Source organism: Bradyrhizobium sp. NP1, assembly GCF_030378205.1.
In the GTDB taxonomy this organism is placed as follows: Bacteria; Pseudomonadota; Alphaproteobacteria; order Rhizobiales; family Xanthobacteraceae; genus Bradyrhizobium.
In genome coordinates, this window is the sequence record NZ_CP127385.1 from 5275212 (window position 1) to 5329145 (window position 53934).

The 53934-nt window shown below is 64.5% G+C and carries 62 protein-coding genes and 1 riboswitch (2 of these 63 running past the window's edge); of the genes, 24 read left to right on the forward strand and 38 right to left on the reverse strand.

What is annotated here, in order from left to right; all coding sequences use genetic code 11:
• Positions 1–116 carry the start of a BolA family protein gene (locus QOU61_RS25610; RefSeq protein ID WP_289653975.1) on the reverse strand. The gene continues 121 nt to the left of window position 1, outside the view, so only the first 116 of its 237 coding nucleotides appear in the window; its start codon is at positions 114–116; its stop codon lies off the left edge, out of view.
• A 181-nt stretch (positions 117–297) separates the two neighbouring features.
• Between QOU61_RS25610 and QOU61_RS25615 the strand changes: the two genes are divergently transcribed.
• On the forward strand, positions 298–657 hold the full coding sequence (locus tag QOU61_RS25615; RefSeq protein ID WP_289653977.1) for a DUF427 domain-containing protein: 360 nt from the start codon (positions 298–300) through the stop codon (positions 655–657).
• A gap of 86 nt (positions 658–743) precedes the next feature.
• On the opposite strand, the gene QOU61_RS25620 is transcribed toward QOU61_RS25615, so the two are convergent.
• Together QOU61_RS25620 and QOU61_RS25625 are read right to left on the reverse strand one after the other, a co-directional pair.
• Complete coding sequence (locus QOU61_RS25620; protein ID WP_289653978.1) at positions 744–917, reverse strand: DUF1328 domain-containing protein; 174 nt, start codon at positions 915–917, stop codon at positions 744–746.
• 91 nt (positions 918–1008) lie between these two features.
• Complete coding sequence (locus tag QOU61_RS25625) at positions 1009–1392, reverse strand: hypothetical protein (RefSeq protein WP_289653979.1); 384 nt, start codon at positions 1390–1392, stop codon at positions 1009–1011.
• Positions 1393–1565: 173 nt separating this feature from the next.
• Between QOU61_RS25625 and QOU61_RS25630 the strand changes: the two genes are divergently transcribed.
• Together QOU61_RS25630 and QOU61_RS25635 are read left to right on the forward strand one after the other, a co-directional pair.
• Positions 1566–2750, forward strand: a complete 1185-nt coding sequence (locus QOU61_RS25630; RefSeq protein WP_289653980.1) for an acyltransferase family protein — start codon at positions 1566–1568, stop codon at positions 2748–2750.
• Between the two features lie 68 nt (positions 2751–2818).
• Positions 2819–3058 (forward strand): hypothetical protein, encoded by a 240-nt coding sequence (locus QOU61_RS25635; RefSeq protein WP_289653981.1) that lies wholly within the window; start codon positions 2819–2821, stop codon positions 3056–3058.
• Between the two features lie 16 nt (positions 3059–3074).
• Here the strand turns inward: QOU61_RS25635 and purL are convergent, their stop codons facing one another.
• The 5 genes from purL to purC all read right to left on the reverse strand — a co-directional run bounded on the left by purL (position 3075) and on the right by purC (position 8175).
• The gene (gene purL / locus QOU61_RS25640) at positions 3075–5279 is read right to left on the reverse strand and encodes a phosphoribosylformylglycinamidine synthase subunit PurL (protein ID WP_289653982.1); all 2205 of its coding nucleotides are present in this window, start codon (positions 5277–5279) and stop codon (positions 3075–3077) included.
• Positions 5280–5467: 188 nt separating this feature from the next.
• Positions 5468–6415 carry a tripartite tricarboxylate transporter substrate-binding protein gene (locus tag QOU61_RS25645; RefSeq protein WP_289661751.1) on the reverse strand — a complete coding sequence of 316 codons (948 nt, stop codon included), beginning with the start codon at positions 6413–6415 and terminating at the stop codon, positions 5468–5470.
• Positions 6416–6429: 14 nt separating this feature from the next.
• A complete protein-coding gene (gene purQ / locus QOU61_RS25650; RefSeq protein WP_289653983.1) occupies positions 6430–7131 on the reverse strand; it encodes a phosphoribosylformylglycinamidine synthase subunit PurQ in 702 nt (233 codons plus the stop codon).
• Positions 7131–7370, reverse strand: coding sequence for a phosphoribosylformylglycinamidine synthase subunit PurS (gene purS / locus QOU61_RS25655; RefSeq protein WP_289653984.1), 240 nt, complete (start codon positions 7368–7370; stop codon positions 7131–7133). The genes purQ and purS overlap by 1 nt, the downstream gene beginning before the upstream one ends.
• A 37-nt stretch (positions 7371–7407) precedes the next feature.
• Complete coding sequence (gene purC / locus QOU61_RS25660; protein ID WP_008974302.1) at positions 7408–8175, reverse strand: phosphoribosylaminoimidazolesuccinocarboxamide synthase; 768 nt, start codon at positions 8173–8175, stop codon at positions 7408–7410.
• 310 nt (positions 8176–8485) lie between these two features.
• On the opposite strand from purC, the gene QOU61_RS25665 reads away from it, so the two are divergent.
• Complete coding sequence (locus QOU61_RS25665) at positions 8486–8809, forward strand: DUF1476 domain-containing protein (RefSeq protein ID WP_289653987.1); 324 nt, start codon at positions 8486–8488, stop codon at positions 8807–8809.
• 34 nt (positions 8810–8843) lie between these two features.
• Here QOU61_RS25665 and QOU61_RS25670 read toward each other — a convergent pair whose 3' ends face one another.
• The 8 genes from QOU61_RS25670 to QOU61_RS25705 all read right to left on the reverse strand — a co-directional run bounded on the left by QOU61_RS25670 (position 8844) and on the right by QOU61_RS25705 (position 15869).
• Entirely contained in the window at positions 8844–9230 is a 387-nt protein-coding gene (locus tag QOU61_RS25670) for a hypothetical protein (RefSeq protein WP_289653988.1), read from the reverse strand.
• 111 nt (positions 9231–9341) lie between these two features.
• Positions 9342–9830 (reverse strand): cyanase, encoded by a 489-nt coding sequence (cynS, locus tag QOU61_RS25675; RefSeq protein ID WP_289653990.1) that lies wholly within the window; start codon positions 9828–9830, stop codon positions 9342–9344.
• A 22-nt stretch (positions 9831–9852) separates the two neighbouring features.
• On the reverse strand, positions 9853–10764 hold the full coding sequence (locus tag QOU61_RS25680) for an ABC transporter ATP-binding protein (RefSeq protein WP_289653991.1): 912 nt from the start codon (positions 10762–10764) through the stop codon (positions 9853–9855).
• Positions 10765–10768: 4 nt separating this feature from the next.
• On the reverse strand, positions 10769–11608 hold the full coding sequence (gene ntrB, locus QOU61_RS25685; protein WP_289653992.1) for a nitrate ABC transporter permease: 840 nt from the start codon (positions 11606–11608) through the stop codon (positions 10769–10771).
• Between the two features lie 139 nt (positions 11609–11747).
• A complete protein-coding gene (locus tag QOU61_RS25690) occupies positions 11748–13133 on the reverse strand; it encodes a CmpA/NrtA family ABC transporter substrate-binding protein (RefSeq protein ID WP_289653993.1) in 1386 nt (461 codons plus the stop codon).
• 105 nt (positions 13134–13238) lie between these two features.
• Complete coding sequence (locus QOU61_RS25695; RefSeq protein WP_289653994.1) at positions 13239–14117, reverse strand: sulfurtransferase; 879 nt, start codon at positions 14115–14117, stop codon at positions 13239–13241.
• Positions 14118–14175: 58 nt separating this feature from the next.
• On the reverse strand, positions 14176–15291 hold the full coding sequence (locus QOU61_RS25700; RefSeq protein ID WP_289653995.1) for an acyl-CoA dehydrogenase family protein: 1116 nt from the start codon (positions 15289–15291) through the stop codon (positions 14176–14178).
• 35 nt (positions 15292–15326) lie between these two features.
• Positions 15327–15869: an OsmC family protein gene (locus QOU61_RS25705; protein WP_289653996.1), complete on the reverse strand. Its 543-nt coding sequence runs from the start codon at positions 15867–15869 to the stop codon at positions 15327–15329.
• Between the two features lie 244 nt (positions 15870–16113).
• Between QOU61_RS25705 and QOU61_RS25710 the strand changes: the two genes are divergently transcribed.
• Positions 16114–16773 (forward strand): TetR/AcrR family transcriptional regulator, encoded by a 660-nt coding sequence (locus QOU61_RS25710; RefSeq protein ID WP_289653997.1) that lies wholly within the window; start codon positions 16114–16116, stop codon positions 16771–16773.
• Between the two features lie 54 nt (positions 16774–16827).
• On the opposite strand, the gene QOU61_RS25715 is transcribed toward QOU61_RS25710, so the two are convergent.
• Positions 16828–17319, reverse strand: coding sequence for a GlcG/HbpS family heme-binding protein (locus tag QOU61_RS25715; RefSeq protein ID WP_289653998.1), 492 nt, complete (start codon positions 17317–17319; stop codon positions 16828–16830).
• 360 nt (positions 17320–17679) lie between these two features.
• Positions 17680–18000, reverse strand: a complete 321-nt coding sequence (locus QOU61_RS37265) for a hypothetical protein (RefSeq protein WP_354142472.1) — start codon at positions 17998–18000, stop codon at positions 17680–17682.
• A 38-nt stretch (positions 18001–18038) separates the two neighbouring features.
• Here QOU61_RS37265 and QOU61_RS37270 point away from each other — a divergent pair, with 38 nt between their 5' ends.
• Entirely contained in the window at positions 18039–18806 is a 768-nt protein-coding gene (locus QOU61_RS37270; protein ID WP_354142473.1) for a diguanylate cyclase domain-containing protein, read from the forward strand.
• On the opposite strand, the gene QOU61_RS25725 is transcribed toward QOU61_RS37270, so the two are convergent.
• Positions 18803–20008, reverse strand: coding sequence for a TrmJ/YjtD family RNA methyltransferase (locus QOU61_RS25725; RefSeq protein ID WP_289653999.1), 1206 nt, complete (start codon positions 20006–20008; stop codon positions 18803–18805). The two genes, QOU61_RS37270 and QOU61_RS25725, sit on opposite strands and share 4 nt — an antisense overlap.
• 348 nt (positions 20009–20356) lie before the next feature.
• On the opposite strand from QOU61_RS25725, the gene QOU61_RS25730 reads away from it, so the two are divergent.
• Together QOU61_RS25730 and QOU61_RS25735 are read left to right on the forward strand one after the other, a co-directional pair.
• A complete protein-coding gene (locus QOU61_RS25730; protein WP_289654000.1) occupies positions 20357–21571 on the forward strand; it encodes an NADP-dependent isocitrate dehydrogenase in 1215 nt (404 codons plus the stop codon).
• 137 nt (positions 21572–21708) lie between these two features.
• Positions 21709–22215: a DUF3455 domain-containing protein gene (locus QOU61_RS25735; protein WP_289654001.1), complete on the forward strand. Its 507-nt coding sequence runs from the start codon at positions 21709–21711 to the stop codon at positions 22213–22215.
• A gap of 34 nt (positions 22216–22249) precedes the next feature.
• On the opposite strand, the gene QOU61_RS25740 is transcribed toward QOU61_RS25735, so the two are convergent.
• The 3 genes from QOU61_RS25740 to alaS form a co-directional block, all read right to left on the reverse strand.
• Positions 22250–22732, reverse strand: a complete 483-nt coding sequence (locus QOU61_RS25740; protein ID WP_289654002.1) for a GNAT family N-acetyltransferase — start codon at positions 22730–22732, stop codon at positions 22250–22252.
• A gap of 78 nt (positions 22733–22810) precedes the next feature.
• Positions 22811–22927, reverse strand: a complete 117-nt coding sequence (locus tag QOU61_RS37395) for a hypothetical protein (protein WP_502876821.1) — start codon at positions 22925–22927, stop codon at positions 22811–22813.
• Complete coding sequence (alaS, locus tag QOU61_RS25745) at positions 22927–25623, reverse strand: alanine--tRNA ligase (protein ID WP_289661753.1); 2697 nt, start codon at positions 25621–25623, stop codon at positions 22927–22929. The genes QOU61_RS37395 and alaS overlap by 1 nt, the downstream gene beginning before the upstream one ends.
• Before the next feature lie 250 nt (positions 25624–25873).
• Positions 25874–25962: riboswitch (glycine riboswitch) on the forward strand.
• 136 nt (positions 25963–26098) lie between these two features.
• On the opposite strand from alaS, the gene gcvT reads away from it, so the two are divergent.
• The 3 genes from gcvT (at position 26099) to gcvP (ending at position 30651) form a co-directional block, all read left to right on the forward strand.
• Positions 26099–27247 carry a glycine cleavage system aminomethyltransferase GcvT gene (gene gcvT, locus QOU61_RS25750; RefSeq protein WP_289661756.1) on the forward strand — a complete coding sequence of 383 codons (1149 nt, stop codon included), beginning with the start codon at positions 26099–26101 and terminating at the stop codon, positions 27245–27247.
• 9 nt (positions 27248–27256) lie between these two features.
• Positions 27257–27622, forward strand: a complete 366-nt coding sequence (gcvH, locus tag QOU61_RS25755; protein WP_289654004.1) for a glycine cleavage system protein GcvH — start codon at positions 27257–27259, stop codon at positions 27620–27622.
• Between the two features lie 155 nt (positions 27623–27777).
• Complete coding sequence (gene gcvP, locus QOU61_RS25760; protein ID WP_289654005.1) at positions 27778–30651, forward strand: aminomethyl-transferring glycine dehydrogenase; 2874 nt, start codon at positions 27778–27780, stop codon at positions 30649–30651.
• A 441-nt stretch (positions 30652–31092) separates the two neighbouring features.
• Here gcvP and recA read toward each other — a convergent pair whose 3' ends face one another.
• Positions 31093–32184 carry a recombinase RecA gene (recA, locus tag QOU61_RS25765; RefSeq protein ID WP_289654006.1) on the reverse strand — a complete coding sequence of 364 codons (1092 nt, stop codon included), beginning with the start codon at positions 32182–32184 and terminating at the stop codon, positions 31093–31095.
• Between the two features lie 404 nt (positions 32185–32588).
• Between recA and QOU61_RS25770 the strand changes: the two genes are divergently transcribed.
• From QOU61_RS25770 to QOU61_RS25785, 4 genes are all read left to right on the forward strand, one after another.
• Positions 32589–32765 (forward strand): hypothetical protein, encoded by a 177-nt coding sequence (locus tag QOU61_RS25770; protein WP_289654007.1) that lies wholly within the window; start codon positions 32589–32591, stop codon positions 32763–32765.
• A 1569-nt stretch (positions 32766–34334) separates the two neighbouring features.
• Positions 34335–34586: a PilZ domain-containing protein gene (locus QOU61_RS25775; RefSeq protein ID WP_289654008.1), complete on the forward strand. Its 252-nt coding sequence runs from the start codon at positions 34335–34337 to the stop codon at positions 34584–34586.
• A gap of 120 nt (positions 34587–34706) precedes the next feature.
• A complete protein-coding gene (locus tag QOU61_RS25780) occupies positions 34707–34901 on the forward strand; it encodes a hypothetical protein (protein ID WP_354142474.1) in 195 nt (64 codons plus the stop codon).
• Positions 34902–34983: 82 nt separating this feature from the next.
• On the forward strand, positions 34984–35220 hold the full coding sequence (locus tag QOU61_RS25785; protein ID WP_289654009.1) for a hypothetical protein: 237 nt from the start codon (positions 34984–34986) through the stop codon (positions 35218–35220).
• Positions 35221–35254: 34 nt separating this feature from the next.
• Here the strand turns inward: QOU61_RS25785 and QOU61_RS25790 are convergent, their stop codons facing one another.
• The 3 genes from QOU61_RS25790 to QOU61_RS25800 all read right to left on the reverse strand — a co-directional run bounded on the left by QOU61_RS25790 (position 35255) and on the right by QOU61_RS25800 (position 36356).
• The gene (locus QOU61_RS25790; protein ID WP_289654010.1) at positions 35255–35590 is read right to left on the reverse strand and encodes a hypothetical protein; all 336 of its coding nucleotides are present in this window, start codon (positions 35588–35590) and stop codon (positions 35255–35257) included.
• A gap of 109 nt (positions 35591–35699) precedes the next feature.
• Positions 35700–35942, reverse strand: coding sequence for a hypothetical protein (locus QOU61_RS25795; RefSeq protein ID WP_289654011.1), 243 nt, complete (start codon positions 35940–35942; stop codon positions 35700–35702).
• Positions 35943–36032: 90 nt separating this feature from the next.
• Positions 36033–36356 carry a hypothetical protein gene (locus QOU61_RS25800; protein ID WP_289654013.1) on the reverse strand — a complete coding sequence of 108 codons (324 nt, stop codon included), beginning with the start codon at positions 36354–36356 and terminating at the stop codon, positions 36033–36035.
• Positions 36357–36687: 331 nt separating this feature from the next.
• Here QOU61_RS25800 and QOU61_RS25805 point away from each other — a divergent pair, with 331 nt between their 5' ends.
• Positions 36688–37149, forward strand: coding sequence for a PaaI family thioesterase (locus QOU61_RS25805; protein WP_289654014.1), 462 nt, complete (start codon positions 36688–36690; stop codon positions 37147–37149).
• A gap of 70 nt (positions 37150–37219) precedes the next feature.
• Here QOU61_RS25805 and QOU61_RS25810 read toward each other — a convergent pair whose 3' ends face one another.
• Complete coding sequence (locus tag QOU61_RS25810) at positions 37220–37450, reverse strand: hypothetical protein (RefSeq protein ID WP_289654015.1); 231 nt, start codon at positions 37448–37450, stop codon at positions 37220–37222.
• A gap of 318 nt (positions 37451–37768) precedes the next feature.
• Between QOU61_RS25810 and QOU61_RS25815 the strand changes: the two genes are divergently transcribed.
• Both QOU61_RS25815 and QOU61_RS25820 read left to right on the forward strand, forming a co-directional pair.
• The gene (locus QOU61_RS25815; protein ID WP_289654016.1) at positions 37769–38158 is read left to right on the forward strand and encodes a hypothetical protein; all 390 of its coding nucleotides are present in this window, start codon (positions 37769–37771) and stop codon (positions 38156–38158) included.
• A gap of 408 nt (positions 38159–38566) precedes the next feature.
• Positions 38567–39769: a GNAT family N-acetyltransferase gene (locus QOU61_RS25820; RefSeq protein ID WP_289654017.1), complete on the forward strand. Its 1203-nt coding sequence runs from the start codon at positions 38567–38569 to the stop codon at positions 39767–39769.
• A gap of 19 nt (positions 39770–39788) precedes the next feature.
• On the opposite strand, the gene QOU61_RS25825 is transcribed toward QOU61_RS25820, so the two are convergent.
• From QOU61_RS25825 to QOU61_RS25850, 6 genes are all read right to left on the reverse strand, one after another.
• Entirely contained in the window at positions 39789–40535 is a 747-nt protein-coding gene (locus tag QOU61_RS25825) for a GntR family transcriptional regulator (protein ID WP_289654018.1), read from the reverse strand.
• A gap of 109 nt (positions 40536–40644) precedes the next feature.
• Complete coding sequence (locus tag QOU61_RS25830; RefSeq protein WP_289654019.1) at positions 40645–42183, reverse strand: amidohydrolase family protein; 1539 nt, start codon at positions 42181–42183, stop codon at positions 40645–40647.
• Positions 42184–42212: 29 nt separating this feature from the next.
• Positions 42213–43553, reverse strand: coding sequence for an MFS transporter (locus QOU61_RS25835; protein ID WP_289654020.1), 1341 nt, complete (start codon positions 43551–43553; stop codon positions 42213–42215).
• A 108-nt stretch (positions 43554–43661) separates the two neighbouring features.
• The gene (locus QOU61_RS25840; protein ID WP_289654021.1) at positions 43662–44966 is read right to left on the reverse strand and encodes an MFS transporter; all 1305 of its coding nucleotides are present in this window, start codon (positions 44964–44966) and stop codon (positions 43662–43664) included.
• 385 nt (positions 44967–45351) lie between these two features.
• Positions 45352–46014, reverse strand: a complete 663-nt coding sequence (locus QOU61_RS25845) for a DsbA family oxidoreductase (protein WP_289654022.1) — start codon at positions 46012–46014, stop codon at positions 45352–45354.
• A 173-nt stretch (positions 46015–46187) separates the two neighbouring features.
• Positions 46188–47012 carry a helix-turn-helix domain-containing protein gene (locus QOU61_RS25850; RefSeq protein WP_289654023.1) on the reverse strand — a complete coding sequence of 275 codons (825 nt, stop codon included), beginning with the start codon at positions 47010–47012 and terminating at the stop codon, positions 46188–46190.
• A gap of 100 nt (positions 47013–47112) precedes the next feature.
• On the opposite strand from QOU61_RS25850, the gene QOU61_RS25855 reads away from it, so the two are divergent.
• Positions 47113–47346 carry a hypothetical protein gene (locus QOU61_RS25855; RefSeq protein ID WP_289654024.1) on the forward strand — a complete coding sequence of 78 codons (234 nt, stop codon included), beginning with the start codon at positions 47113–47115 and terminating at the stop codon, positions 47344–47346.
• A gap of 34 nt (positions 47347–47380) precedes the next feature.
• The gene (locus tag QOU61_RS25860) at positions 47381–47779 is read left to right on the forward strand and encodes a hypothetical protein (protein WP_289654025.1); all 399 of its coding nucleotides are present in this window, start codon (positions 47381–47383) and stop codon (positions 47777–47779) included.
• A 49-nt stretch (positions 47780–47828) separates the two neighbouring features.
• Here QOU61_RS25860 and QOU61_RS25865 read toward each other — a convergent pair whose 3' ends face one another.
• Positions 47829–48281: a group III truncated hemoglobin gene (locus tag QOU61_RS25865; RefSeq protein ID WP_289654026.1), complete on the reverse strand. Its 453-nt coding sequence runs from the start codon at positions 48279–48281 to the stop codon at positions 47829–47831.
• 83 nt (positions 48282–48364) lie between these two features.
• On the opposite strand from QOU61_RS25865, the gene QOU61_RS25870 reads away from it, so the two are divergent.
• On the forward strand, positions 48365–48784 hold the full coding sequence (locus QOU61_RS25870; protein ID WP_289654027.1) for an RrF2 family transcriptional regulator: 420 nt from the start codon (positions 48365–48367) through the stop codon (positions 48782–48784).
• A 190-nt stretch (positions 48785–48974) separates the two neighbouring features.
• Here QOU61_RS25870 and QOU61_RS25875 read toward each other — a convergent pair whose 3' ends face one another.
• The gene (locus QOU61_RS25875) at positions 48975–49694 is read right to left on the reverse strand and encodes an SET domain-containing protein (RefSeq protein ID WP_289654028.1); all 720 of its coding nucleotides are present in this window, start codon (positions 49692–49694) and stop codon (positions 48975–48977) included.
• Positions 49695–49993: 299 nt separating this feature from the next.
• Between QOU61_RS25875 and QOU61_RS25880 the strand changes: the two genes are divergently transcribed.
• Positions 49994–50611, forward strand: a complete 618-nt coding sequence (locus QOU61_RS25880; protein WP_289654029.1) for a hypothetical protein — start codon at positions 49994–49996, stop codon at positions 50609–50611.
• Here the strand turns inward: QOU61_RS25880 and QOU61_RS25885 are convergent.
• Complete coding sequence (locus QOU61_RS25885) at positions 50608–51345, reverse strand: TetR/AcrR family transcriptional regulator (RefSeq protein WP_289654030.1); 738 nt, start codon at positions 51343–51345, stop codon at positions 50608–50610. The genes QOU61_RS25880 and QOU61_RS25885 overlap by 4 nt on opposite strands.
• A 111-nt stretch (positions 51346–51456) precedes the next feature.
• Between QOU61_RS25885 and QOU61_RS25890 the strand changes: the two genes are divergently transcribed.
• Positions 51457–52047, forward strand: coding sequence for a hypothetical protein (locus QOU61_RS25890; RefSeq protein WP_289654031.1), 591 nt, complete (start codon positions 51457–51459; stop codon positions 52045–52047).
• 78 nt (positions 52048–52125) lie between these two features.
• The gene (locus tag QOU61_RS25895; RefSeq protein ID WP_289654032.1) at positions 52126–52422 is read left to right on the forward strand and encodes a hypothetical protein; all 297 of its coding nucleotides are present in this window, start codon (positions 52126–52128) and stop codon (positions 52420–52422) included.
• A 7-nt stretch (positions 52423–52429) separates the two neighbouring features.
• Here the strand turns inward: QOU61_RS25895 and QOU61_RS25900 are convergent, their stop codons facing one another.
• Positions 52430–53104: a DUF429 domain-containing protein gene (locus QOU61_RS25900; RefSeq protein WP_289654033.1), complete on the reverse strand. Its 675-nt coding sequence runs from the start codon at positions 53102–53104 to the stop codon at positions 52430–52432.
• On the reverse strand, positions 53101–53934 hold the 3' portion of the coding sequence (locus QOU61_RS25905) for a fumarate hydratase (RefSeq protein WP_289654034.1). 822 nt of this gene lie beyond the right edge of the window; only the last 834 of its 1656 coding nucleotides appear in the window; its start codon lies beyond the right edge, outside the window — the gene reads right to left on this strand; it ends in the stop codon at positions 53101–53103. The genes QOU61_RS25900 and QOU61_RS25905 overlap by 4 nt, the downstream gene beginning before the upstream one ends.

Here is a 53934-nt window from a genome sequence, read left to right on the forward strand (position 1 = left end):
GATATCACGGTTGCGGCATAGTGGTCGCCGTCGCCCGCGAGATCCCGGATGGTCACCTCGGCATCGGGAATCGCCGCCTTGATCATCGATTCGATATCGTGGGCGTCCATCGGCATCCCAGCTGGTCTCCTGTTCTGGTGGTTTGCGCCTGCCTTGCGCGGTTGTGATCGCCAGAACTTAGCGCGATCGCCCTTCTAGGTCACCCTTTCCTTCACTATATTTGTTGCCCGAAAGCGGAAGCTGCGACATCACGTCCGCGCGATTTTCGCGCGCACTCACCCGAAGAGGCGCATCGTCATGAAAGTCCCCGGCCCCGACCACCCCATCACCGTCACCCCGAACACCAAGCGCGTGCGCGTCACCATCGACGGCGTCGTCATCGCCGACACCACCCACGCGCTGACCCTGAAGGAGGCGAGCTACCCGGCAGTGCAATATGTGCCGCGGCAGGATACCAATATGGAGCTGCTGCGGCGCACCGACCGCACCACGCACTGCCCGTACAAGGGCGATGCGGCCTACTTCTCGATCGTCGCCAACGGCAAGACGCTGGAGAACTCGATCTGGAGCTACGAGACGCCGTTCCCGGCGATGATGGAGATCACCGGCCGGTTGGCGTTCTATCCGGACAAGGTGAAGATCGAGGAAGTGGCGTAGCTGCTGACACGCCGAGGCCAACGCCCACGGGCCTGGAATCGGAGATTCCAGGTCCACGAGCCGGCTTTTTTGCAAAGGGCTGCGCGCTAGACCCTGAAGATCGTGAGCCCCAGGATCAACAGCACCAGGAAGATCACGACGAAGATATAGAACAGGACACGCGCGACGTCGGCGATGGCCGCCGAAATACCGGTGAAGCCGAGAATGCCGGCCACGATCGATATCAGGAAGAAGATCAGCGCCCACTTCAATAGCGTCATCGCGCGCTCCTGCGGCCAGCCATCCTTGAATTCGCCCGGTTAACCTCCGGTCGGGGGGGGCTTGTTCCGCGATGTTCTCGCAGTTGCGCCGTCATTGCCCGACCCGGGCCGGGAAGCCCGGATGCTGCGGATCATCGCCCGGCAGGCCGCTCGGGGCGGCACCGGTGCCGATCGTGCCAGGGGTGGTCGTGTTCGGCACGCCCGGCTGGTTGCGCAGGGTGGGCTTGACCCCGCCGTTCATGGTCGGGCCGGCGCCAAGGCCGGTCGTGGTGCCCGGCACCGTGCCATGAGCCATGCCAGGAGCGGCCGCGTTCGGAGTCGTCGTTCCCACCGGCGGCGTGGTGCCCATGCCGGGCGGCACGACGCCTTGCGCGCCGGCACCCGTCCCCGCGCCTTGCGCGGATACGCCGGCGGCGGTGGCGACAATCAAGGCCGCTGCCGCGAGAAGTGCAGCCGAAGGTGATCGCGTGCGCATGACAACTCTCCGATTCCGTTGCATTCAATTCAACGTCCACGGAATTTTGCCGTTCCTGCCGCGAGTGCCCGCGCCGCGATCACAACGGCGTTCAGCCGAAGCGGCAAATCCTCCTTGCTGAATCGGGTTCCCGACGGCAACATCGCCCGCAACTATCGGGCCAGGGAACGCAGATGACGACGATCTCGCAAGCGGCTGCGCCGGTCGGCGTCATGGCAGCACCAAGGACGAAGGCGCGCAACGCCGCGCTCGATCGCGCCCGCACCCTCCTGACGCTGGTGGTGCTGCTCCACCACTCCGTCATTCCCTATACCTATTTCGGTCATACCGATCCCAAGTCGTGGATCGGCTTCGACATGATCGTGCTCGCCACCGACAGCTTCTTCATGCCGATGTTCTTTTTGTTGTCGGGGCTGTTTGTGTGGCCGGGCCTTGCGCGCAAAGGGGTCCAGAAATATTTGGCCGACCGCGTGCTCCGGCTTGGCCTGCCTTTCGCAATCTGCGCACTCACGATCATTCCGATCGCCTACTATGCCGTTTCGCTGCGCCAGTCGCCGGATGTGACCTTCTCGGCGTTCTGGTGGAAAACCGTCACCGTCGGACCATGGCCGAGCGGACCGATCTGGTTTCTCTGGGTCCTGTTCTCGTTCGACATCATTGCATGCTTGGCATATCTGATCTCGCCCAGGCTTCTCGATCCGATCAATCGCCTGTCGCTGCGCGGCTTTCAGCAGCCCGCCGCATTCTTCGCGGTGATGCTTGCTGTTACCGCCGCGCTCTACATCCCCGGAAGAATCTACTACGGGGCGGGCAGCTGGTTCGAGTTCGGCCCGTTCTCGGTCCAGCACGGCCGCTTGCTGCTCTATGCGTCGTACTTCTTCTTTGGCGCAGGCATAGGGCTTGCGAATCTAGATCGTGGCGTGTTCGGCGCGGAAAGCCGGCTCGCGAGGACCGGCTGGGGCTGGGCGATCACAGCCCTCGTTCCGTATTGCCTGATGTGGGTGCTGATCTACATCAAGCGCGAAATCCTGGGAAATCCGACGTGGCTGCCTGATTGGTACGAGGGAAGCTACGGCTTCTTCTTTGCCGCGTTCAGCATAGCCATCATGTTTACGATCCTGGCGTTCTTCCTGAGATTCAAACGATCAGGCTGGAGGATTCTCGATCCGATGCAGCCGGATGCCTACGGCATGTTCCTGGTGCATTATCCGATCGTGCTCTGGCTGCAATATTGGATGTTCGACTTCGATATTCCCGCCATTGCCAAGGCGCTGATCGCCTTCGTGCTCACGGTCGTCTTGAGCTGGGCCGCAACCGCGGCGCTGCGGCGGATTCCGGGCGCGACCCAAGTGCTCTAGCTTGACTCCAGTGCCGCGATCCGGCCGGGCGGCTTCGGCCGCCTCGCCGTGGCTGGCATCAAACCTGCATGGCCTCAGCCAACCTGACGGCGCGCGATATCGATAGATCGGACGGCGTCTATGCGCAGCTGATGATTGAGGACCGCCAGAGCGCGACCGCGGCCCGCACAAAGGCTTTGGGGGAACGTCCGCGTTGGGGGAACGTCCAGGACAATCGCAGGAAAGGACAGCCGATGGGACTATCCGCCATTCTGATCGCCACCGCTCTGAGCCTGACCATGCTGGTCGCGGTGGCGGATTTGTCCTGAATCCAGGCGCGGTGCGCTAGTTCTTGCCGCTCATATAGGCAGGCAGCCAGCTTTCGAACGCCGTCGCAAGCGTGGCAACCGGAACCGGCGCCTCACCGGGAAGCGCGATCGAATCGCCGCCCGTGGTGCCGATGCGGGCGCAGGGAACGCCGACGCCCTTCATCTTGGCCAGCACCAGGCCGGCCTGTTCGGCGGGCACCGTCACGATGTAGCGGGCCTGGTCCTCGCCGAACCAGTAGGCATGCGGCACGATAGCAGCCGGCGCGGCCAAGAGCTGCACGCCGATGCGGCTTGCGATCGCCATTTCCGCAAGCGCAACCAGCAGTCCGCCATCGGAAATATCGTGCACTGATGTCGCCGTTCCTGCATGGACCATGCCGCGCACGACATCGCCGTTGCGTTTCTCCGCGGCGAGGTCGACCGGCGGCGGAGCCCCCTCCTCGCGGCCGCAAATCTCGCGCAGATAGACCGACTGGCCCAGCCAGCCCTGGGTATCGCCGATCAACAGGATCGCTTCGCCTGCGGCCTTGAAGGCGAGCGTCGCCGATTTGGTGAAGTCGTCGAGCACGCCGACCCCGCCGATCGAGGGCGTCGGCAGGATCGCGCGGCCATTGGTCTCGTTGTAGAGCGAGACGTTGCCGGACACGACCGGGAAGTCCAGCACGCGGCAGGCTTCCGAAATGCCTTTCAGGCAGCCGACGAACTGGCCCATGATCTCGGCGCGCTCCGGATTGCCGAAATTGAGGTTGTCGGTGATCGCAAGCGGCTTGCCGCCGACGGCGGTGATGTTGCGCCAGGCTTCCGCAACGGCCTGCTTGCCGCCCTCAAACGGATCGGCCTCGCAATAACGCGGCGTAACGTCGACGGTGAGCGCGAGCCCCTTCGGCCCATCCTCGACGCGGACGACGGCGGCATCCCCGCCCGGCCGCTGCACGGTGTTGCCGAGGATGACGTGGTCATACTGCTCCCACACCCAGCGCTTGGAGCAGAGCTCGGGTGTCGCGATCAGCTTTTCCAGCGCCGCGGAAATTCCAACCGGCGGCTTGATGTCACGCGCGGCGATCACAGGCAGCGCCGGCGAGGCGACATGCGGGCGGTCATAGACCGGCGCCTCGTCGCCCAGTTCCTTGATCGGCAGGTCGGCCATGACGTCGCCGCCATGCTTGACGACGAAACGCTTGCTCGGCGTCGTGTAGCCGACAATGGCGAAATCGAGCCCCCATTTGCGGAAGATCGCTTCCGCCTCCTTTTCCTTCTCGGGCTTGAGCACCATGAGCATGCGCTCCTGGCTCTCCGAGAGCATCATCTCATAGGCGCTCATGCCGGTCTCGCGGGTCGGCACCGCGTTGAGGTCGAGCTCGACGCCCAGATCGCCCTTGGCGCCCATCTCCACGGCCGAACAGGTCAGGCCTGCCGCGCCCATGTCCTGGATCGCGATCACACAGCCCGCTGCCATGATCTCGAGACAGGCTTCCAGCAACAGCTTCTCCGCAAAGGGATCGCCGACCTGCACGGTCGGGCGCTTCTCCTCCGACGCATCGTCGAACTCGGCCGACGCCATCGAGGCGCCGTGAATGCCGTCGCGCCCGGTCTTGGAGCCGAGATAGACGATCGGCATGTCGACGCCTGAGGCCGCGGCATAGAAAATCTTGCTGGCGTCGGCGAGGCCAACCGCCATCGCATTGACCAGGATGTTGCCGTCATAGCGGGTGTGGAAACGCACCTGGCCGCCGACGGTCGGCACGCCGAAGGAATTGCCATAGCCGCCGACACCGGCGACCACGCCGGAGACCAGATGCCGCGTCTTCGGATGCTCCGGCGCGCCGAACGACAGCGCATTAAGGCAGGCGATGGGACGCGCGCCCATGGTGAAGACGTCGCGCAGGATGCCGCCGACGCCCGTGGTCGCGCCCTGATAGGGCTCGATGTAGCTCGGGTGGTTGTGGCTCTCCATCTTGAAGACCACCGCCTGGCCGTCGCCGATGTCGATCACGCCGGCATTCTCGCCCGGCCCCTGGATCACCCAGGGCGCTTTCGTCGGCAGGCCGCGCAGATGGATGCGCGAGGACTTGTACGAGCAGTGCTCGTTCCACATCGCCGAGAAAATCCCGAGCTCGGTGAAGGTCGGCACCCGCCCGATCAGTTTCAGGATGCGCTCATATTCGTCGGGTTTCAGGCCGTGGGCGGCGACGAGTTCGGGGGTGATCTTGGGCTCGTTCATGGTCACTTCTTAGGGAGATCGGCTCCTCGCGGAAAGGGCTTTTGCAGGGCATTGGCGCCCTGTCCAGAGCTTTGAGGAAGCGGTGCGGCAGCCCCGGCCTGCCCGGGATTTAAGGGCTGGAACCGCAATTGGAAGGGCACCGGCGCGGCCGCAACCCGGCCGTGCGCCCCGGTTGCGCAAGGCCTGGCCTACTTCTGGTCGGCCAGGAGCCTGCGGTATTTCTCGACATCGCGCATCACGATCTGCTGCAGCACGTCGGCCGCGTGCTCATTGGCGTCGGGGGCCGCGGTGGAAAGGTCGGCAAAGCGCTTCTTCACCGGCTCGCTTTCGACCGCGGCTCGCGCAGCCGCATTCAGCCTGGCAATGATCTCGGGCGGCGTGCCCTTCGGGGCGAACAGGCCGTTCCAGCCCTGCGCCTCGAATTCGGGCAGGCCCGCTTCCGCCGAAGTCGGCAACTCGGGCACGCTCGCCAGCCGCACGGTCGAGCCGACCACGAGACCCCGGACGAGCTTGTCGTCGATCGCCTGCGAGACAGAGGCGGCCGCATCGCAGACGCCATCGATCTGGCCGCCGATCGCGTCGGTGAGCGCGGGCGCAGCCCCGCGATAGCCGACCAGCGTCACGTCGATGCCGGCGGCCTGCACGAAGCTCTTGCAGATCAGGAAATTCGAGGAGCCGACGCCGGCATGGCCGAGATTGATCTTGCCTGGATTCTTCCTGGCATAGTCGATGAATTCCCTGACGCTTGCGGCCGGAAAATCCTTGCGCAGCGCGATCACGCCATAGGTCTTCGCCACCATCGCAACCGGCGCGAAGGAATCCGGCGTGAACGGCAGTTTCGGGTAGATCGTATAGGAGGCAGCACTTGTGCCGGCATTGCCGATCGCGATCGTGTAGCCGTCCGCCTCGGCGCGCGCGGCACGCGCCAGCGCCGTCGAGCCGCCGGCGCCCGCGACATTCTCGATCACCACCGCCTGCCCAAGCGCAACCCCCATCTGGTCGGCGACCGCGCGCGCGATCACATCGGAGGTGCCGCCGGCCGCGAACGGCACGATCATCGTGATGGGATGTTTCGGAAATTCGTCGCCGCGTGCGGCGGCAGCGAAGCAAAGCGTGGCGCCGAGCGCGACCAGCAGCCGAGCGAAAGAATTCACGCGGCGCGTTCCAGATGCGCCACGAGCCCGGCAAACAGGCCGCGCCCGTCGGTGCAGCCCATGATGGTTTCGACGTGGTTTTCCGGATGCGGCATCATGCCGAGCACATTGCCTTGCTCGTTGACGATGCCGGCGATCGAATGGGCGGCGCCATTGATGTTGGAAGGCTCATCCACCACACCCTCCGGCGAGCAGTAGCGGTAGAGCACCCGCCCCTCGCCTTCGAGGCGCTTCAAGGTTTCCTCGTCGGCCTCGTAATTGCCCTCGCCATGCGCGACCGGGACGCGAATCACCTGCCCGGCGTTGTAGCCGCGCGTGAACGGCGTGTCGGATCGCTCGACGCGCATATGCACGTCGTGGCAGATGAATTTCAGCCCGGCATTGCGCATCAACACGCCCGGCAGAAGCCCCGCCTCGCACAGGATCTGGAAACCGTTGCAGACGCCGAGCACGAGGCCGCCGCCCTTGGCAAAGTCGCGGACCGCGTCCATCACCGGGGCGCGCGCGGCGATTGCGCCGCAGCGCAGGTAGTCGCCGTAGGAAAAGCCGCCGGGCACCACGACAAGGTCGGTCCCCTTGGGCAGCGCCGTCTCGGCATGCCAGACCATCGCCGCCTCCTTGCCCGAGACAAGTTTCAGCGCACGCGCCATGTCGCGTTCGCGATTGATGCCGGGAAAGACGAGGACGGCGGATTTCATTATAGGAGTTCGACCCGATAGTTTTCGATCACGGTGTTGGCGAGCAGCTTGTCGGCGGCGGCTTTCAGCGCCGCTTCCGCTTTCGTCCTGTCGGAGCCTGCAAGCTCGATGTCGAACACCTTGCCCTGGCGGACGCTCGCGATGCCATCGACGCCGAGCGATTTCAGCGCTCCCTCGATGGCCTTGCCCTGCGGGTCGAGAATGCTGGATTTCAGCGTGACGGTGACGCGCGCTTTCACTTCACTTCCCTTTAGCTTTTGCCTTGGCTTTTGCCTCTTAGCTCTTGACCAGCACCGGACCCGAACCCGCCGGCCGCTCGTTCTCCATCAGGATGCCGAGCCGCTTCGCCACCTCGGTATAGGCCTCCAGCAGCCCGCCGAGGTCGCGGCGGAAGCGATCCTTGTCGAGCTTCTCGTTCGACTTGATGTCCCACAGCCGGCAGGAGTCCGGCGAGATCTCGTCGGCGACGATGATCCGCATCATTTCGTTCTCGAACAGCCGGCCGCACTCCATCTTGAAGTCGACGAGGCGGATGCCGATGCCGAGGAAAAGGCCGGTCAGGAAATCGTTGACGCGGATGGCGAGCGCCATGATGTCGTCGATCTCCTGCGGCGTCGCCCAGCCGAAGGCGGTGATGTGCTCTTCCGACACCATGGGGTCATTGAGCTGGTCGTTCTTGTAGTAGAACTCGATGATCGAGCGCGGCAGCTGCGTGCCCTCCTCGATGCCGAGCCGCTGCGACAGCGAGCCCGCCGCAACATTTCTGACGACGACCTCCAAAGGCACGATCTCAACCTCGCGAATCAGTTGCTCGCGCATGTTGAGACGGCGGATGAAGTGGGTCGGCACCCCGATATCGTTGAGGTGCTGAAACAGGTACTCCGAGATCCGGTTGTTGAGGACGCCCTTGCCCTCGATCACCTGGTGCTTCTTGGCATTGAAGGCGGTCGCGTCATCCTTGAAGTGCTGGATCAGGGTTCCCGGCTCCGGACCTTCGTAAAGGACCTTCGCCTTGCCTTCGTAGATGCGGCGCCGACGGCTCATTGGGATGTACCGTGTTTTGTTGAAATCCATGAATCTGGTGTGCTCCGGCTGACAAGGACCAAAACCCACGACGGAGCTGCCGTGAAGGCCAGGAACCTGAGGAAACAGAACAAGAACCGAGCCTGTTGGCAACCTATCTGATTGGCCTTTCCAGCACAATCGATCCCGCTCTCAAGAAGCCGAGTTTTACCGCCTTCAGTGCGGCATTACGGCCGTTGTTCCGGCTGTTTTCAGCAATTATCTAAGTGCCCTCACCAGCGGCCGCAACACGGCTGCTTTTTCCTCTCCGGCCAGGAATCGGACCCCCGCCATGACCACCTTCGACAAGCGTGAGGAAGCCTTCGAGAAGAAGTTCGCGCTGGACGAGGAACAGAAATTCAAGGCGATCGCGCGCCGCAACAAGCTGGTCGGCCTGTGGGCCGCCGAGAAGCTCGGCCTCGCGGGCGAGCAGGCCAGCGACTACGCCAGAAGCGTGGTCGCTTCCGAATTCGACGGCACAGGCGATGCCAGCGTCCTGCGCAAGGTGCTGGCCGATCTTTCGGCCAAGGGTATCGCGGTGAGCGAGGACGAGCTTGCCGCGAGGATGAACGAGCTGATGGCGCAGGCGGTCGCACAGGTGAAGGCCGGAAAGTAGGCACGGCAGCGGCGCTGGGCTTTCGCCGCGCAGGTTACTTCAGGGTAATCTGCAGGCTCATTGTGCCGTTGACGGTGAGGCCTTCCTGCTGCTGCTGACCATATTGCCGGCCGATATTGCTATTGATCGATTCCAGCCGGCAATCCCTGGCGAGAACATCGCGCAGCAGGTCGCATTCGCGGGCCGCCAACTCATAGACCATCCGGCGCGCGCGATCGCGCAGCTTCTGCGCCTCTTCGCCCTCGCCGGATGGCCCTGCCACGAAGAAATTTATCGTACTCTGGACGCGCACCGAACCCTCCTGGCGCGGCGAAGGACTCGACTGCTCGACGATGATCCGTTGTCCGGTCTGGGCCAAGGCAGGAAGGGTCAGGAGCAGCAGGCCGATTCCTGCCGGAACGAGGCGCGTGTGCAGTGTCATGGCGATGCCTTGTGCTTGAAGCGACGCGCAAGTTCATAACCACCTCCGGTTGCGACAATGCAAATCCCAGTCGGCGAAAACCGGCTCGTCACTTCACTGGGCGTTAACCGCCTACCCCTCCTTGAATCCGTATTCCGGCACATTGCCGCTCGCGCCGTAATATTTGTACGGCAGGAACTTGCCGGACATCGTGATCTTGACGCGATCGCCCTTCGGATTGGGCAGGCGCTCCATCACCATGTCGAAATCGATCGCCGACATGATGCCGTCACCGAACTCCTCCTCGATCAGCGCCTTCCACGCCGGCCCGTTGATCATCACGAGCTCGTAGAAGCGGTAGATCAGGGGATCGGTCGGTGGCATCGGCACGCCCTCGCCCCGCATCGGCGTCTCGTTGAGCATCGCGGTTTCGGATTTCGAAAGGCCGAACAGTTCGCCGGCATTGGCGGCCTGCGGCTTGGTCAGCTTCATCTGGCCGAGGATCGCGCCGACGATCAGCACCTCGGAATAGCCGCCGATCTTCTCGCAGATATATTTCCAGCTCCAGCCCTTCTCGCGCTTGATGTCGAGCAGCTTTTCGGTGAGGTCGCTTCGTTTCATCTGTCGTCTCCCTGGGTGAGGTCTAGCGTGCGGCGGCCTGCGCGGGACTGGCTTCGATCGCCTTCGGCGGCGCGACGATGGTCGGCTCGCCGCGGCCGATGCGCGCGACCGGCACGTGGCGCGGATCGTGGCCGGGCTTCTCGGCGGCAAAGTTTCGGCTGCGGCTGACCAGAAAATCGACGATATGGTTGCGCAGCGCATAGTAAAGGGGATGGCGGTGCAGATCGGTGCGGCCGCGATCCTTGGGCAACGGGTTCTCCACGATCTCGGCAAGCACGGCGCCCGGACCGTTGGTCATCAGAAAGATGCGGTCCGCGAGATAGATGGCCTCGTCCACGTCATGGGTGATCATGAACGCGGTCTGGCCGGTTTCCAGGCAAATGCGGCGGACCTCGTCCTGCAGCGTGCCGCGGGTCAGCGCATCGAGCGCGGAGAACGGCTCGTCCATCAGCATGATCTTCGGCGAGATCGACAGCGCCCGCGCGATGCCGACGCGCTGCTTCATGCCTCCCGACAGTTCGGACGGATGCTTGTGCTCGGAACCGGACAGCCCGACAAGGTCGATGAAGCGCTGCGCGTGCGCCCGCACCCGGGCACGATCCCATTTGCGCCATTTCGACGACACCGCATAGGCGACATTGCCGAGCACGCTGCGCCAGGGCAACAGCGCATGGCTCTGGAAGATCACGGCGCGATCGAGGCTCGTGCCCTCGATCGCCTGCCCGTCCACGATCACGGCGCCCTCGCTCGGTTCGTCGAGGCCGGCCAGGATGTTGAGCACCGTGGTCTTGCCACAGCCGGAATGGCCGATCACGCAGGCGAACTCGCCGCGTTCCATCGACAGCCACAGATTTTCGAACACGGTGGTGGCGCCACTGCCCGCGCCCGGATAGCGCCTGGCGATGCCCTCGATGGAAATGAATTTGTCGCTCACCGCCTCACTCCTGAAACGTGACCATGCGCGCAAGGCGCGCCAGGACCTGATCGAGCAGCATGCCGACGATGCCGATCAGCAGGATCGCGATGATCACATTGGTGATCGAGAGGTTGTTCCATTCGTTCCACACGAAGTAGCCGATGCCGGTGCCGCCGACCAGCATCTCGGCGGCGACGATCACGAGCCAGGCGATGCCGATCGAAATCCGCATGCCCGTGAGGATGGTCGGCGCCGCGGCCGGCAGGATCACGGTGAAGGCGCGCCTGATGGTGCCGACCTCGAGCGTGCGCGCGACGTTGATCCATTCCTTGCGCACGCTGGCGACGCCGAAGGCGGTGTTGAGCAGCATCGGCCAGACCGAGCAGATGAAAATCACGAAAATCGCCGAGATGCTGGAATCCTTGATCGTGTAGAGCGCAAGCGGCATCCATGCGAGCGGCGAAATCGGTTTCAGCACCTGGATAAACGGATCGAACGCCTGGCTGATCAGGGGCGACATGCCGATCAGGAAACCGAGTGGAATGGCGACGATCACGGCGAGCAAATAGCCGAGCCCGACGCGCGCGATGGAATAGCCGAGCTGGATGCCGATTCCCTTGTCGTTCGGCCCGTTGTCGTAGAACGGCCGCTTGACGTGCTCCCAGAGTTTTGTCGCGACGTCGAGCGGACCTGGCATCGCCGACTTGCCTTGCGTCGCGGTGACACCCATCAGCCTGGCGTATTCCGGGCTCATGCTGGCGACCGTCGCGGTCGAACGCGTGGCGAGATGCCAGATGCCGAGCAGGCCCAGAAACAGCGCCACCGACACGATCGCCGCGCGGAAGCGAAGCGAGGCGATCATCTCCCCCTCCCCGTTTGCGGGGAGAGTGGGGACTTCCACAGACCGAGCCGGCCCTGGGTCCCCCTCACCCGGATTGCTGCGCAATCCGACCTCTTCCCGCAAGCGGGGCGAGGTGAAGAGGGTCCGATCACAAAGCCCCTCACGACGCCTTCCTGATCTTGAAGCTGGCGAGATAGTCGTCGGGCGCGGCCGGGTCGAAGGTCTTGCCCATCACCGAGAACGACTTGTACGCGGTCGATGGCGGCGCAAGTCCCATCTCGGCCATGACCTTTTTCGTGTCGGTCGCGAGATAGACCTGTTCGGCGATCTGCCTGTAGTCGACCTCGCCCTTGATCTGGCCCCAGCGCTTCATCTGCGTCAGCATCCAGACCGCGAACGACTGCCAGGGGAATGGATCGAAATCGACGCGCTTGGGATCGGTCTTCACCTCGCCGAGACCATCGGCATATGTCCCGGTCAGGACCTGCTCCAGCACCGTCACGGGCGCGTTGAGATAATTTGCCGGCGCGATCGCCTCCGCGATCTGCTTGCGGTTCTCGGCCTTCGAGGCATAGGCGGTCGCGTCCACGATCGCGCGCGTCAGCGCCGCGAAGGAATTCGGCGATCCCGTGATGAATTCGCGGCTGGCGGCGAAGCTGCAGCAGGGATGGCCGTCCCAGATCTCCTTGGACAGGATATGCAGGAAGCCGACGCCGTCATAGATCGCGCGCTGGCACACATTGTCGGGCGCGAGGAAGCCGTCGATGTTGTCGGCGCGCAGGTTCGCGACCATCTCCGGCGGCGGGACCGAGCGCAACTGCACGTCGGTGTCCGGGTCGAGCCCGTGCTCGGCGAGATAGTAGCGCAGGAGATAATTGTGCATCGAGTAGTCGAACGGAATGGCGAACTTCATGCCCTTCCAGTCTTTCGGGTCACGCTTGTCCTTGTGCTTGACCGCCAGCGTGATGCCCTGCCCGTTGATGTTCTCGATCGCGGGCACGATGAAGGGAATCGGCTGCGCGCCCAAGCCCAGCGTGATCGCGATCGGCATCGGCGCCAGCATGTGGGAGGCGTCGTATTCCTTGTTGATGGTCTTGTCGCGAACCACCGCCCAGCCCGCGGTTTTGACGACCTCGACGTTGAGACCGTGCTTCGCATAGAAGCCGAGGGGCGCGGCCATGATGATCGGGGTCGCGCAGGTGATCGGAATGAAGCCGACCTTGAGGTCCTTCTTTTCCGGCGCTCCCGCTTCCGCAAAGGCCTCAGTCGCGAGCTTCAGGGGGAAGAACTGCGAGAGTGAGGCAAGCGCGGTGGAGACGCCGACCGATTTGAGGAAGGCGCGCCGTGCGGCGTCCCTGGGAAACACAGCGCGCATGACGGCGGAAGCGACCACGCCCTCGTAGCGCTTCTCCTCGCTCGTGACTGCCTCGCAGCGCAAGCCACGTCCGGCATGGTCATGCTCGGCCGGGGAACGATGCCGGCCGCAGATGCAGCCGGCACGGGTGAGCTCGCGGTCGAAATTGAAGGGATCGTCGAAGGTCGACATGCTGCGCCTCTTTGTCGCATCGGGAGCACGAAGCCGCGCTTCACTCCCGAAAATTCACCGCCCGGCCGCCTTTTTCGGCGGCGGGCGGTGTGCAACATGCACGTTCTATGCCGCTTTGCCCGTTACATGGGCAGCGCTCGGCAGGCCCTCGTCGATCGGCAGCGACGGGTCGCGCGACCACTCATTCCAGGAGCCGAAATACATGCGGACGTCGTTCACGCCGGCGTTCTTCAGCGCGAGGAAGGTGTTCGAGGCGCGCGCCCCCTTGAAGCAGTAGAGATAGACCGCCGTGCTCTGCGAGATGCCGACGGTGGCGCATTCGGCCAGGATCTCGTCCTTGGATTTGAAGCGCGGACCTTCCGCCGTCGGCTTCATCATGCGGTACCATTCGAGCCAGACCGCGCCGGGGATGCGGCCCTTGCGCGGGCAGAAATCCTTGCCATAGGGCGAGGAGCTTTCGCCGATCCACTCGTCGACGTCACGCACGTCGAGGATGGCGACGCCGGGCTTGCCGACCGCAGCGAGCATGGTCTTGGCGTCGATCAGGATGTCGGATGCTTCCGGCACGATCGCAAACGACGCTTTCGCAGGGCTGGGCACCTCCTTGGTCACCGGCAGGCCGGCGACGATCCAGGCATCGATGCCGCCATGCAGCACCCGGACCTTGGGATAGCCGAGCATGGTCAGGAGATAGTAGCCGCGGCAGGATTGGCCGAAGCCGGAATTCATCGACTGCTCGTAGATGACGGCGGTTTCCTTGCCCGAGAGTCCGGCCGCGCCGAACGCGTCGGCGAACTTCGTCTTCAGCTCGTGCATGCCGTCAGGCGTCGAGGTCGCAAGAAAGGTGAAGATCTCGTGCACATTGACGGCACCCGGGAGATGGCCCGCGCCGTAGGCCTCGGGATTGCGGGTGTCGATGATGACACACGGCTCTTTCTTGACGAGATCGGCGAGTTCGCCGGCAGAAATCAGAACGTCCGTCATGGCAGGCCTCTCCTGTGTTTTGGGTGGATGGGGTCGAAACGAAGTTCCTCTCAAAAACTCAGCCGTCCGCGAGCATCTTGCGAAGGTGCTTGGTGGCGGGCGTCACGATGGCGACGAAATAGGCCTCGCGCAGGCGACGCTGGGCACGGTGGCTCCTGAGGTAGCCGCGCGCGCCGCAATGGAGCATCGCCGCGTGCGCGGCCGCGACGCTGGCGTCGCCAAGCCTCAGTCTCAACGCCACCACGCGCCGCCAGTAGCTGTCGTCGGTGTTGTAGGGGTCGCTCGCGAGCGTCATCGCCTCGCGCTCGAATTCGGAATGCAGCTCGCGAAACTGCTGCGGCTGCTGCGGCAAATAGCGGTTGACGTGGCCGAGCGGCGCATTGACCTCGTCCATGATCCGGATGCAGTCGCGGATCACGCCCAGCGCCATGCCGGCCTGCAGCAGGATGAATCCGGCCCGGATCTTCTTCACGAAAGGCGCGGCCGGCGCCGCCAGGATCAGTTCGTCCGGCACGAAGGCGTCGCGGAATTGCACGCCATAGGTGCCGGTGCCGTCCATGGCGAGGAACGGCTTGCAGGGCGCAAGCGTGACAGCCGGATCGGAGCAGTCGGCAAGGAACATCACGGTGTCGCCGGGCTCGTCCTCGCGCTCGAAAATGGTGCCGAAGAAGTGGCCCTCGCCCAGATTGGATACCCAGGGCAGCGCCCCGCGCACCAGATAGCCGCCGTCGACCTTTCTGCCCTTCAGCTTCAGCTTCTCGATGCCGAAGAAGCACTTCATCGGATTCGACAGGCCGGTGCCGCCGAGCAGCCTTCCGCTCGAAAAGCCGTCGCCGAAACGCGTTGCGAGCTTCAGGTTGGTGGAATTGGCGGCGTACCAGACCAGCGTGCTCTGGCACCAGGCCATGAAGGCAGTGGCGCCGCAGACCTCGCCGAGCGCCGCGATCGACTGGATCGCGCAGCGCAGGTCGGCGGGCCCCTCCTGCGGGACGTGGCTGCTCCAGGCACCGACCTCGCCGAGCCGGCGCAGCAGTTCGTCCGGATAGACGGAGCCGGCATCGATCGCGGCGGCAAGCGGCGCCAGCTCCTCGCGCGCCAGCCGAGCGACCTCGTCGGCAATCGAAGGTGCGGGCTGCTCGATAGCTTCGACCCGCGACATAGCCAGTGAACCCATGACAGTCCTCCGCACCTTCTGCGTTTTGCCGCCTGCTAGATGCCGACCTCGAGGTTGACGGGACGGCTGAAGGTGTTGGCCACCGGCGACCATTTCTTCACATGGGCGACGAGCGCCTCGATCTCCGATTGCGGAACGCCCTCGCATTCCATGTCGACCTTGACCCGCACGTCGGTGAAGCCGACCGGCTTATCGCTGGTGTCGCCGGTGCCCCAGACCGCGGTGATGTTGAGATCGCCTTCGAGCTCGAGCTCGAGCTTGTTGACGACCCAGCCGCGGTGCACGGCGTTGGCGTGCAGGCCGACCGCAAGGCACGAGCCAAGCGCGGCGAGCGAGGCTTCCGAGGGATTGGGCGCGGTGTCGTCGCCGAGCAGGCCTGGCGGCTCGTCGACGATGTAGGGCGCGAGGTTGCGGATGTAGTTGGCGTGGCGGAACTTGCCCTCGGCCACGGTCCTGCATTTCAGGGTCTTGATCACCTTCGGGTTGGCCTTGCCGTTGGCGATCAGCTGCTCCAGCCCCTGCTTGTCGATGGGGGCGAGGCAGCCTGTCAGCACTGTCTTTTGAGCGACCGCAGTCATCAGTTTTCTCCCTGGGAGCCGAAGGAATGCTTGAGGATACCGAACGGTCTGTTTCCTGCACGAAGCGTGCCAGACCGTCCTCGTGGGAAAAAGCGAGACGATGCGGCCGCTTACGCCGCCCTGCCCTCGGATTGACCAGCGGCGTCCTGCTCAAAGCCGATGCAATTGCCGCCTAGGTGCGGGCATTTCGGGCAGGTCAAGATGCGGCTTGCTGAAGGGATCGCGCTCCGATTAAGTTGTACGCATGGGCAAGACATCTTCGAGGAAGAAGCCGGCCGCGACATTTGCTGCAAGCGACGACGAGAGCGCGCGCGGGCGCCTGCTGAACGCGGCGACGCACCTGTTCTGCAAGGACGGCATCAACGCCACCGGCATCGACGCCATCATCAACGAGGCCGGGACCGCGAAGACCACGCTCTACAAGCTGTTCGGCTCCAAGACCAATCTCGTGCACGCGGTGCTGGAGAGCGAAGGCCGGCAGTGGCGCGAATGGTTCATCGGCGCGATCGAAGACGGCGGCGGCGACGCGCAGACCAAGCTGTCGCGGATTTTCCCCGCCTTGAAACGCTGGTTTGCCGAGGAGCGCTTCTACGGCTGCCCCTTCATCAATGCGGTCGCCGAGCACGACAAGGACCAGAAGCAGTTCCGCAACGTCGCGCTGAGGCACAAGAAGGTCGTGCTGGCGCACATCGAAAGGCTGGCCGGCGAGATGGTAGCGGCGCAGCCGGCCACGCTCGCCCATCAGCTTGCGCTCCTGATCGACGGCGCGATCGTGGCCGCCATGGTGTCGCGCGACCCCGGCGTCGCTGACACCGCGGGGCTTGCGGCCGCCTCCCTGCTCGGGCCGTCGCGTGCGAAGAAGCCGAAGCGGATCGGCGCGGCCGAGCAGCTCGCCGCGATCTAGCTAGCGAGTGGTTCGATTCTGGGATTCGCTGGCCGGCGGCGACCCGCCGCGCGCCTATTTGAGCGCGTCGGCAACCTTGGCGATGCCGGCATTGGCGCAGACCTCGTCCTTCTCGCCGCCGGGGGCACCCGACACCCCGACCCCGCCGATCACCTCGTTGCCGGCCTTGAGCGGCACGCCGCCGCCGACGCCGACGACGTTCGGGATCTGGCGCAGGAAGGCGAAGGCCGGATCCTCCATCTGCTTCATCGTGGCGAGCGAGGTCTGATTGCGGGTGCGCGCGGTGTAGGCCTTCATCCGCGCGAAATCCATGGTGTGCGGCCCGGTGCCGTCGCCGCGCACGGAAGCCGCGACATTGCCGCCCTTGTCGACGATGACGACGGAGACCTTGTAACCGTCCCTGGTGCACTGATCGAGCGCGCCCTGCATGATCGCCATCGCCATCGTCATGGAGACGTTCTTTTCGACCTGCGGGGCCTGTGCAAGCGCGGGCCCGGCGACGAGGATGGATGTGGACGCGACAAACGCAACGGCAACACGACGCATGGTTGGCCTCCCCTAGAGGTTTATGGTTGCAAGCGCCTTGTTGAACCCTGCGGCCTGCCGATTAGTCCCGCATCCGCCGGCATAATTTCAGCAGGCCTGCCCACCGGGGCCCGCCGCGGCAGCGGTCGCGCATGCGATGCGCGGGCCGGTTTACCTGATGTCAAGCACAGCAGGCGAACGGCCGCCGTCTTAAAAGCCTGTTAGGACCGCTCGGCTTTGTTCCCGCAAATCACGGGGATGGTCGTTCATGCAGTCCGTAAGCGGGTCCTACAGCCTGCCGCGCTGGCGTATCACGCGCTGGCTCGCCGACGCCGGTCCGAGTGCACCGGACGAGATTCGGGCAGCGCTGATCGCCGGGCTCTACGGCTCCCTGCCGGTATTCGCTGCCGGCGCCATCAATACGGTCGCAGTCGCGGGCGCGATCGCCCTACGGCGGCCGAACGCGATCTTCATCGCCTGGTTCGCGACCGAATTGTCGATCTGCGCTGCCCGCCTGATCCTGCTCGTGATCGCCCACCGTGCCGCCCGCGCCGGACGACCGACACCGACCGACCTGCACCTTTTGCTGGCAGTCGCCTGGAGCGGCAGCGTCGGCTTCGGCCTGTTCGCGAGCCTGGCAAGCGGCGACTGGGCCGTGGCGCTGCTCGCATGCATTTCTGCCGCCGCCATGGTCGGCGGCATCTGCTTCCGCAATTTCAGCGCGCCGCGGCTTGCCGGCGATGATCCTGACCAGCCTTGGCCCCATCATCCCCGGCGTGCTGCTTGCCGGCGAGCCACTGCTCGGCATCGTATTCCTGCAGGTGCCGCTCTATCTCGCGGCGATGACGGCGGCCGCCTTCAGGCTCAACAAGCTCCTGGTCGCCACCATGCGCGCCGAGCGCGAGAATGGCCATCTCGCCCATCACGACACGCTGACGGGCCTGCGCAATCGCGCGGGCTTCGTCGATGCGCTCCGGCAGCGGCTCACTGCGGCGGGCGCGGACCGGCAGTCCTTCGCCCTGCTGTTCTTCGACCTCGATAATTTCAAGCCGATCAACGACACCTACGGCCATGGTGCCGGCGACAAGGTGCTCCGGCTCGTCGCGGGGCGGCTGCGCCGTGCGCTGCCCGAAGGCGACGTCGTTGCGCGGATGGGCGGCGACGAATTCGTGGTGCTGACGAACAATGTCACCGCCGATGAGGCGCTTGCAGTCGGACAGCGCATCATCGGCACCGTGACGATGGCCTACGAGCTCGGTGACGGCGTCCGCGCCAACGTCGGCGTCAGCGTCGGCGTTGCGATGTCGCCCGAGCATGGCGTGCACGCCGACGAGCTGCTGGCGGTGGCCGACGCCGCGCTCTACGAGGCGAAATCCAGGGGCAAATCCTGCTGCTGCATGGCGTCGGTCGAGACCAACGTGGCCGCCTTGCGCCGGCTCAAGCACGACCGCCGGACGGATGCCGGAACCACGATCACGGCCCGACCGCGCGGCAACGCCAGCGCCTAAGGGGCAGCCGACAGATTCGAGGCCAGCCGGTCGAGTTCGGCCGAAAGATCGCGCTCGACGTCTGCGACACGCAGCTCGATGACCCGATAGTCGCGGCTTTCCAGCCAGGCTCGCCGCGCCACCCGATCGGCGGCGACCACATCCGTCTCATCCCGATTGACCAGCTCGATCGCCAGCCGATGCACGAAGGAGACGAAATCCGGGATGTGCCGGCCAACCGGGGTCTGGCGCTTGAACTGGCCCGCAAAGCGGCGGTCGCGCGTCAGAGCCTGCCACAGCAGGCGCTCGGCATCCGTCGGATTGCGCCGGAGCAGGCGCGCGAGCCCCCGCACCGAGCCCGCGGAATCGGAAGCCGGCGCGCCCTGCCCGTGCCCGGCGAGCAGCGCCCGCAGCCGCGTCGCCTGCGCGCCGTCGAGCACGCCGCCCTTGGCCGGGCCCTTGCGGCCCTCGGCGATGGCCATGATCACCCCGTGCAGGGTGTGCATGTCCTGCTTGGTCGGCTCCATCCGGAAAAAGATGTTGCGCAGGTTCACCAACATGGTGTCGCGTTTTTCGGCCGGCCGCAGGAACTCGACGCGATCGAGCTCGCGAACGAGATTCTCGAAGAACGCGTCCAGCTGGTGCTGCGAGGCGCGTACCGAGCGCTCCGGCATCGCGAAGGGCAGCGCGCCGCCGGTCGCAAGCTTGAACCATTCATAGCCCATCAGCAGCACGGCCTGCGCCAGGTTCAGCGAGGCGAAGCCAGGGTTGACCGGAAAGGTGATGATGCGGTTGGCGCGCGCCACCTCCTCATTGGTGAGCCCCCAGCGCTCGCGGCCGAACAGGATGCCGGCTTTGCCGCCGGCGGCGATATGGCCCGAGATCTCGGCCGCCGCCGCATCGGGTGCCATCACCGGCTTGGCCTGGTCGTGGGCGCGCGCCGTCGTGGCGAACAGCAAATCGAGGTCGGCGACCGCCTGCTCGACTGTGTCGAACAATTCGACCCGGGACAGGATATGGTCGGCTCCGGCGGCGGCGCGCTCGGCGCTGACGTTGGGCCAGCCATCGCGCGGATTGACGAGGCGCAGCCGCGACAGCGCGAAATTGCCCATCGCGCGCGCCGCCATGCCGATGTTCTCGCCAAGCTGCGGCTCGACCAGGATGACGACCGGGCTGTCGAGGTCAAAGCCGGTCTTGCTCTTGTCGGTGCCCGCACCGGTCATGTCGCGACTTTTCCGATTCCCTGTCATGGCCTTGGATCGGGCTCTCAAGAGACCGATCCAGCGAGGCGGCTCCTGCCCCTGTTGCCTTTCCGGCAAAATTTCTCAAGCGAAATAATGGGGTTAGATTCGGCTTTTGACCGCCTTTTGGAACGCGCGGACACGCGGCGTGCGTTCTCCTCGGACAGAACCGGGGGCGAGGACGCCCACAGCCCGCGCCCTGAACCAAAAGATGAGGCAAAACTGCATAATCGCTCACCTTTCGCCCGCGCTTTCGCGGTGCTATAGCCGCGCGGATATTCACGCATTCCACGCGCCAAACGCGCCGTTCCCAAGAAGGCCTTCCCAATCATGGCAAAAATCAAGGTGAGCAACCCCGTCGTCGAACTCGATGGCGACGAGATGACCCGGATCATCTGGCAGTCCATCAAGGACAAGCTGATCCTGCCGTTCCTCGACGTTCAGCTCATCTATTTCGACCTCGGGATCGAGTATCGCGACAAGACCAACGACCAGGTCACCGTGGATGCCGCCAACGCGATCAAGAAGGTCGGCGTCGGCGTCAAATGCGCCACCATCACCCCGGACGAAGCGCGGGTGAAGGAGTTCAACCTGAAGGAAATGTGGAAGTCGCCGAACGGCACCATCCGCAACATCCTGGGCGGTGTGATCTTCCGCGAGCCGATCATCTGCAAGAACGTGCCGCGGCTGGTGCCCGGCTGGACCAAGCCGATCATTATCGGCCGTCATGCCTATGGCGACCAGTACCGCGCCACCGACATCAGGTTCCCGGGCAAGGGCACGCTGTCGCTGAAATTCGTCGGCGAGGACGGCACCGTGATCGAGAAGGAAGTGTTCAAGGCGCCCGGTTCCGGCGTCGCGATGGAGATGTACAACCTCGACGATTCCATTATCGACTTCGCCCGCGCCTCCCTCAACTACGGCCTGATGCGCGGCTATCCGGTCTATCTCTCGACCAAGAACACGATCCTCAAGGTCTATGACGGCCGCTTCAAGGACATCTTCCAGGAGATCTATGATCGCGAGTTCAAGAAGGAGTTCGAGGCCAAGGGCCTGACCTACGAGCACCGCCTGATCGACGATATGGTCGCGTCCGCGCTGAAATGGTCCGGCGGCTACGTCTGGGCCTGCAAGAACTATGACGGCGACGTGCAGTCGGACACCGTGGCGCAGGGCTACGGCTCGCTCGGCCTGATGACCTCGGTGCTGCTCACCCCGGACGGCAAGACCGTGGAAGCCGAAGCCGCCCACGGCACGGTGACGCGGCACTACCGCGAGCACCAGAAGGGCAAGGAGACCTCGACCAACTCGATCGCCTCGATCTTCGCCTGGACGCGAGGTCTCGCGCATCGCGCCAAGCTCGACAACAACGCGGAGCTGGCGAAGTTCGCTTCCACGCTCGAGAAGGTCTGCGTCGAGACCGTGGAGTCCGGCTACATGACCAAGGACCTGGCTCTCCTCGTCGGCGCCGACCAGCGCTGGCTCTCCACCACCGGTTTCCTCGACAAGGTCGCGGAAAATCTTCAGAAGGCGATGGCGGCGTAAGCCGCCATCCGCCGTCGTCCGACCACGCGTCATTTGCGAGCGCACGCGAAGCAATCCAGAGATTCAAGGCCAGGCGTGCTGGATTGCTTCGTCGCTCTCGTTCTCGCAATGACGAGGCCCACATCCGGGAGCGCACGATGCCATCTTCAGGAAATGCCGCACTCGTCTTGTCGCTGCTGCTCGGCCTGACCGTCGGCGCATCAGCCGAGACCCCCCTGCCCGCAGCCCTCACGGCCGCCGGCGAGACCGCGGTCCTCACCGTGCATGCGCGTGGCGACCAGATCTATCAGTGCAAGGCCGGCGACAACCAGCAGGCGGCCTGGACCTTCATCGAGCCGATCGCCACGCTCGAGGCCGACGGCAAGCTCGTCGGCCGCCATTCGGCAGGTCCCACCTGGGAGCTTTCCGACGGCAGCGCCGTGGTCGGCAAGGCGGTGGCGAATGCGCCCGGCACCAACGCCAACGCGATTGCCTGGCTGAAGCTCGAGGTCACCTCGCACAAGGGCAGCGGCAAGCTCGACGGCGTCACCACCGTGCAGCGGATCAACACGGTCGGCGGCAAGCTCGACGGCGCCTGCGACCGGCCGGGCCAGACCCGCAGCATGCCCTACACCGCCGACTACGTGTTCCTGCGCAAGGGCTGAGCGGCGGCCGGTCAAGGCGCGGCCGCAGCCGGATTCAGGTGAGAGCCTTCACCAGTCTCGGCTCGCGCTGATGGATGCCGCGAAACTCGGACTCGCGGACCGTGCCGTCGCGCCGGTATCCTGCGGCCTCGTAGACGGCGATCGCCCTTTCGTTCTGCTCATGCGTGTAGAGGAAGACTTCGCGGCAGCCTGCAGCCCGCAAGACATCATGTGCGGCTGCCAGCAGCGCGCGTCCGATGCCGCGGCCGGCATGCTCGGGATGCACGAACAGCAGGTACATCTCGCCTTCTGTGGGATGCACGGCAACGAAGCCGGTCAGCCGATCCGCCTCATTGATTGCGACCAGCAGGGCATTCGGCGGCGCGTGCCGGGCCACCTCTTCGTCCCACTCCTCCGGCGGGAACATCGGCCGCTCGGCGAGCTCGCCGAGATATTTCCACCCCTCGCGCACGGCCGCGTCGAACACAGCGCCGATCGCCTGCGCATCGTCAGCTTCGGCGCGCCTGATGGTGATCACGGCCGCTCCGTTTCCTGCGCTCCGGATGACGGGTCCAGCCCGTGACCGACATCCCGAAAGCGCAGTGTGAGGATCGTCTCAGGCGTCAGCCATCGCCTTTTCAATCGCCGAGAGCGCGGCGTCCGCCTTGGCGCCGTCGGGCCCGCCCGCCTGTGCCATGTCCGGCCGCCCGCCGCACAAGGCCATAATCTCCATTACTCACTCTTGGCTGTGACGGAGATGGGCTGAACTAGCTGCTTGATCTTCTCAAGCGCCTCCCTAGCACCTGCCGGGTTATTTCCGCCTCCCTGAGCAAAGTCCGGCCTTCCGCCGCCTTTGGAGCCCCCTAAAAATGGGACGCCAGCTTGTACCAACTGCACGGCGTTATTGGACGACGTGAGATTAGACGTCACCGACACAACTAGACCTGCTTTGCCGTCATCCGAACTCGTAGTCAGAATGACTACCCCAGAATCAAGCCGCCTCTTGTAGTCATCAGCAATGCTGCGAAGATCACTAATTTTCACATTGTGTAACTCTTTCGCAATCACCTTCACTCCATGAATCTCTTCTATGTCGGAAGTAGTACCCGCAGAAGTACCGCCCATTGCGAGCTTCTTCCGAGCGTCCGACAACTCGCGCTCTAGCTTTCTGCGCTCCTCCATCAACGAGGCAATACGCTCCGGCACATCGTCCAGCGTCGTGCGCAGCTCGTGGGCTGCGGCCTTTGCCAGCGCCATGGTGTCGTTAGCATGCTTACGCGCATGTCGCCCCGTCAGGGCCTCGATACGGCGGACACCAGAGGACACCGCGGCCTCGCTGGTGATCGAAATGAGCCCGATATCTCCGGTGCGCCTGACATGGGTGCCGCCGCAGAGCTCGACCGACCAGCCGAGCGCGTTCTGACCGTGCTCGCGGTCGCCATTGCCCATCGACACCACGCGGACCTCGTCGCCATATTTCTCGCCGAACAGGGCGCGAGCGCCGGCTTCGCGGGCCTCGTCCAGCCCCATCAGCCGCGTCGTCACCTCGTCATTCTCCAGCACCACCTCATTGGCGATGTCCTCGACGCGGGTGAGTTCTTCCGGGCTGATCGGCTTCGGATGCACGAAGTCGAAGCGCAGGCGGTCCGGCGCGACCAGCGAGCCGCGCTGGGCGATGTGGTCGCCCAGGACCTGCCGCAATGCTTCGTGCAGAATATGTGTTGCCGAATGATTTTTCCGAATGTCACTTCGTCGACTATGGTCGACCTCGAGCCTTATCGCATCGTTCAATCTGATGCCGCCCTTGATGACCTTGACGTTGTGAACAATAAGATCATCTGCCTCTTTGTGACACGTAAGGACCTGCGCGATGGTCTCACCATCAGACGCCCGCTTGATCCAGCCTACATCGCTTACTTGGCCGCCAGACTCGGCATAAAATGGGGTTTGGTTTACTATTATCTCACCGGCTTCACCGCCCCTCAATTCATTGATCTCAGGGCCACCCTTTATAATTGCTGTGACGATACCTTCGCTGGTCTCGGTGTCGTACCCAAGAAACTCCGTCGCACCGAGCCTTTCGCGCAACGGAAACCAATAGTCCGCAGTTTTTGTGTCGCCGCTGCCCGCCCAGGCAGCGCGCGCCTTCTCGCGCTGGCGGTCCATCGCATCGGTGAACGAGGTGATGTCAACGCCGACGCCGCGCGACTTCAGCGCGTCCTGCGTCAGATCGAGCGGGAAGCCGTAGGTGTCGTACAGCGTGAAGGCGGTGTCGCCGTCGAACATGTCGCCTTTCTTCAGGCCGGCGCTCTTTTCATCGAGAATCGCAAGCCCGCGCGCCAGCGTTTTGCGGAAGCGCGTCTCTTCCAGCCGCAGCGTCTCCTCGATCAGCTTCTCGGCGCGCACCAGCTCCGGATAGGCCTGCCCCATCTCGCGCACCAGCGCCCAGACCAGGCGATGCATCAGGGGGTCATGCGCACCCAAAAGCTGCGCATGGCGCATCGCGCGGCGCATGATTCGGCGCAGCACATAGCCGCGGCCTTCGTTCGACGGCAGCACGCCGTCCGCGATCAGGAAGGCCGAAGAGCGCAGATGGTCGGCGATGACCCGGAACGACGCGACGGTCTGCTGCTTCGGTCCATGCCCGAGGGCGGAAGCGGTCGCATCGATCAAATGACGGAAAAGATCGGTGTCGAAGACGCTGTCGACGCCCTGCAGGATGCAGGCCATGCGCTCCAGCCCCATGCCGGTGTCGATCGAGGGGCGCGGCAGCGGCACGCGCTCTTCCTTCGTCACCTGCTCGAATTGCATGAACACGAGGTTCCAGAATTCGAGGAAGCGGTCGCCGTCCTCCTCGGGGCTGCCCGGAGGTCCGCCCCAGATGTGGTCACCCCGGTCGATGAAGATCTCCGAGCACGGGCCGCACGGGCCGGTGTCGCCCATCGCCCAGAAATTGTCCGAGGTCGCGATGCGGATGATGCGGTCGTCGGAGAAGCCTGCGATTTTCTTCCAGTAGCGCGCCGCGTCATCGTCATTGTGGTAGATGGTGACGAGCAGCTTGTCCTTCTTCAGCCCGAAATCCTTGGTGATCAGGTCCCAGGCGAGCTCGATCGCGCGTTCCTTGAAGTAGTCGCCGAAGGAGAAGTTGCCGAGCATCTCGAAGAAGGTGAGATGGCGCGCGGTGTAGCCGACATTGTCGAGGTCGTTGTGCTTGCCGCCGGCGCGGACGCATTTCTGCGAGGTGGTGGCACGCTGATAGGGGCGCTTCTCGACGCCCGTGAAGACGTTCTTGAACTGCACCATGCCGGCATTGGTGAACATCAGGGTCGGGTCGTTGCGCGGCACGAGCGGAGACGACGGCACGATCTCGTGACCGTTCCGGGCAAAGAAATTGAGAAAAGTCGACCTGATCTCGTTGACGCCGCTCATGTTCATCCAATCGGGAAAATAGGCCGGGACCCGCTCTTTGCAGGCCATTCTCCGGGCAACAGGCTTTTAGACAAGGCCAACCCTGCTGTCCAGAAACTGTGCTGGCGGATCATGGACTTGAACGTCGTCCGGACGTCCTTCGGGGGTCCGGTCGGGCCGCCCTTGGGCGGTGCATCAAAGGGCCGTTGATAGCGGTCTGACCCGCGTTGACAGGCTTGGCGGCATCGTGTTCTGCTCCCATCTGTAACGGACAGTCACGTCGGGAGAGACCGGCTTTGATGCCGGCGCCGAAGGAGCAACCGCCCCGGAAACTCTCAGGCAAAAGGACCGCGTGACGCTGACGACATCTGGAAAGAGGCGCCGACGGGCTTGGTCCCTGAGGCGTCCGCCGACGGGATAATACTCTCAGGCAAAGCGACAGATGGGGCTCTGACCGGTTTTCGGGATCGTCCCGGGAACCTGCGAGGGCTCCATGATGCTTGCGCGAGACGGCCAGACTCCCCTTGAACGCACCCCCCTCCACGGGCTGCACCTTTCGCTCGGCGCCAGGATGGTGCCGTTCGCGGGCTATGACATGCCCGTGCAATACCCGGCGGGCGTGCTGCGGGAACATCTGCATACAAGAGAGAAGGCCGGCCTGTTCGACGTCTCCCATATGGGCCAGCTTGCGCTGCGGGCGAAATCCGGCCGGCTGGAAGATGCAGCGCGCGCGCTGGAGCGGCTGGTGCCGCAGGACATCGTCGCGATTGCCCCGGGCCGGCAGCGCTACGCCCAGTTCACCAACGAGGCGGGCGGCATCCTCGACGACCTCATGGTCGCGAATTTCGGCGATCACCTGTTCGTCGTGGTCAACGCCGCCTGCAAGGACGCGGATGAGGCGCACTTAAGGAAACATCTCTCCGAGACCTGCGTGATCGAGTCGCTTCCCGACCGCGCGCTGCTGGCGCTACAGGGGCCGAAAGCCGAGCAGGTGCTCGCGACGTTCAGCCCCGACGTCGCCGCCATGCGTTTCATGGATGCGGGTCCGCGCAAGGTCGACGGGCTCGCCTGCTTCGTCTCGCGCTCCGGCTATACCGGCGAGGACGGTTTCGAAATCTCGGTTCCGGCCGAGCACGCGGAAAGCTTCGCGAAGAAGCTGCTCGACAACAGTGACGTGCTGCCGATCGGGCTCGGCGCCCGTGACAGCCTCAGGCTGGAGGCTGGGCTCTGTCTTTATGGCCACGACATCGACACCACGACGACGCCGGTCGAGGCGGCGCTGGAATGGTCGGTGCAGAAGAGCCGGCGCGCCGATGGCGCACGCGCCGGCGGATTTTTCGGCGCGGACAAGATCCTGGCCCAGTTCGCGGCCGGCGCGCCGCGCCGCCGCGTCGGTCTCAGGGCCGAAGGCCGCGCGCCGGTGCGCGAAGGCGCATCGCTTTTCGCCGATGCCATCTCGGCGGAGGCGATCGGCAAGGTCACCTCGGGCGGCTTCGGCCCTACTCTCAATGCGCCAGTCGCGATGGGCTACGTGCCGACGTCGCTCGCCGGCCTCGGCACAAAACTGTTTGCGGAAGTGCGCGGCCAGAGGCTGCCGCTCACGGTTGCCGCCACGCCCTTCATCCAGAACACCTACAAACGTTAAGGGATCATCATGACCACGCTGTTCACCTCCGACCACGAATGGCTGAAAATCGAGGGCGATGTCGCGACCATCGGTATCACCGACTACGCCCAGTCGCAGCTCGGCGACGTCGTGTTCGTCGAGCTGCCGAAGGTCGGCCGCACGCTGAAGAAGGCCGAGGCCGCCGCCGTGGTCGAATCCGTGAAAGCCGCCTCCGACGTCTATGCGCCGATCTCGGGCGAGGTGCTCGAGGTCAACGAGGCGCTGTCGGGCGAGCCTGCGCTGGTCAATTCGGATGCCGGCGGCAAGGCCTGGTTCTTCAAGATCAAGATCGCGGACCGAAGCGAGCTCGGCGGGCTGATGGATGAGGCCGCCTACAAGGCGCACACGGCGTGACGTCATGAAGCGATCTGCAACACCACACTCACTGTCATCGTCCGTGAAGGCGGACGATCCAGTACGCCGAGGCCGCTCGGTTCAGTCACGGATGGCTGTGTTTACTGGATGCCCCGCATGCGCGGGGCATGACGACGTATAGGAAAGAACTGCCCATGAACGCGCCCTTCAAGCCGACCGACGAGCCCGCCGCCACCTTCGTGCGCCGCCACATCGGCCCCTCACCGCGCGACATCACCGCGATGCTGGAGACGGTCGGCGCGAAAAGCATGGATGCGCTGATGGCCGAGACGCTGCCGGCCTCGATCCGGCAGAAGGCGCCGCTCGCGCTTGGGCCGGGCCTGAGCGAGACCGAGGCGCTCGCCCACATGAAGGAGCTCGCCGCGCAGAACCAGGTTTTCACCTCGCTGATCGGCCAGGGCTATTCCGGCACCATCCTGCCCACGGTGATCCAGCGCAACGTCCTGGAGAACCCGGCCTGGTACACGGCCTATACGCCCTACCAGCCCGAGATCAGCCAGGGACGGCTGGAGGCGCTGTTCAATTTCCAGACCATGATCTGCGACTTAACCGGGCTCGACGTTGCCAACGCCTCGCTGCTCGACGAGGCGACCGCGGCCGCGGAAGCCATGGCGCTCGCCGAGCGCGCGGCGCAGGCGAAAAGCAAGGCCTTTTTCGTCGATGCGGAGGTGCATCCACAAACGCTGGCGGTGCTGCGCACCCGCGCCGAGCCGCTCGGCTGGACGCTTGTGGTCGGCGATCCCCTTGAGGATCTCGACAAGGCCGATGTGTTCGGCGCCATCCTGCAATATCCGGCAAGCTCGGGGAGCTTGCGCGACCTCAAGCCCGCGATCGCGATGCTGCACGGCAAGGGCGCGCTCGCGATCCTCGCCGCCGATCTTCTGGCGCTGACGCTGATCGCCTCGCCCGGCGAACTCGGCGCCGACATCGCCATCGGATCGGCACAGCGCTTCGGCGTGCCGATGGGCTATGGCGGCCCGCACGCCGCCTACATGGCGGCGCGCGATGCGCTGAAGCGGTCGCTGCCCGGCCGCATCGTCGGGCTGTCAGTGGATTCGCGCGGGCAACCCGCCTATCGCCTCGCGCTGCAGACCCGCGAGCAGCACATCCGTCGTGAAAAGGCGACCTCCAACATCTGCACCGCGCAGGTGCTGCTCGCGGTGATCGCGTCGATGTATGCGGTCTATCATGGTCCCGAAGGCCTCAGCTACATCGCGCGCGCCGTGCATCGGCGCACGTCCGCGCTGGTGGCCGGCCTGCGCAAGCTCGGCTTTGCGCCGATGAGCGACGCCTTCTTCGACACCGTGACGGTCGACGTTGGCGACAAGCGTGACGCGATCGTCGCCCGCGCCGCCGCCGAGAAGATCAATTTCGGGCTTGGCGCACGCACCCTGCGCATCGCGCTCGACGAGACCACGACGCCGGCGACCGTTGAAGCGGTGTGGCGCGCCTTCGGCGGCAAGTTTTCCTATGCCGAGATTGAGGCCGGCGCGCGCGAGGCGCTGCCCGTGGACCTGAAGCGTACCACGCGCTTTCTGACCCATCCGGTGTTCCACGCCCACCGCTCGGAGACCGAGATGCTGCGCTACATGCGCAAGCTCAGTGATCGCGACCTCGCGCTCGATCGCGCCATGATCCCGCTCGGCTCCTGCACCATGAAGCTGAACGCGACCACCGAGATGATGCCGTTGACCTGGGAGGAATTCGGCAACCTGCATCCGTTCGCGCCGCGCGCGCAGGCAAAAGGCTACCACGCGCTGTTTGCGCGACTGGAAAAATGGCTGTGCGACATCACCGGCTATGACGCGGTATCGCTGCAGCCGAATTCCGGTGCGCAGGGCGAATATGCCGGATTGCTCGCGATCCGCGGCTATCATACGGCCCGTGGCGAAGGGCATCGCAAGGTTTGCCTGATCCCGTCCTCCGCGCATGGCACCAATCCGGCGTCCGCCAGCATGGTCGGCATGGAGGTCGTGGTGGTCGCCTGCGACAAAGGCGGCAATGTCGACGTCGCCGATCTCCGCGCCAAGGCCGAGCAGCACGCAAACGACCTCGCAGCGGTCATGATCACCTATCCTTCCACGCATGGCGTGTTCGAGGAGGAGATCAGCGAGATCTGCGCGATCGTGCATCGCCATGGCGGCCAGGTCTATCTCGACGGCGCCAACCTCAACGCCCAAGTCGGCCTTGCCCGGCCCGGCGACTACGGCGCCGACGTCAGCCATCTCAACCTGCACAAGACCTTCTGCATTCCGCACGGCGGCGGCGGCCCCGGCATGGGCCCGATCGGGGTGAAGGCGCACCTTGCGCCCTATCTGCCCGGTCATCCCTCAACCGACGACGGCACGGCCCACGCGGTGGGGCCGGTCTCGGCCGCGCCGTTCGGCTCCGCCTCGATCCTGACCATCTCCTACATCTACATCCTGATGATGGGCAGTGAAGGTTTGAAGCGCGCCACGGAAGCTGCGATCCTCAACGCCAATTACGTGGCGGCGCGGCTGGATGCGCATTTCCCGGTGCTCTACCGCAACGCGCGCGGCCGCGTCGCGCATGAATGCATCGTCGATCCCCGGCCCTTGAAGCAGACCAGCGGCGTCACCGTCGACGATATCGCCAAGCGCCTGATCGACTATGGCTTCCATGCGCCGACCATGAGCTTTCCGGTGCCGGGCACGCTGATGATCGAGCCGACCGAATCGGAATCCAAGGCCGAGCTGGATCGCTTCTGCGATGCCATGATCGCGATCCGCAGGGAGGTCGCGGACGTCGAGAGCGGCCGCTTCACGATCGAGGCCTCGCCGCTGCGTCATGCGCCGCATACCGTGCACGACATCGCCGACGATGGCTGGAATCGCGCCTATGGCCGCGCCGAGGGCTGCTTCCCCGACGGCGTCTCGCGATCAGACAAATACTGGTGCCCGGTCGGCCGCGTCGACAATGTCTATGGCGACCGCAACCTGGTGTGCTCCTGCCCGCCGGTCGCGGATTACGCGCAAGCGGCGGAGTGACGCGATAAAGCGTCATCCCCGGAGTGACGTGATAGAGCGTCATCCCCCCGGGTGACGCGATAAAACGTCATCCCCCGGGTGACGTGATAAAGGCGTCATCCCGCGGCGCGCGCATCAGCGCGAACCCGGGATCTCCGAGATTCCGGGATTGGTCCTTCGGATCTTTCGGGACCACGGCTTCGCCGTCGCGCTCCCGCGGGCCCTCGCCGGCGGCCCTAAAGCGCGATGAGATCAGGTTGAATCGTCATCGCGCTTTAGGTTCTTGATTGAGCATGATCTCCGCGCAAACGCGTTCCGCGTTTGTCGCGAGGGAAAACCGCTACACACTTTTCCGGATCATGCCCTCGCGGTCGAAGCCCAAAACGAAACGGGCGCCAAAGACGTCGGCAACTCAACGTCCTCGGCGCCCGCGCGGGGATTGCCCCCGATTCAAAGTGACGCTTATTCCTCCGCCGGCTCCTCGCCTTCGGTCTCCTCGCGCTCGGCAGTACCGGCAAGGATCTGCTCGGCGATCAGGCCGGAGTTCTGGCGGATCGCGGTCTCGATCTTGGTGGTGATGTCGGGGTTGGATTTGAGGAACGCCTTGGAGTTCTCGCGGCCCTGGCCCAGCCGCTGGCTGTCATAGGAGAACCAGGCGCCGGACTTTTCCACGATGCCCGCCTTGACGCCGAGATCGAGGATCTCGCCCATCTTGGAGACGCCCTCGCCATACATGATGTCGAACTCGACCTGCTTGAACGGGGGCGCCAGCTTGTTCTTCACCACCTTGACGCGCGTGGTATTGCCGACCACCTCGTCGCGCTCCTTGATCGCGCCGATGCGGCGGATGTCGAGGCGGACGGAGGCGTAGAACTTCAGCGCGTTGCCGCCGGTCGTGGTCTCCGGCGAGCCGTACATCACGCCGATCTTCATGCGGATCTGATTGATGAAGATCACCATGGTGTTGGACTTGTTGATGGAGGCGGTGAGCTTGCGCAGCGCCTGGCTCATCAGGCGGGCCTGCAGGCCCGGCAGCGACTCGCCCATCTCGCCCTCGAGCTCGGCCTTCGGCACGAGGGCCGCGACCGAATCGACCACCAGCACGTCGACCGCCCCGGAGCGCACCAGCGTGTCGCAGATTTCCAGCGCCTGCTCGCCGGTATCGGGCTGCGAGATCAGGAGCTCGTCGATGTTGACGCCGAGTTTGCGGGCATAGACCGGATCGAGCGCGTGCTCGGCGTCGATGAAGGCGCAGATGCCGCCCCTCTTCTGGGCCTCGGCCACCGTGTGCAGCGCCAGAGTGGTCTTGCCCGACGATTCCGGCCCGTAGATCTCCACGATCCGCCCCTTGGGCAGGCCGCCGACGCCGAGCGCGATGTCGAGCCCCAGCGAGCCGGAGGAGATCGTCTCGATGTCCATGGAGCGATCGTTCTTGCCGAGCTTCATCACCGAGCCCTTGCCGAACTGACGCTCGATCTGGGAAAGCGCGGCGGACAGGGCTTTGGTCTTGTCCATGGAAGATCCTTCAACGATACGCAGTGCGGGGACGGACATCGGGCTGGCTCCTTATGACGGGGATTCGCGGGCGGGACAAACGGACTTGGCGAGGCGCTCTCAAGTTGAGGCAATGTACCCCATTTGTTCTCAGTTCGCAATATGTTCTTTTTGCGAATTCCCCTCTGCGGGTATCGGAATCGAAAGGGGCCGCCCTTCAGCGACCCCTTGCCGGTTAAAATTATTGCGGAATGAAAAGCCTGCCCCCGGCAAGACCAACTTAGAGTTTTCCACAGGCTTTGAAATCCCGAAAACTACTGTTCGTAGCACTGTCCTAATTTGCCGTTGCGGGTGTCCTAACTAGGACAGCACCGCGATTGTGGGTGCTGGCCGTATTTGACCCCGGTGTCCTGGTTTGAATCTGCTAGTGTCCTCATTTGTCTCGGCCATGGCGGAGAGCGGCCATGCGGGCACTTGAGGTATTTGCGATCTACGTGGTGCCATTTCTGCTGCTGGGCTTGGCCATCAAGCTCATAATGAAGCGGTACGCGGTCGATCTAACTGATATTCAAAAGCAGGCTGGCCCTAACCGCAAAGCGCGGAGGGTGTTCCTCTTGGGCGGCTGGCGCAAAGAAGAGTAAGGCCGCCTCAGTTGGCGGCCTCTTTCATTTTGCAGGCACCTGCAATTCTCCTTATCGACGTCGACTAGATCAAAGCTCCCTTCTAGGAGTTGCAGCCACAAGCTTTTGTGCTGGCCGTATTTGACCCACCCCTGAGTTGATCTTGGGAGTGTCCTAATCTGTCTCCGGCGGCGGCTTTGAAACTATGTCAAGGTCTCCCAAAGTGCCCTTCCATCCGCACTTCGGACACTGGATCGGTGCGCTCGACTCTTCGCCAGAATCGAAGCCGCAGACGGGACAGACAAAGCGCACCTTGAGACGCTTAACGATCTTTTCCCAAGCCATCTAAATTCACCCAGGGGCCGTGCCCCAAATCGCCCTGTCAACGAACGCGCATTTGCTGCCATTATGTCCGCGCTTGAAATGAGCGCCGTGGAGGAATGGACATGAAGATTTTTGTCGTAGCATTGGTATTTTTGAGTTCTGTGGCTCTGACGACAGCGGCATCGGCAGATAAAATGAACGGCAAGGGCAATTGCTCGGGAGGGGTCTGCACTACCACCACCAGCCAGGGGATGAGGTGTCCGACGGGAACATGCTCGAGGGCCGGAACGCCGTTTGCTCAAGACGTCAAATATTGCGCCGCCGCGAACTGCAAGGGCGCCAAATAGGGCGATCAAACAAGTTGCAAACAATGAAGAGGCCGCCCCGGTTGGCGGCCTCTGCCGTCTCGGCGAACTGTCGGCGTCGGCAATGGCGTCGTGAAGATGAGCACTCCACCGGGGCAATTACCGATGCGCCGGATCCATACATGCCTGCCAGTTCGGCGAATACTCCATCGCCGTCACTGCCGGAGGAGCAGTTGCGAATGTCCGGACACCACGACCGCTGCGCTTCGCGCGCGTCCCTTGAAAAAGGCCGCTGAGTGATCAGCGGCCTCCGGGTGAAAATGTGTTCGGAATGAAATCCCCCTACTCCCGGTAATCGATAGCTAAATGGAAATCGCGGCTCTTGGGGAGTCGAAACTGTTGTTCCGATCTGCGGAACAAGTCGGACGTTGCCGCAACGCAACAGCAGCGACGGCCCCTCCTCAGCGCCTCCGCATGCTCAGGACACCCTGCCGACACTGCGACCACACCCAGAAGTGAGCGGGCTGTGTTCACGCGTGAACAATGCAGCCGCGCAGAACAGGCTAGCATGGTGCTGCTCCCGGGATGTCCTCCTCTTCACCCGCGAGCCATTGCCCAAGCGGTCCCGGCGCCAACGCGTCGGGGCCGTTTTGCTTGGAGCTGATGAAGTACAGGCGCAAAGGCCCTGCGCGATCCCTGTGCATGGGTGCCGGCAGCGGATGCTGCGGCGCGCTTTGACCCCGCACTGCGGGATAGGCGTTTTCCGGAATGCCTTGTCTGAGAACCCGGCAGTTCTTCGTGGAAAACACGGCTTCGTTGCATCATCGGCTGTGGTCGCTGCACCACCGACACGGCAAGGTGCTGCGACAAAGCGGCATCTGGATCCAGCCTGTAAGCCTTCTGTCAGGATTGCGCCTTAGCGTGTCGCAGCGAATCACAGGAATGCCACGGCCCAGGCGCCATGGAAGAGCAGCGCATCGCCCCTCGTCATCGCGTTCTCAAGGCCGGGACCGTCGAGTTCGGCGGTGACGCCCTTCCCTGCACCGTGAGAAACCTGTCGGCGACCGGCGCCGCCCTCGAGATCAACTCGCCGCTGTGGTTTCCCGATCGCTTCGTGCTGGCGATCGCCAGCGAGGGATTGCGCAAGCCCTGCCACATCGTCTGGCGCAAGGAGAAGCGGATCGGCATCGCCTTTGACGAAGCGCCTCGCTGAACCGAGCGCCGCGCAGCCAGCCCCGCGCGAGCGAGCCGTCGGACTAGCGCGATCACGGACCGATCAAAACGCGCCGTCAGCGCGCCTGGCGTCTTGGAATGGTCGTGATGTCGGCGCATAATGCCCGCCATGCGAAAGGGCGACGTCATCTGCGAGGAATGCGGGGCAGGCTTCCGCCGCATCGAGCTCGGTTCGCGGCGCGGCATGCCTGCCGAGTTTCGTTGCCCGCTCTGCAACCATCTGCTCGAGAAGCATGACGGCTCGACCGAGGTTGCCTATCGGCTGACGGTTGCGCCGGAAAAGATATTCGAATAGCGCGCGTGCCGGAAATCGGCGAGTGGATGCCAGGCGGTCGCGCGCTCGCGCCAAAAATTCTCCGATCGTGCCTCTCTTTGGAATGGACGAGACCATGTCGCAGGATCATGCTCACGCGATGGGACAGGATCACTTGATGGGCGTCTGCCCGCATTGCGGGCGCAAGCTGGCGCGCGCGCCGCTGCCTTCGGCTGCGGGCGTCGTGGTCATGCAGTGCGCCGTCTGCGATCCGTTCGATCCGCTGAAATCCGATCACGTGACTGGCTGGTTGAAGGGTGAGCTCGGCCGCGCCCGCGAAACGGCCGCCCCGCCCAAATAGCCGGCCATCAACAACGCGCGATCGGCACGCCGCTTCAGCGCGGCGCCGCGGTCGCCTTGCCGGAATCCGCGTCGGCGCGCGCGAAGGGCTGCCGCAGCTCCTTTGCACTGAGGAAGCGTGCGCCGACCAATTCACCGCGCCGCCACACCAGCGCACATACCCTGATGACTTCGCCGCCGGCCGTGAACGCCACGCCGAAAATCTTCGCTACCGGCAGCGAGCCGACGTCGAGGCATACGCCATCGTGCGAGACGTCGAGAATCAAGCACTCGATCCATGGCGCGTCCGGCGCCGGAATCAGGAATCCCGGCTTGCAGATCTCGATCCGCATATGCTTGCGATCGCCCAGGTCTTTGCGGTGTCTGGCCATCGATGTCCCGCGAGGCCGGCGAGCCTGAACGCAGATATTTCAGCACCCCTTAGCGGAAAACCTCAATGTTTATCGGGTTCCTGGGCTGGAGCCAGCGCGCGGGTGGCGCCTAGTCGGCGCTCGGCAGGCGGCGCATGGTGAACTCGATCTTGCCGCCGGGCAGTTCACGCCAGCTTTCGACCGCGCTCATGTAGCCGGCCTTGGGATAGCGGGTCAGGAAATCGCGGGCCTTCTGGCGCGCTGTCTCGCGCGGCAGGGTGAAGGTCTCGCGCACAAAGCCGTCATGCGGCGTGCGCGCCGCCTTCCGCGCAGCGGCCATCCGGTCGGCAAGATCGCGCGGACGCGATGGCATGTCGCAACTCCGGTACTCACAACGACACGCCCAATATGGGCATGGCGGTAACGGAATCCGAGTCCCGCGAGCCTTGCCTGCCCAGGCCGCTCAGTTGGCGTTGCTGCCGGCCTTCTTCGGCTTGGCCGAGGCGGTGGCCTTGGCAGGCGGCGTCTTGGCGCTGTCCGGTCCGCGCACGCCGCCCCATGGATCCGAGGACACCTTGGCATCCGGAATCTTCTTCAATGTTTCCTTGTAGGCCTTGTCCCGCGCCTCCTCGGCGTCCTTCTCGTCCTGGGTCTTGCTGGGGCCGTCCGCCAGCAGGTTGATGTTCGGCAATTGCTGCGCGCGGGCCGGCGCGGTGGCGGCCGCAAGCCCGCCCAGCAACAGGCCCGCCAGGAACGCGGTTAACCCCGCCACGCGCACAACTCTCATGGGATGCTCCCTCGACTTCGTTTGCGGAATCATATCATCGCCCGCCGCCGCGGCCCAAGCGCCCAAGGCGTCGCATGGCGGGGATGCACCTATAACTGGTCCGATTTGCAGGATTTGGGACCGTGAACCCAGTCGTCCCAGATCGGACCGCATTTGGTGCAGCCGCCAAGCGCAAGGCCCAGCGCGATGAAGCTGACGACAAGGACAGACCGGCGAAACATGATACTACCCACCCGATACGCATTCTAAGGCGGCAAGCTGGGCATTTTCAAGCCGGCGGCATCCGTTCACAATGCCGCTGCGACCGATCGACGAGAAGGAAATTTCGCTGATGCAACAACAGAATGCCGCCGATTTCGGCATCGCGGACGCAAAACGCGTGATGGGCGAGGTGTTTGCGCCCTGGGTGCAGGACCTCAGCCTCATCCTCGAGCGGTTTGACTGCGACGGGCCGGTCGATGCGGCAGCCGACTGGCAGCCGGGCGCCATCCTGCGCCTGCCATTCTCCGAGCGGCTCTGCCGCAATGGCGGCATGGTCTGCGGCCAAGCGCTGATGGCGTTTGCCGATACCGCGATGGTGGTTGCCAACCTCGCTTCCAACCGCGGCTATCGGCCGATGACCACGGTCGACCAGACCACGCATTTCATGCGCGCGGTGACGTCCTCGGACGTGCTGGCGGATGCGCGCGTGGTGCGCCGCGGCCGCACCATGAGCTTCGGCCGCGTCACGCTGTTATCGGCGCAGGACAACAAGCCGGTGGCCATGGTCTCGAGCGCTTTCGCCATGCTGTAGCGGAGGCCGCTGCGCGTCGATCCGCCTCACAGCCCGCGGTGATCCCGCCCCGCCGCTCGTTCATTTTTCTTCATTTTGTTTTCTTGGGATCGGCCGGACGCGCGGCGCCCCAGGGGTCATACTTCTCCTTGGGCTCCGGAATCTTGTCCAGCGCGGCCTTGTACGCCTTCTCGTCGACCTGCGGCTTTTTCTGCTCGGATTTGCCGTCGTCGTCACGGTGGCGCTTGCCGCCGCCCATTTGCGCCTGCGCCGGCACCGCCATCAGTGCGAGCGCGGTGGCCGCGACCACAACACGCTTCATGCCTGTCCTCCCCTGTCCCGCCTGGCCCCGACTCTAGTGTCCCGAATCCGAAGTTCGCATCATTTTGCGGCGAGCTCTCTTGCGAACCTCGGATTCGAAAGGACACTAGCAAGCTTGTGATTCTAGTGTGGTTTTGGTTCGAAGTTCTCTTGAACTCGCAGCACGGATGAAGAGAACTTCCGAACCACCACACTAGCCGACGCGACCGCGCCGTCATCATTAATTCTTGATAACGAGGGGATGCGCCGAAGCCCCGCAACGTCTATTTGAGGCCCCGGGGGAAACAGGGTCCTGGGGATGCGGGGGAAGATCCCATTGATGGCGTTGCTGTTGGGTAGCGGGCTTGTGCTCGGCGCCTGCGGCTTTGCCGACAGCCGTTCTCCGCTGCCGGAATTCATGCGCGCCAAGGAAGCCGATCCGCCGCCGCCGGAGCTGCCGCCCGACGTCAAGCAGATCGTCCGCCACGAGTTGGCCTCGTTCTTCACCACCAACCCCAACCCAGCGCAGGTCCAGGTATCGGAGCCGCACCGCGACGTACGCGGCCAGGGCTGGACCGCCTGCGTGCGGGCGCTGCAGCTGGTGTCCGCGACGGGAGCGCCGTTAACCGCACAGATCTATCGCATCGTCATCAGCGGCGGATTGATCGTCGACCGCCGACGCATCGACGCCGATGACAACTGCGTTTCCGAGACCTATGAGCCGATCTAGCGGTCCGATTCCAACATTGGCATCGCCTCACGGCAGGCTCTTTTGCGAATGTTAGAATCAAAGAACCACTCGTGTCCCGATTCCGAAGTTCGCATCATTCTGCGGCAGGCTCGTTTGCGAACTTCGGAATCGAAGGACACGAGCAACTTATTGATCTAGTGTGGCTTTGGTTCAGAAGTCCGCATGACGAACTCGCGGGCCAAATGATGCGGACTTCTGAACCGCCACACTCGAAAATTATTGTTCTAGTGGAGCTTTGGATTTGACGTTCGCATCCAGGAAGTGGTGCGCGCCGCACGCATGCTGAACGGCCCGTTAACACTACCGTTCAAATTGCGGCGCTCCGCCAACGGGATTTTCCAACCTTTCGGCTAGCTTCTCCCGCGTACAGAGCGGGGAAACGTGGACGTGGTCGATCTCGCCGAAGGAGCGATGCTTGGTCGCGCATCCGGACAGGATGGCGCGGCGACGGACGCGCACGCGCTCGTCCCGCTCACTTGCCTGCCGCCCGCCGCGTGGCAGGCGCTCTGCGCCCGAGCCATCGAGCCGAACGGCTACTATTTGCCCGGCTGGGAGTTGGCGGTGAACGCCTCGGCGAGCGGCCGCACGGACGCGCTGGCGCTTGCCGCGCGCCGCGAAACAAAGCTGATCGGCCTTTTGCCGGTGGTGCAGCTGCGGCGCGCCTGGAAGATTCCCCTGCCCGCGCTCGTCAGCGCGCATCCCTACGGCACCCTCTGCACGCCACCGCTCGACCGCGACATGGCGGATGAGGCGGCGGGCCAGCTCCTGCAAAATGCCCGCGCATCCGGCGCGCGCGCCCTCATCCTGCGCGACATGTCGCTCGCTGGCGCCGCCATGCAGGCGATCGGCGCTCAGCTCGCACGCGATGGGTTGCGCCCACGCGTGCTGCAATCCTGCCTGCGCGCGTGCCTTGACGCCACGCGCGATGCCGAAGCCCTGCTGCAGGATGCGCTGGGCGCCAAGAAGCTCAAGGAACTGCGCCGCCAGCGCCGCCGGCTCGGCGAGCACGGCACCGTCACCTTCGACGTCGCGCGATCGTCCGACGACGTCGCAGCCGCGCTGGACGTCTTCCTTGCGCTCGAGACGAGCGGCTGGAAAGGCACGCGCGGCACGGCGCTGGCGCAGGACCAGGGCGACGCGACGTTTATCCGTCGCGCGACGCGCGCGCTCGCGGAAACCGGTCAGTGCGAAATCGTCACGCTGCGCACCGGCGAAACGCCGGTCGCGTCCGGCATCGTGCTGCGGCAGCAAAGCCGCGCCTTCTTCTTCAAGATCGGCGTCGACGAGCGCTTTGCGAAATATTCGCCGGGCGTGCAGCTCACCCTCGATCTCACCCGGCATCTCTGCGCCGATTCCACGATCGCTTCCGCCGATTCCACCGCGAGCGCCGACCATCCGATGATCAACCCGATCTGGCGCGGCCGCTTTGCGGTCGGCGATGTGCTGATCCCGCTGCGCCGAAACGATCCGGTGGTCGGCCTTATCCATGGCGCGCTGCTGGCGCGCCGGCACGGGCTCGATCTCGCGCGATCCGGCGCGCGGCTGATCCGTAGCTGGCGCGACCGACGGCCGCACGACGCCGCGCACTGACCGGAGAGGCGGCCTCGAACTATGCCGCCACGCCGGAAAGCGCGGGGTCGGCGGCCAGTATCTGCAGGACTTCCTGGCCCGTGTGATAGACATGGTCGGCCATCAGCCGTCCGGCGGTATCCGCCTGGCGGGCCTCGAGCGCCTCGAGAATGGCGAGATGCTCTTCGATCGACTCCTGCCAGCGCCGGCGCGAGCTCAGCGCAAAAAACCGCGCGCGCTCGGCGCGCGGAAACAGCAGCTCATGAATCTCGAGCAACACCGTGTTCGCCGCCGCAGCCGCGATCGCCGAATGGATCTTCTGGTTGGCCGCGAAATAGCCGTCGAGATCGCCGGCTTGGCCGAACCTCTGGATTTCGTCCTGCAGCCGGCGCAGTTCGCGCAGCCCCGCATCGGTTATCCGCACAGCGGCTGATTCCGCGGCAAGCCGTTCGACATTGCTCATCGTCTCGAACAGGTCGCGGATCGCCTCAATACGAAGCGGCGCGATGCGTGCGCTTCGATTCTGCCGCAGCTCGACCAGCCCCTGCGCTGCGAGCAGCTTCAGCGCCTCACGCAGCGGCGTGCGCGAGACCTGGAGCAGGTCACACAATTCGGTCTCGATGAGCTGGGCTCCAGGCTGCAGCTTGCCCCGAACGATCATGGCCCGCAGCCGCTCGAACGCCCGCTCGTGCAGGTTCGCCCTGATCAACCTGAATTGCGAGGTCGACGTCAGCGGCTTCTGCTTGCGCGGCCGGCCACGTTTGCGCGGCGGGGTTTTCCCGGTCATTTCCAGTCCTCGCCACTCCTCGTCGCTGCGCCCGTTGATGAGGGCGCCAACACCGTATCCCAATTTCGGGGCCGGCACGCAAGGCGCATCAGCACGGGCGCCGGGCCCATCAGACCCGCGAGTTCATCCGGTAGAACGGCTCGTGGCGGCTGGTATCGATGTAGTCGGCGTAGAACTTTCGGATATGGGGCAACAGCGCCGCCGACAGCTGGCGGCGCTCGAGCTCGGCCGCCGTCAGCGGCCGCTGCAGCACATCGTGCAGGCGTCCCAGGATCTCCTTGCGATCGAGCCGGGTGAACTCGCCATCCTGATACAGCACCTCGCCGTCGCACATGGTGAGCTTCACGCCCTCCGTCTTGGCGCGCTGCACGACCGCGTCGATCAGCGGGGTTGCCTGATCGAGATAGGGCCATGCGATCTGATTGAAGTCGATCAGGACGAGATCGGCGGCCTTGCCCACTTCCAGCGTCCCGATGGTCTCCCCGAACGGCGTGGTGCGGGCGCCGCCGATCGTCGCCATGCGGAAGACCTGCGCGGTGGTGGGCACGTCGTCGTCGACCATGCCCGGCGTCCGGTGCGCGCGCAGCACGAGGCGCATTTCCTGCAGCATGTCGCGGTCGTCGTTGATGCCGGCCTCGTCCATGCCGATCGCGGTGTTGATGCCCCTGGCCTCGAAGCGGTTGAGCGGCGCGATGCCCGAGCGCAGCCGGAAGTTCGACGAGCAGTTGTGGCAGATGCAGACGCCGGCCTCCGCCACCCGGTCGATCTCCCGCTCCGACAGCCAGACGCCGTGACCGATCGTCAGCCGCGAATTGACCAGGTCGAAGCGCTCCAGATAGTCCAGCGCAGTCCCCCCGCCGCGCTTTTTCGCATAGGCCTTCTGATAGGCGGTTTCGAGCACGTGCATGTGGATCGGCACGTCGTGCTTGCGCGACAGGTCGGAAAACATCGTCAGCGCCCGGTCCGAGCACCAGTGCAGGTTCGCCGGCGCAAGCTGGATCTTGATCCGCCGCTTGGCGTTGTGCTCGGCGTAGAGCCGCCTGAACTGCTCCATGTTGTCGTCGAGGCTGGTCTTGAAACGGGCGAACCAGTTTCGCATCGACCCCTGCAACTCGCCCGGCAGCGAGGCGATGAGGTCCTGGTCGCTCTGATACACCAGCCGGTTCTGGTCGCGCACGGTGTAGCAGTAGGACGCGCGCATCCCGATATCCTGGTAGGCGCTCAGCACCTGGTTCGACTTGAGCAGCAGCTCGTCGAGGGTGCCCGGAATCCAGCCGTGCAAATGCTGCACCGTGGTCACGCCCGAGGCGATCATCTCGAAAGCCGAGTAGAGCGTGTCGAGGTAGAGATCGAGATCGCGGAACACCATTCGCGTGATCCACCACAGCTCGAGCGGCATGTCGCGCGAGCCGAGCTGGACCGGGGTCAGGCCGACATGATGGTGGGCGTTGACGAAGCCGGGCAGCATGATCTCGTTGCCGCTGCCGATCACCGGCAGATCGGGATAGCGCTTCCTGATCTCGTCGAAGCGACCGATGGCGACGATGACGCCGTGCTCCTGCACCAGCGCGCCGTCGGCGATTTCCTCGACGGTGTGCCGGTCGATCGCGCGGGTGATCATGGCTCGGCTGCGTACGATGGAGCTCATGCCGACTGCCTCCGTGTTGGAAATCCCGGTCACGCCGCCCGTGTCCCCCGCTGCGAAAGCGTGACCACGGCGCCCAGGAACAGCACCGCCGCCACCAGCCACAGGCCGACCGTGACTTGGCCCGTCGCATCCTTGATCGCGCCCATCAGGAACGGGGCGGCAAAGCCCGCGAGGTTGCCGACCGAATTGATGAAGGCGAGGCCTGCGGCCGCAGCCGTACCGATCAGGATCTTGTTCGGCAACTGCCAGAACACCGGGATCGAGCACAGGATGCCGGGAAGCGCGACGCAAAGCGCGAGGATCGCGAATTGCGAGCCGAGGATCGCAGGCACGCCGAGCACGGCGCATCCGATGCTGCCTGCCAGCACGCCGAACCCGCAATGCAGCCGAGGCTGCTTCGTCCGGTCGGCGAAGAAGCCGTTCAGGATCACCGCGGTGATGCCGATCACGAAGATCCCGGAGATGATGGCGCCGATCGTCGAGGCGCTGGCGATGCCGAGATCCCTCAGGATGGAGGGCGCCCAGAACACCAGCGCCGATTGCCCCATGATGATGCAGAAATAGATCAAGACGAAGGTCCAGACCTGCATCGACGCGAGCGCCTTGCCGAAGGAATGCTCGCGCGCGCCGACCTGCTCATCGTCGCGCTTGAGGTCCGTGACCAGAAGCTCGCGTTCCTGATCGGTCAGCCAGCGCGCCTGGTGCGGCTTGTCGGAAAGCAGCCAGGCCAGGACGATGCCGAGCAGCACCGACGGAACGCCTTCCAGCAGGAATACCCACTGCCAGCCGCCCCACCCGTTGAGCCCGTCCATCCGGTCCATGATGAGGCCGGCCAAGGGTCCGCCGAGGATGCCGGAGGCCGACGACCCGCAGCCGATCAATGCCAGCGCCTTGGCGCTCCGCGTCGTCGGGAACCAGTAGGTGAGATAAAGAACGAGGCCGGGCCACAGTCCCGCCTCGCAGGCGCCGAGGATGAAGCGCAGCACGTAGAACGCGGCAGGCGTCGTCACGAACATCAACGCGATGCTGGAGAGCCCCCAGCCGATCGCGATGCGCGACAGCGTCAGGCGCGCGCCGAACCGTTGCAGGACCAGGTTGCTCGGGATCTCGAAGATGACGTAACCGATGAAGAAGATGCCGGCGCCCAGCCCATAGATCGTCTCGGAAAAGCCGAGGCTGGCGTTCATCTGCAGCTTGGTGAAGCCGACATTGACCCGGTCGATCCAGGCCATCAGGAACAGCACGAACAGCAGCGGCACGATGCGCAGCAGCACTTTCCTGTAGATCGCGTCCAGCTTCGCGCTCTGCTCGGTCTCGGCCGCAGCAGCGCCAGTCAGCGCCGCATTTCCCAGCGTGTTGAGCGAACTCATCGGTGCAGTCCCCCTGTTTGTGCCGTCGCTGATCCGCAACCTCTCGGGCGGCGCGGACGGCGGTCCCCTGTGTGAGGCGTGCCCGCGAGGGCACACGATGGCCGCCAGTCAGACCGGCAGCCGGCGGCCGTAGTCGATGAGAGCCGAGTTGATGAAAAGCGCGAGCCCCGCGGCCGCGAAGAACATCAGCGCCAGGAAGTAGGAGCCGGTCGACTGGACGATGACGCCGACGATGACAGGCACCACGATCCCGGCGATGTTGCCGGACAGATTCATGCAGCCGCCGAGCAATCCGGCCCGTTCGCGACCGGCCAGGAACGACGGAATGACCCAATACATGCCGCACCAGGTCAGGAAGAACATGGTCGCGCACAGCAGCGACACGATGGTGGTCAGGTCCCGCGCATAGGCTACGAGGAACAGCGACACCGTCACGAACGCGGCCGAGATCCCGAACAGCGTGCGATAGACCGCGTTGAAGCTGCCGCCCTTGCCGCGCCAGAAATCCGCGATCCAGCCGCCGGTGATCTGGCCCACGAATCCCGTGAAGAAGATCAGGAAGGACGCGCCGCCGAGCGTCTTGATGTCGAGATTGTTGACCTTGGACAGATAATTCGGAAGCCAGGTCAAAAGCCCGTAGAACACAGTGTTGTAGGCCATCCAGCCGAAGCACATGCACCACACCGACCGGTAGCGGAAAAACGCCCTCCAGCCTTCGCCGGAGCTGTCGGGCGCCGCGCTGTCCTCCAACGCATGGCCCTCTTCGATGTGAAGCGCTTCGGCTTCGTTGACCGAAGGGTGCTCGCGCGGCGAATTGCGGATGTAGTGCCACGACCACCAGCCGCACAGCACCGTGCCGACGCCGGCGATCAGGAATGCAAGCCGCCAGGAATCCAGCAGCGCGATCAGCCAGGCCACGATGATGGCGCCGAGCGCCGCACCGAGCGCCGCGCCGCTGTTGAACAGCACCGCGCCGCGACCGCGCTCGTTCTGCGTCATCCAGATTGCGTTGAGCTTGCCACATGCGGGCCCAAGCGGCGCCTCGAAGGCGCCGAGGCCGAGCCGCGTCAGCAGAAGACCCCACCAGCTCACGGAGACGGCGGCGATGGCCTGGAACAGGCCCCAGCCCATGGTCGCGGCCGTGATCACGAGCCGCGGCTTGTAGCGGTCGGCCAGCACGCCGCCCGGCACCTGCATCAGCGTATAGGTCCAGAAGAACGCGCTCAGGATCAGCCCCTGCAGCGCAGGGTCGAGATCGAATTCCTTGGCGATCAGCGGCATCGCCACCGACAGCGACGCGCGATCGATGTAGTTGACGGAGAACAGCAGCAGCATCAGGAGAAACAGCTTCCAGCGAACGCTCGAAGCTTTCATGGTCGCGGTCATTGCGACCGTCGCGACACTGTTCTGCATGCCCCACCCACCCCTGTTGTCCCGCCCGATGCCGTCGCGTGTCCGGCGTCTTTTTCTTTCCGGTAGCGGATAACATTCGTTCGGAACGGTCAACAGTTTTTTGAATGTTGCATACAATAAATATTATCTAACTGATATCACGTACTATTTGCCTGCTTATTGATCGTGATCGGACCAATTTTTGAGCAAAGCGCCTTGATCGCGGTCATGCGGCAAAAGCCCGCGATCGCGGCGACGGCTTCCGATTCAAAGCGGGAGCAACGCCAATCAGTGCAGGAATAAGCACGGCAGAGCGCGCCGCTTCCAGCAGCGCGGATCAATCGCGCCCGAGGCGAGATGGGGCACCGTCTTGCGATCATGCCTCGCTGAAGCGTCGGCGATCGTCCTACTCGGCGGCCTCGGCATTGATCTCCGCCGAGACCTGCCGGATGGCGCGTGCGAGTTGCTCGGGAGCCTGAGCGCCAGACACGGCATATTTCTGCGCAAACACGAAGGTCGGCACGCCGGAAATGCCCTTGCTCGATGCTTCCTGCGCCTGGCCCGCGATCAGGTCGACGTCCTCGTCGGTGGCAAGGCGACGCCGCACATCGTCGGCATCTAGCCCGACATCGGCCGCGGCCTTCACCAGGACATCCACGTCGGTCAGATCGCCGCCATCGCGGAAATACAACTCCATCAGCCGTTGCTTCATCTGCGGCGCCTTGCCGATGGCCTCGGCCCAGTGGATCAGGCGGTGGCTATCGATAGTGTTGGGCTGGCGCTGCACGAGATCGGGCCGGTACGACAGCCCCTCGCCCTTGGCCGCCTCGACCACGCGGCCGGCGATGCCCTTATAGGCCTCGACCGAGCCGAATTTCGCGGTGAGGTACTCCTCGCGGCTGATGCCCTCGCGCGGTACCCAGGGATTGAGAAAGAACGGGCGGAACTGCAGCTCGACGGGAACATCGGGCACGAGCTTCAGCGCATCCTCGATCCGCTTCTTGCCGATATAGCACCACGGGCACACCACGTCGGACACGACGTCGATCTTGAGGGGCTTCAGCGTCATGGGCCTGATCCTCACCAGGGAACGGAGCCCACAAGATAGGCCGAACCGCGCGGCAAACAAGCCGGTGGTGCTAGAGCATATTCGGTTCTGATGGAATCAGAACCGATGCTCTAGATTCTTGTTTTGACGCGTTTTCTTCACGCGAACCGCTACCCACTTCGCTCGAAAACGCTCTAGCCGAGGCCGGCCGCGATCTTTCGCATCCGCTCGGCCGTTGGTTCGTCGGCCGGAAAGAAGGTCTCCAGCGCCAGCTCCGACAACGTGACGTCGACCGGCGTGCCGAACACCATGGTGGTCGAGATGAAGCTCAGCACCTCGCCGTCATGCCGCAATTTCAGGGGAATGGCGACGTTGTTGTCGGGCGGCAGCGGCGCCGAGCGCGCGGGCAGCGGATAGGACCTGAGCTCGTCATAGAGCTTGAGCAGTTCGGGGTCGGCGGTGGCTTCGCACTGCCGATGCAGCCGCTCCAGCAGATGCCCGCACCATTCGGCGAGATTGACCGTGCGCGGCGCCAGCGCTTCGGGGTGAAAGGCGAGCTTGAGGATATTGAAGGGCTGCCCGAGCAGACGCTGCGGGATGCCGTCGAGCAATGGCGCCACCATGCGATTGGCCGTGACCAGGTTCCAGTGGCGGTCATAGGCCAGCGCCGGATTGGGTTCGTGGGCCCGAAGGACCAGGTCGATGGCCTGGCGCGCCGATTTCAGCATGGGATCATCCAGCGAGCGCTGCGGAAACGCCGGCGCGTATCCTGCCGCGACCAAGAGCACGTTGCGTTCGCGCAGGGGCACGTCGAGCCGCTCGGCGAGCTTGAGCACCATCTCGCGCGACGGCGAGGCACGACCGGTTTCGACAAAGCTCAAGTGACGCGCCGAGATCTCGGCATCGACGGCCAGATCGAGCTGGCTGAGATGGCGGCGCTGCCGCCATTCGCGCAGGTGGTCGCCGATATGAAGCGGCTGGGATCGCTCGGTTCGCACGGTGGATACATGCCTGTTCATGGCGAAAAACCTACCACGCGACGTTCATGCCTTCCATTACCTGCGACGTAATCGAAATACGCCCGTGCCGGCCTCATCTTCTGACCTCAAGGAGATGACCATGAGCACGCTGCTGCTGCGATTGCTGCCTCAGGCCGCCGAGCTGTTGCCGTGGCTCGCCGGCCTCGCAACCTGGCTTGCCGCGCGCGTCCTCAACATGCCCGAGCCGCTGGTTCAGGCGACCGGGCTGTTCGTGTTCGCGCATGTCGAGGCGGCCGAGAACCGCTTCTTGAAATCGCTGTGCCCGATCCGGCTGTGGCGTCGCCCGCAGACGCTGCGCCGAAAGCCGCGCTGACCGTTCCCTCAACCCCAAGCAAAGGAGACCTGCCGTGATCAACCCCTCGCCATTCCTGCGCCGTGCCCTGCTGCTGGACGCCGTCGTCAGCGGCGTATCCGCACTCGCGCTCACCTTCGACGCCACCGCGCTGGCGTCGCTCTTCAGCCTGCCGGAGGCGCTGCTGCGCGAGAGCGGCCTGTTCCTGATCGCCTACACGATCTTCGTCGGCTGGCTTGGCTCACGCGTCGTGATGCACCGCGGGCTGGTCACCCTCGTGATCGCCGGTAACGTCGCCTGGACCATCGCCAGCATTGCGTTGCTGTTGTCAGGAGCGCTGTCGCCAAACCTTGCCGGCGAGGTCGTCATTGCGGCGCAGGCGATCGGCACCGGGCTGTTTGCGGAACTGCAATATATCGGCCTGCGCAGAAGCGCCGGCGAGGCCGCCGCATAGCGGCATTTTCAAAGGCCGCCGTACCTGCGGCGGCCTTTGTCCATCCGGATCAGGCCGCGGCGCCGCGGCGAAACCTTTCACCGATGCCGAGGATGACGCCCTGCCCGTTCGCAACGCCCATTTCGAGGCTCGCGGCGATGCGCCGGGCCCGCTCGACGAAATGCGTAGCCGCGGGCGGCGGACAGACCTGCCGCGCGGTGTCCTCGAACAGCGCCAGCCAGCGATCGAAATGATCGGCATCGATCGGCAGCGGCATGTGCTTGGCCATCGGCGTGCCGTGATAGCGGCCGGTCATCAGCGCGACCGACGACCAGAACGCGCACATCTGCCTTAGATGCGGGCCCCAGTCACGGATCCGCGCCTCGAACACCGGCGCCAGCACCGCATCGCTGCGAACCCTGGCGTAGAAGTCATGCACGAGGCGCTCGATCATGGCCTCGGTGATGCCGGTCCGCGCGACGATGTCGGCCGTGATCTGCTCGCGCCGCTCCGCCTCTGCCATGCAGGTCTCCTCAAATAGGTATTTCAAATACCTATTTAACCCGCTATAGCTGGACCGCCAAGCCGCAATTTCGGAAAGCTCCCATGCGCCTGACATCGTTCACGGATTTTGCGCTGCGCACCCTGATGCGGCTGGCTGGCGAGCCGTCCCGCTCGTTTGCGACATCGGAGATCTCGGCCGAATTCGGCATTTCCCGCAATCACCTCGCAAAGGTGGTGCGGGATCTCGCCGATAGCGGCTTCATCGCGACCCAGCGCGGCGCCGGCGGCGGGTTCGTGCTGGCGCGTCCGGCGCAGTCGATCACGCTTGGCGAGGTCGTGCGCAAGCTCGAGGGCGACAGCGCGCTGGTCGAATGTTTTCGCGCCGACGGCGGGGCCTGCGTGCTGACGCCGCGCTGCCGGTTGAAGACGAGGCTCGCCGCGGCGCGCGAGGCCTTCATGCGCGAGCTCGATCGCACGACGCTCGCCGAATGCGCCTACCCGGCGCGGACAAAGCGGAACTAGGTGCGAAATCCGTGGAAGCTCGTGGTTCCTAGCGGTCCGGTTCTGACATTCGCATCCCGCTCGAGGAGCCACGTTTGCGAATGTCAGAATCAAAGGACCACCAGCAAGATGTTGATGCTAGTGGAGCCTTGGATTTGACGTTCGTTTGGTGAGTCGCGGTGGATGGGTAGCGAACGTCAAATCCGCTCCGTTAGGCCGCGAGTTTCTGCTCGGCAACGACTGGCGTGGCGGGAGCCGGCTTCGCGGCGGTGGCCTTGACGCGCACGGTCTTCAAGCCGCGCTTGCCGTTCACGAGCTTGCCGATGGCCTTGGCACCGTTGACTTTGGCGCCGTTGACTTTGACGCCATTGAGCTTGGTGCCATCGAGCTTCAGCTTTTCCCGCTTGAGCCTTGCTTTCTTCCGGGCTTTGGCGAGCTTCTCGGCCTTGCGCTGCGCCTTCCGCTCGGCCCTCTCCTTCAGCCGCTGCCGCTCGGCCCTCGCCTCCGCGCGCTTCTTCTTGCGCTTCTTCTCGCAGGCGTCGCACTTGCAGCCGATCGGCTTGAGGTACTCCTTGAAGTAGTCGGTGCCGTAATCGTAGTTGATCTCCTCGCCCGGCTCGATGTTCTTGATGGCGCGGATGAACACCTTGCGCTTGCGGGGCTTGACGTCCGATTCCGCATTCGGCTTGCAGGCGTGATTGATGTAGCGGGCGACGTTCTCGCGCACCGAGCCGTCGATGGTCCAGCGGTTGTTCAGCTCGAACAGATACTTGTTCTCGATCGCATCATCCTTTTTCTTCCGCGAATCCAGAAGCGGGCCGAAATAGCGGATGATCTTGGTGCCCTTCTTGATTGGCTTGGTAGCGAAGAGGCCTAATCCAGTGCGGGAACGACCGATGCGGTAGGGTTTGTTCTGGGAAATCGTGGGCATGACTCTGACAAGGACGAAGACGGAAGACGCTGTTCTACTGTCCCGCACCCCAAGTTCGCATCATTTTTCGGCGGCTCTTTTGCGAACTTCGGTCCGGGACACTGGCAAACTATGATTCTGGTTTTGGTTCGGAAGCTCTCTTGACGAACGCGCGGCACAAAAGAAGATAACTTCCGAGCCACCACACTAGAGCGATTCAGCGGCGATGTCAGGGGGTTCGCGTCTTTGCCGTTGAACCTTCCCCAGCTTGCGCTCGTCAAACCCTGGATTTAGCTGCTTGTTCCAGGAACATAGCCGAAATGTGCGCCCGTGATGTGACCGTTATCGTTGCACTTGCCCTTGCCTTGGGCGTCGTGCCCGCAAAGGGCTCTTCCCCGCGCGGCCCAACGATCGCAAGCACCTATAGTTCGACCGCGCCGGCGCAGTGCCGCGCCGTTGGCAAGCCCGACGCGCTCGACGGCGGCATCACGCGAGTTTGCCTCGGCAAAGGCGGGTTTTTGCTCCTGGTCAGCGAAGGCGACCTGCGCGAAACAGTCTCCGTCGGCCGCAACCGGACTGCGGCAGCTCGGGAGCCCGCGGCCAGCGCCCGGTTCGGCCCCTTCAATTCGAGCGGAAACACTGTCGAATGGCGTACCGCGGACGGCAAGCCGTTCGCGATCATCCAGGGCTGGCAGCTCGCCGACAATGCGGACGCAGACAAGGATGGCCGGCCGCGCAGCAAGGCGATGCTCGTCGTCACCCGCCTGCCGCCGGGGCCGGTCTGCCATGTCGCCTATGTCGACGTCGCCGCCAATCGCGAGGCCAACGCGCTTGCCCGCCAGGCGGCCGACCAGACCGCGCGTGATTTCGATTGCCGCAAGGATGCGGTGAAAGTGATCGGCGCGTCCGGCCGTGCCGTAGAGCTCACGCAGCGCTAAGGCGAGGAGTCTGGAGGCCGAGCCACGGTGATCTTCAGCATGGCCTCCAGCAGCGGCTCGACGCCGGTGCCCTCGGGCAGCCTGCGCAGGATGTCGGCCAGCCGCCCGTCGAGCAGCAGCATGGTGAAGCCGTGCACCAGCGACCAGGCGCGCGCGATCGCTGCCGCCTGCTCCAGCGTGAGCGCTTCCGCCTCGATATGCTCGTGGCGGCTGGCGCCGACGGACCGCGCCAGGCCTGCGAAGGACGCATCCGCCGCCTCGCACAGCGAGGGCCGCGACATGTCGAGCCGCTCGGTGCGGAACATCAGCCCATACATGCCGGGATGCGCCTGGGCATAGGCGACATAGGCCTTGGCCGCGGCCATCGCGCGCTGCGGGGGCTGCGTGCTGCTGGCGCGTGCCGCCTCCATCGTGGCGTTGAACTGCCGGAATCCGATCGCGGCGAGCTCGCTGACAAGCCCCGTGAGGTCGCCAAAATGATGCTTTGGCGCCGCATGTGACACTCCGGCCTCGCGTGCCACCGCGCGCAGCGTCAGCCCGGCAAGGCCGTCGCGCTCCAACACCCGCTCGGCAGCCGCAAGCAGCGCCTCGCGCAACGCGCCATGATGGTATGGCGCCTCGGCCGCCGCTCGTGCCTCGCGCGCAGCCTTGGGCAGCCTGCCCGATCGGGCCGGCGCCGCGCGGGCAGAAGCCCGGGCCGGGCGAAATTTCGTTTCCTCAGTCCGCTTTGCCATCCAAGTTGTTATAAAGCCCAATGTTTACAACGTAAAGATTTTGCTTGACCCGTGCGGGCAGCAGCACTACTTTTATCTTTACGATGTAAAGATAGCCCCGAGGGGCTGCATATGACGCTCTTCCTGATCCTCGCGCCCTATGGCGCCTTTGCCTCCCTGCTGCTGCTGGCCTCCGGCAAGGTCAGCGTGTTCGCCGCCGCCGCGGTCAGCCTGGCCGTCATCGCCATCGACTTCATCCGCGGCCGCTCGCTGAAGCTTCTGGCCGCCTCGAGTGCCGCGCTCTATGGCGGCATCGGGCTTTACCTGGCCCTGGTCGACGTATCCCCGAGCAACGCTACGGTGAAGCTCGCGGTCGACGCCGGCATCTTCATCATTTCGCTCGGCTCGATCCTGATCCACCATCCCTTTACGCTGCAATATGCGATCGAGGCGGTGCCGGCCGAGACCGCCGCGATGCCCGGCTTCGTGCGCACCAACTACATCGTCACCGCGGTCTGGACCGCGGCGGCGTTGGTCATGCTGATCTCGAGCCTCGCGCCGTTCTACGTGCCGGGCATGCCGATCTGGTCGACCCTGGCGGTCGCCGCCGCAGCCCGCAACAGCGCCGTCTACTTCACGCGGTGGTACCCGCGCTACCGGCGGGAGAGGCGCGCCGCCGCGCCGTCCAATGCGCTGATCGCCGCACCGAAGGCAAGCAGTTAGGAATACGCGGCAGGATCGGCTATACCGCCCCCGGAGCGGGCCTGATTTGAAACCGCTTTGGAGGAGGAGATTTTTACGATGGGCGTTGACGGCAACTGGAATCTGACCATGAGCACGCCGATGGGCGAGCGCAAGGCGACGCTGAACCTGAAGAGCGCAGGCGGCTCGCTGACCGGCACCCAGGGCGCGGACGGAAATTCGACGGAAATTTTTGACGGCACCGTCAACGGCGACAGCGTCGCCTGGAAGGTCTCGATCACCAATCCTATGCCGCTGACGCTCGAATTCACCGGCAAGGTCTCGGGCGACAGCATCTCCGGCGAGATGGGCATCGGCCCGATGGGCAGCTTCCCCTTCACCGGCGCGCGGACGTAATTTTTCCTCAGAAGCAGATCTGCATCGACAGACCATGGATGTCGCGTGGCGGCGTTCCCTCAGGGATGCTGCCCGCCGTCTCGCGCGCGGCGATCGCCACCGCGCAGGCATCGAGCACGTCGTCGATTTTGGCGCCGCTGCCGATCCGCCTCGTACTCAGCCAGCGACCGATATCGCCTATCCCCTGGCGTTCGAGCAACCGGCAGCGCAGGCCGGCGCCCGCCTCCGATTTCTTCGACGGCAGCGGCCTGCCGCCGTTCAGGCGCAGAAATGCCAGTTCGGGATGCACCTCGCGGATATCGCGTGAGGGATTGGCGCGAACGAAGGCATCGACCTCCATGATCTTCGGCCCGAGGTGCCAGAGCTGGCGGGACACCCGCTTCTGGCCGCGCCGGACCGCTTCCCGATTGGCGTGATCGGGATCATCAAATTCCTGCCAGAGCCAGCGCCGCGCTCCGGTGAAAACGCGCGAGGCATGCGGCCGCAGCTTCGTCCGCGCAAGCTGGTCGCAGGCCCGCTCGCCGTCGTCGGTCATGCCGATCGGAATATCGATTGCTGCCCGGTCAAACGGCCGCGACAGCGCGTCCGTCACGTCGGGATGGAAGCTGACCTCGTGATGGTCGCCGTCGAGCGTGACGGCGACCCAACCTCTACTAAATCCATCGAGGCCGAGCGCCCTCACCCCAGGTTCAACTCCTTGAAGAAGTCGTTGCCCTTGTCGTCGATGATGATGAAGGCCGGGAAATCCACGACCTCGATGCGCCAGATCGCTTCCATGCCGAGCTCGGGATATTCGACGACCTCGACCTTCTTGATGCAGTGCTCGGCGAGGTTCGCGGCCGCGCCGCCGATCGAGCCGAGATAGAAGCCGCCGTGCTTCTTGCAGGCCTCGCGCACGGCTGGCGCGCGGTTGCCCTTGGCGAGCATCACCATGGAGCCGCCGGCCGCCTGGAACTGGTCGACGAAGGAATCCATCCGCCCCGCGGTGGTCGGGCCGAACGCGCCCGAGGCATAGCCTTCCGGCGTCTTGGCGGGACCTGCGTAATAGATCGGATGGTTCTTGAAGTAGTCCGGCAGCGGCTCGCCCTTCTCCAGCCGCTCGCGCAGCTTGGCATGGGCGGAATCGCGCGCCACGATCATGGTGCCGGTGAGCGACAACCGCGTCTTGATCGGATGCTTCGAGAGCGTCGCCAGAATGTCCTTCATCGGCCGGTTGAGATCGATCTTGACGACCTCGCCGCCGAGCGCCTGCTCGACCTGCGGCAGATACTGCGCCGGATTGTGCTCGAGCTCCTCGAGATAGACGCCGTCCCTGGTGATCTTGCCGAGCACCTGGCGGTCCGCCGAGCAGGACACGCCAAGCCCGATCGGCAGCGACGCACCGTGGCGCGGCATCCGGATCACGCGCACGTCGTGGCAGAAATACTTGCCGCCGAACTGCGCGCCGACGCCGAGGCTCTGCGTCATCTTGTGGATCTCTTTCTCCATTTCGAGATCGCGGAAGGCATTGCC

Coding starts and splice junctions, on each gene's coding strand:
- QOU61_RS25635 (WP_289653981.1), top strand. CDS start 2,819: ATGGCCTCAGCCAACCTGACGGCGCGCGATATCGATAGATCGGACGGC.
- QOU61_RS25725 (WP_289653999.1), bottom strand. CDS start 20,008: ATGACCGGTGCGGGCACCGACAAGAGCAAGACCGGCTTTGACCTCGAC.
- QOU61_RS25890 (WP_289654031.1), top strand. CDS start 51,457: ATGACGCTCTTCCTGATCCTCGCGCCCTATGGCGCCTTTGCCTCCCTG.
- QOU61_RS25630 (WP_289653980.1), top strand. CDS start 1,566: ATGACGACGATCTCGCAAGCGGCTGCGCCGGTCGGCGTCATGGCAGCA.
- gcvP (WP_289654005.1), top strand. CDS start 27,778: ATGAACGCGCCCTTCAAGCCGACCGACGAGCCCGCCGCCACCTTCGTG.
- QOU61_RS25815 (WP_289654016.1), top strand. CDS start 37,769: ATGGCGTTGCTGTTGGGTAGCGGGCTTGTGCTCGGCGCCTGCGGCTTT.
- QOU61_RS25625 (WP_289653979.1), bottom strand. CDS start 1,392: ATGCGCACGCGATCACCTTCGGCTGCACTTCTCGCGGCAGCGGCCTTG.
- QOU61_RS25715 (WP_289653998.1), bottom strand. CDS start 17,319: ATGCGTCGTGTTGCCGTTGCGTTTGTCGCGTCCACATCCATCCTCGTC.
- QOU61_RS25825 (WP_289654018.1), bottom strand. CDS start 40,535: ATGACCGGGAAAACCCCGCCGCGCAAACGTGGCCGGCCGCGCAAGCAG.
- QOU61_RS25870 (WP_289654027.1), top strand. CDS start 48,365: ATGCGCCTGACATCGTTCACGGATTTTGCGCTGCGCACCCTGATGCGG.
- QOU61_RS25770 (WP_289654007.1), top strand. CDS start 32,589: ATGCGGGCACTTGAGGTATTTGCGATCTACGTGGTGCCATTTCTGCTG.
- ntrB (WP_289653992.1), bottom strand. CDS start 11,608: ATGATCGCCTCGCTTCGCTTCCGCGCGGCGATCGTGTCGGTGGCGCTG.
- QOU61_RS25865 (WP_289654026.1), bottom strand. CDS start 48,281: ATGGCAGAGGCGGAGCGGCGCGAGCAGATCACGGCCGACATCGTCGCG.
- QOU61_RS25730 (WP_289654000.1), top strand. CDS start 20,357: ATGGCAAAAATCAAGGTGAGCAACCCCGTCGTCGAACTCGATGGCGAC.
- QOU61_RS25705 (WP_289653996.1), bottom strand. CDS start 15,869: ATGACTGCGGTCGCTCAAAAGACAGTGCTGACAGGCTGCCTCGCCCCC.
- QOU61_RS25810 (WP_289654015.1), bottom strand. CDS start 37,450: ATGAAGCGTGTTGTGGTCGCGGCCACCGCGCTCGCACTGATGGCGGTG.
- QOU61_RS25735 (WP_289654001.1), top strand. CDS start 21,709: ATGCCATCTTCAGGAAATGCCGCACTCGTCTTGTCGCTGCTGCTCGGC.
- QOU61_RS37395 (WP_502876821.1), bottom strand. CDS start 22,927: ATGGAGATTATGGCCTTGTGCGGCGGGCGGCCGGACATGGCACAGGCG.
- alaS (WP_289661753.1), bottom strand. CDS start 25,623: ATGAGCGGCGTCAACGAGATCAGGTCGACTTTTCTCAATTTCTTTGCC.
- QOU61_RS25895 (WP_289654032.1), top strand. CDS start 52,126: ATGGGCGTTGACGGCAACTGGAATCTGACCATGAGCACGCCGATGGGC.
- QOU61_RS25710 (WP_289653997.1), top strand. CDS start 16,114: ATGGGCAAGACATCTTCGAGGAAGAAGCCGGCCGCGACATTTGCTGCA.
- recA (WP_289654006.1), bottom strand. CDS start 32,184: ATGTCCGTCCCCGCACTGCGTATCGTTGAAGGATCTTCCATGGACAAG.
- QOU61_RS25795 (WP_289654011.1), bottom strand. CDS start 35,942: ATGCCATCGCGTCCGCGCGATCTTGCCGACCGGATGGCCGCTGCGCGG.
- QOU61_RS25785 (WP_289654009.1), top strand. CDS start 34,984: ATGGACGAGACCATGTCGCAGGATCATGCTCACGCGATGGGACAGGAT.
- QOU61_RS25775 (WP_289654008.1), top strand. CDS start 34,335: ATGGAAGAGCAGCGCATCGCCCCTCGTCATCGCGTTCTCAAGGCCGGG.
- QOU61_RS37270 (WP_354142473.1), top strand. CDS start 18,039: ATGATCCTGACCAGCCTTGGCCCCATCATCCCCGGCGTGCTGCTTGCC.
- QOU61_RS25620 (WP_289653978.1), bottom strand. CDS start 917: ATGACGCTATTGAAGTGGGCGCTGATCTTCTTCCTGATATCGATCGTG.
- QOU61_RS25840 (WP_289654021.1), bottom strand. CDS start 44,966: ATGCAGAACAGTGTCGCGACGGTCGCAATGACCGCGACCATGAAAGCT.
- QOU61_RS25845 (WP_289654022.1), bottom strand. CDS start 46,014: ATGACGCTGAAGCCCCTCAAGATCGACGTCGTGTCCGACGTGGTGTGC.
- QOU61_RS25885 (WP_289654030.1), bottom strand. CDS start 51,345: ATGGCAAAGCGGACTGAGGAAACGAAATTTCGCCCGGCCCGGGCTTCT.
- QOU61_RS25690 (WP_289653993.1), bottom strand. CDS start 13,133: ATGTCGACCTTCGACGATCCCTTCAATTTCGACCGCGAGCTCACCCGT.
- QOU61_RS25665 (WP_289653987.1), top strand. CDS start 8,486: ATGACCACCTTCGACAAGCGTGAGGAAGCCTTCGAGAAGAAGTTCGCG.
- purL (WP_289653982.1), bottom strand. CDS start 5,279: ATGAACGAGCCCAAGATCACCCCCGAACTCGTCGCCGCCCACGGCCTG.
- QOU61_RS25850 (WP_289654023.1), bottom strand. CDS start 47,012: ATGAACAGGCATGTATCCACCGTGCGAACCGAGCGATCCCAGCCGCTT.
- QOU61_RS37265 (WP_354142472.1), bottom strand. CDS start 18,000: ATGCCGCCGACCATGGCGGCGGCAGAAATGCATGCGAGCAGCGCCACG.
- QOU61_RS25800 (WP_289654013.1), bottom strand. CDS start 36,356: ATGAGAGTTGTGCGCGTGGCGGGGTTAACCGCGTTCCTGGCGGGCCTG.
- QOU61_RS25830 (WP_289654019.1), bottom strand. CDS start 42,183: ATGAGCTCCATCGTACGCAGCCGAGCCATGATCACCCGCGCGATCGAC.
- QOU61_RS25880 (WP_289654029.1), top strand. CDS start 49,994: ATGTGCGCCCGTGATGTGACCGTTATCGTTGCACTTGCCCTTGCCTTG.
- QOU61_RS25790 (WP_289654010.1), bottom strand. CDS start 35,590: ATGGCCAGACACCGCAAAGACCTGGGCGATCGCAAGCATATGCGGATC.
- QOU61_RS25780 (WP_354142474.1), top strand. CDS start 34,707: ATGCCCGCCATGCGAAAGGGCGACGTCATCTGCGAGGAATGCGGGGCA.
- purQ (WP_289653983.1), bottom strand. CDS start 7,131: ATGAAATCCGCCGTCCTCGTCTTTCCCGGCATCAATCGCGAACGCGAC.
- cynS (WP_289653990.1), bottom strand. CDS start 9,830: ATGAAACGAAGCGACCTCACCGAAAAGCTGCTCGACATCAAGCGCGAG.
- QOU61_RS25695 (WP_289653994.1), bottom strand. CDS start 14,117: ATGACGGACGTTCTGATTTCTGCCGGCGAACTCGCCGATCTCGTCAAG.
- QOU61_RS25615 (WP_289653977.1), top strand. CDS start 298: ATGAAAGTCCCCGGCCCCGACCACCCCATCACCGTCACCCCGAACACC.
- gcvH (WP_289654004.1), top strand. CDS start 27,257: ATGACCACGCTGTTCACCTCCGACCACGAATGGCTGAAAATCGAGGGC.
- gcvT (WP_289661756.1), top strand. CDS start 26,099: ATGCTTGCGCGAGACGGCCAGACTCCCCTTGAACGCACCCCCCTCCAC.
- QOU61_RS25700 (WP_289653995.1), bottom strand. CDS start 15,291: ATGGGTTCACTGGCTATGTCGCGGGTCGAAGCTATCGAGCAGCCCGCA.
- QOU61_RS25670 (WP_289653988.1), bottom strand. CDS start 9,230: ATGACACTGCACACGCGCCTCGTTCCGGCAGGAATCGGCCTGCTGCTC.
- QOU61_RS25855 (WP_289654024.1), top strand. CDS start 47,113: ATGAGCACGCTGCTGCTGCGATTGCTGCCTCAGGCCGCCGAGCTGTTG.
- QOU61_RS25805 (WP_289654014.1), top strand. CDS start 36,688: ATGCAACAACAGAATGCCGCCGATTTCGGCATCGCGGACGCAAAACGC.
- purC (WP_008974302.1), bottom strand. CDS start 8,175: ATGAGCCGTCGGCGCCGCATCTACGAAGGCAAGGCGAAGGTCCTTTAC.
- QOU61_RS25875 (WP_289654028.1), bottom strand. CDS start 49,694: ATGCCCACGATTTCCCAGAACAAACCCTACCGCATCGGTCGTTCCCGC.
- QOU61_RS25835 (WP_289654020.1), bottom strand. CDS start 43,553: ATGAGTTCGCTCAACACGCTGGGAAATGCGGCGCTGACTGGCGCTGCT.